Source organism: Zoogloea sp. GDB6 (genome assembly GCF_056724105.1).
Genome location: NZ_CM161497.1, coordinates 1,551,546 through 1,608,110, shown reverse-complemented (window position 1 = coordinate 1,608,110; position 56,565 = coordinate 1,551,546). Strand labels below are relative to the sequence as shown.

The window sequence follows — 56,565 nt, the reverse complement described above, 5'->3', positions numbered from 1 at the left end:
GGATCTCCCCCACCAGCAGGATGTCAGGATCCTGCCGCAGAAAGGAACGCAGCACCCGGGCGAAGGTGAATTCGATCTTCTCATTAACCTGCACCTGATTGATCCCGGGGATGCGGTACTCGACCGGGTCTTCGCAGGTCAGTATCTTGACGTTGGGCTGATTGAGCTCCTGCAATGCAGCGTACAGCGTGGTGCTCTTGCCGCTGCCCGTAGGGCCCGTCACCAGCACGATCCCGTGCGGCGACTGGATGATGCTGCGGAACTTGCCGACCATGTGCGCCGGCATGCCGGATTTGTCGAGATCGAGCAGGCCTCTACCCTGCATCAGCAGGCGCATGACCACCGATTCGCCATGCTGCGTCGGCAGGGTGGACATGCGGATATCGATACGATTGCTGCCGGTCCTGATGGCGAAACGTCCATCCTGGGGCAGACGCTTTTCACCGATGTCGAGCCCGGCCATGAGCTTGAGCCGCACCATCAAGGGCGAGGAGATCTTGGGGTCGGCTTCGAGCTGGGGGTGCAAGGTCCCATCGATCCGGAAACGCACCACCAGCTTTTTGTCCTGGGGCTCGATATGGACGTCCGATGCCCGCATGTGCGCAGCTTCTTCGAAGATGGTCTGCAACAGCTTGACCACCGGCGCATCCATGTCGTCGATGGCGACATCCATGTGGCCGAGATCCACCACGCCGCTTTCACGCTCGAGGTCTCGCTCGACTTCCTTGGCGTATTCGTCGATCTGCTCGGTCTTGCGGTAGATGCGGTCCGCGGTCTTGCTGAATTGCTCGCTGGTGATCACAGCCACGTCGATCGGCTTGCCGAGCAGCCGTGACAGGTCATCCTGGGCGCGCAGATCGGACGGATCGACGAAGCCCACGACGTAATGATCGCCCCGGTCTTCCAGAATGATGGCGTGGAATCGTCGCGCCTGGATTTCCGTCAGGACCTGGACTATTTCCGGCGATACATCGAAGCGCCGCAGGTCAACGAAGACGATGCCCTGTTGCGCGGCAATAACCTTGGCGAGCTGCTCCTCCGTGACATAGAGGTTGTCCAGCAATACCCGCCCCAATAGCCGCCCGGTCCGCTGCTGCTCGGCAAGGGCTTCGGCGAGCTTTTCCTCGGTGAGGAAACCTTCCTCGATCAGTGCGGCGCCGACTTGCGCAGCTTTTATCACTGCCATTGCGGAAGCTCCAGATGAGATAGGGTGATTGCCGAGGCCCCGCCGAATCCGCTGACCGCCTATTCAGCGAAGCCGCGCTTATACCCGGCCGTGCAATTCTTCTGACGGCCCCTGCCAGAATGCCCCCATGAATTGAGACCGCGCACATCGATAATGCCTGAGAACCCCAAAAATCTCACAGTCCCAATGCAGCAGTCACAGAAAGGCACAACTAATCCGTGACAGACACGCACCTCCATCTTGTACCATCTTCACCAGAATACTGACGGTTGTTCGGCCGACCGGGTCGTCTTTCCACTGGGTCGGATCGAATGGTGATGCGTATCTGGTTCTCACTTGCGTGGAAAAAGATGACGATCTCGTTCAGAAAAAAAAGGGAGACCGGCTGGACTGCCGTTGATGCCGGAGAAGACTGCCTCGTCGGCGTCACGGTGATGCCACCGCAAGCCATGGGCAGCAAGCCACGTGTCGTCAAATGCGGCTCAATTTCCGGTGGGCGATTCGATGTCGCCACGTTGACCGGACTTGCAAAAATCATCTCGGTACCCGGCTGTCGCTGGACCCTGCCGCTCCAGCACAAGACCTACAATATATTGGTCGTGCCGGAGCCGTCCGTAAAACCTGACGAGATCGATCAGAGCCTTCGTTGGGCAATTGGCAGCATGCTCGATTATCCAGTGGACGATGCAAGCATTGCCTGGATGCGGATTCCCACCGACAACCTGATACCAAACCGCCCCCATGAGCCCCAGCTTTATGTCATGGCGGCAAGGTACGAAATCATCGTCGGGTATAACGAGCTATTTCAGAAGGCCCGGATTCCCTTAAAGGCAATCGACGTACGCGAGACGGCGCAACGCAATATCGCAGCCTTGGCAGAAAAGCCAAGGGAAGGCGTCGGGCTGCTGCGGGTCAGCCCACAGGGCGTCCAGTTCACCGTCAATTTCAATGGCGAACTCTATCTCGACCGCTTTTTCGAAGAATCCCTGTTCAGTGCTTCCGACGATGTGGACTCCAGGACCCGGGCCTGTGAGCGGATCGTGCTTCAGATTCAGCGCTCGCTGGATTTCATAAGCCGCAACATGTCATTCATCGACGTCAACCGTATTCTGCTGGCGCCGACATCCGACGGAGCGGACCTGGGCGACTTGATCTCCCGACATCTTCCAATCGCCGTCGAGGAACTCGATCTTGCCTCTCTTTTCGATATTTCACTGACGCCTGAGCTGGCGCGGAAGGAAGCACAATCCCTCCATTTCTCCGCACTGGGCGCCGCCCTGCGTTTCATGAAGAGCACGGTATGAGTCAACAGATCAATCTGCTCGTAATGAAGAGAAGCGGATCGGCTTCCGCCCTGGCGACGCTGGCCGTGTTGGGCATGTTACTCGTCTCGCTGCTGACGGTCTGGGGCGTGCGGCAGAGCGCACTTCGCGCTGCCCAGGAGACTGAAGCGGCCAGTGCGCTCCAATTGCAGCAGGCAACCGCAACCCTGCAGGCGCGAACCCAGCAGAAAGGCCTGGACGCAGAAATTGCCCTCCTTCGCCCCAAGGCCGAGGCCGCGCAGAAGTTTCTGGCCCAGATGGGAGAACTGGGCAGCCGACAGGGCTACGCCCACTATTTTTCGGCGCTGACGAACGCCAGTGAAGAAGGGGTATGGCTGAGCAGCGTCACCGTCGACCGGGCGGGAAAGTCCGTGCAGGTCGGTGGCCATGCCCTGCGCAAGGAATCCGTGATGCGCTATGCCCAACGGCTGAATACCCTTTTCATCGAGGATGGCGTGCAATTCACCTCGCTGGAGCTGACTCCGGAAGCAGCCGGCAGCAAACCCGGTGAGGCCCCACGCCCGGCCACCGCAACGGCGTTCAAGTTGTATTGAGACGCGCGTGATCAGCCCATGAAACCATTCGATATTGCCATCGCCAAGTTTGCCGGGCTGGCGCGGCGCGAGCAGCTGCTGGTCGCGGGCGCGCTGGCGATCAGCCTGTATTTCCTCGTCGATCTCTCACTGCTGGGACCACAGCAGAAGAAGATAGAGCGCTTGCGTCAGCAAGACCAGGCCCACAAGAGTGAATTGCTCACGATCAACAAGGCGTTGGCCGAGACGGAGGACCTGGCGAAGGGCGCAGCGCCGCCCGCCGACGACCGCGCTGTCCTCGATGGACTGAAGAAACAGATTGCCGATGCGGAGGCCATTTATACCCAGCTCGATGGCAGCGCGTCGCAAATCGGGGCGCTGGTGGCCGAATTGCTGGAAGCGAGCCCCGGTCTGACCCTGGTGTCCCTGAAAACCCTGCCGGTGACGCCATTCCTGGGGGCCGAGAACAAGCCGGACAGCGGAGCCAATGCCGTCATTTATAAACATGGCGTCGAGGTCCGCATCAAGGGCAATTACCTGACCCTCCTGTCTTACATGGAGAATTTGCAGAAACACCCGCATCCCCTGTTCTGGGCCGAGGCGGGACTCGACGCCTCGGCGCCCCCCGATGCGGTGCTGAAGCTGGTCATTTACTCCTTGAGCCGGCAATCCAATGCCCCCCTGCGTTGAGCCCACGAGCGGGAAGCCACACCTATGCCCAAGCATCCTACGCACATCATCTTGAAGCCGTGTTTCGCTTCCATCGTGGCACTGGCTTGCGTCGGGACCGCGTGGGGGGACACCCGGCTCGACCCGACCATGCCGCCGGCGGCGTGGTCCGCAGCCCAGGCCGCAGCCCCTCTTGCCAATACGCCGGGCAGTACAACCGCGACCGCCACCAGCCCGGACGCTACATCCGGACTGCAATTGATCCTGATCGGGCCATCGAGAAGATTCGCGCTGATCGATGGCCAGGTCGTGAAGCCGGGCGACACCTACAACGGCTCGAAGGTGGTGGCCATCAAACCGGACGAAGTGGTCGCGCAAGACGCGTCCAAATCAGTGGAGCTGACGCCGGGCGTGAAGAAGGTCATCACATCGGCTCCCGCAAGAAATCGAGGCGGAGCACTAAAGGGCGAGGGGCCGGCATACAGGAGCGGCGACGGTAAACGAATCCACCGGGGCGAACAATGAAACTCAAAACCATCACCATCCCCTTGCTGGCCGCGAGCCTTGCCGCCTGTTCGGCCGCCTATCCGCCGCGTGACACCTCCACCCTCGACAGGATCAACGATCAACTGAAACAGGCGGCAACCCCCAGGGAAAAGGTGGCGCCACTCCCCGATGCGGTCAGCAGCTCGCTCCTTCCCCCGCTCAGGAAGGCTATGCCCAGAGCGTCGAGCCGGCAGCTCGAACAGCGTTTCGACCTGGTGGTGACGGATGCACCGGTGAACAAGGTGCTCACCGCCATCGTCACCGGCACCCGCTACAGCATCATGATCAAGCCGAAGAACACGCCACCTGCTCCACCTCTGGCTGCGCAAGGCGCCCTGCCCGCCACGCCGCCGCCCCCATCGACGGAGAGGATGACCGTCAGCCTCAAGGACGTCACGGTATTCGAGGCACTGGATGCGATCCGCGAGGTTTACGGTTTCGACTACACGGTCGACGGCAACCGGATCTATGTCTCGCCACCCGAGTTGCAGACCCGCCTGTACCAGGTGAACTACATCATCGGCCAACGCCGGGGCGTGAGCGACCTGCAGGTGGTCGGCGGCGCTTCGTCGAGTTCCGGATCGTCCAGCGGATCGGGCTCGACGGCGAGTGCGTCGTCGAGCTCATCGTCCAACTCTGGCTCGGGCTCCGGTTACTCCTCGATCCAGGCCAGTGCGCTGAGCACCATCGCAAAATCCGATGTGTGGGGCGAAATCGAAGACGCCTTGCGCACCACCCTGGGATGCCAGATTCCGAAGAACGTCCCGATGCGATCGGGAACAAGCGGCGCTCCCAGTGGCGCAGCCTCCGGCACATCCAGTTCCGCTACCTCGTCCAGCACCAGCCGGGCCGACGTCTCCTACACGGGGGACGTGCAATCGGGTGAACGCCAGCGCGGCGTGGACGGCTGTACCGACGGCCGCGCGATGGCGATCAGCCAGATGAGCGGCACGATCCTTGTCAGCGGCATGCCGAATGAGCACCGGATGATCGCCAGGATGCTGCATTCCATGCAGTTGAGCATCGAGCGCCAGGTCATCATCGAGGCCAAGATCATCGACGTCGAACTGAACGCCCAATCCCAGCAGGGCATCAACTGGGCGGGTTTTCAGGGGGGGCTGCACCGCTTTTCAGTCGGCTCCGACACCACCAAGCTGAATGCCGCGACGGCCAGCGGCGGCGGGGCGATAAACGCGGGAACGAGCCTGGGCGAACTGCTCGGTGCCGGCCTTGTCGGCGCGGCCAACGCCAACGCCTTCTCCGCCGGCCTGGGGATGGCCATGCAGTTCCGCAACTTCTCCGCATTGATCAATTTCCTGCAGACCCAGGGCAACGTGCATGTGCTGTCCAGCCCTCGCATCGCCACGCTGAATAGCCAGAAGGCCGTATTGAAGGTCGGCAGCGAGGAGCCCTTCGTGACCAACATCTCCGGCGGCACAACCACGGTTGGTACCGGCCCATCCGTGACCACGCCCCCCACGCTGATCTATCAACCCTTCTTTTCAGGCATTTCCCTGGATGTGACGCCGAAGATCGACGACAAGGAGAACATCACGCTGCACGTCCATTCGATGGTGAACAGCATCGTCGAAAAGCAGAAGATCTCCCTGCCCACGGCGAATGCCGTCAGCGTGCCCTTCGCCGTCAATACCATCAGCGAGACGGACAGCGTGGTGAAGACCAAGGATGGGCAGGTGGTGGTGATCGGCGGCCTGATGACGGAACGCGTGTCCGACAACCGCTCGAAGGTGCCGGGCGTCGGCGATGTACCCGGCCCGGGCGCGCTGTTCAGCAAGGGGGCACAAAGTGCAGTCAAGCGCGAACTGGTCATCCTGCTGAAACCGACCATCGTGAAGGACGACAGCGTGTGGACCGCCGAGATCGCGGAGTCGGAGGACAGGATCGGCAACATGGGCAATGCGCCCGCCGAGGCCCCGCGCTAGAGGCCGCCATGAATTCACGCGAACTGGATGTCAAGGACATGTACCTCGGCCATTTCGGTGTCCGGGAATTTCCGTTCAGCATTACACCGGACACCAGCTTCTTCTTCTCGTCCGGGGCCGCCAACGAGGCGCTCAACACACTGCTGATCGCCATCCGCACGGGGGAAGGCTTCATCAAGATCACCGGCGAAGTGGGCACCGGCAAGACCTTGCTGTGCCGCAAGCTGATGGCCGAGCTGGAGCGGGATTTCAAGGTCGCCTACATTCCGAACCCCTACCTCGAGCCGCGCGGACTGTTCATGGAGCTGGTGTCGGAGCTCGAAGTGGAGATCGCGCCGGAGACCGCTGCGGACCCGCACCAGTTACTGAAAGCGCTGACCCGGAGGCTGCTGGACATCATCGCCCACGAGGGCAAACGCATCGTGATCTGCCTCGACGAAGCCCAGGCGATGCCGATCGAGACCCTCGAAGTGCTCCGGCTGCTGACCAATCTCGAAACCGAAAAACGCAAGCTGCTGCAGGTCATCATTTTCGGGCAGCCGGAACTGGAGCAGAAGCTTGATCACCCGTCCATCCGGCAACTCAAGCAGCGCATCACCTTCGATTACCACCTGACTCCTTTACTGCACGACGAACTCGACTACTACATCCGCCACCGGCTGGTCATCGCCGGCTATCAGGGGGGCCGGCTGTTTTCGCCGCTGGCCCTGTGGATGCTCGAACGGAAGACGAAACGGATACCGCGGCTGGTGAATATCCTGGCGCACAAGGCGATGCTGTCGGCCTTCGGCAAGGGAAGGAAATGCGTCGGGGCGTCCGACGTATGGATGGCGGCGAACGACACAGCTTCTTTGCGCAAAACGCGCGGATCGAGACTGTTCGCCATTTTTGTGACGGCACTGATCGGCGGCGGCATTGCCGGTCTTGGATGGGTCTATTTTCAATGAGCCTGATCAACAAGATGCTGACGGATCTCGATTCGAGATTCGCCACCGCCGGGGAACAGGGACAGGCGCAGAAGATCAATCCGGCCCACCCGCGCAAGGGAAAGCCGCGTTCGCTGCGCCTTCTCGTGTTGCTGACCGGAGCGATAGGCGCAGGCGCCCTGGCCTGGAGCCAATACTCCCGGCTCATGTCCGCACAGCCCCCCGCCCCGTCGCTCGCGGCGGCCCCTGCAGTGGCGCCAGCCCCTGCCCCTGCTGCCCTGCCCCCCGCTGGCGCAACTGGCATGGCTGGCCCGGCAGCCACGCCGCCGGCACCTGCCGTCGCCAGCGAGCCCACGCCAACACCAACGCCGCCGCCCGCCCCCATGCAGGCGGCCGCAGCGCCTGCTCCCGTGGTGGAGACTGTCCAGGCACCGGCTGCCCACGCGGCGCCCTTGCCAGGCGCGCGCCTGGCGGACGACCACGCCGCCGCGAAACCGGCCCCCCTCGCCAGGACGTCCGGCAATGACGACAAGAACGTGCAGGACGCCCCGGCACAGGCGCAACGCCAACGCAATGCCGATGCCCGATCGGCCGACGGACTGCCGTCGCCATTCAAGGTCGTGAGCCCGAAGCAGCGATCCGCCAATCTCTATCGGCAGGCCATCGAGTCCATCCAGCAGTCGCGCACGGCGGAAGCCCAGCAAGCCCTGCGGCAGTCGCTGGCCGCCGATTCCAGCAACGACGACGCACGGCTGCTGCTGGCGGAACTGCTCGCCAATGGCGGCAGCAACGGGGAAGCGATCACCTTGTTGCGTGCGGGACTGGACGGCGCCTCCGGCCAGCGGGCGGGGTCCAGCGGCCTGGCGATGGCCTTGGCACGCCTGCAGGTCGCCGGCGGCGCCAGGACCGAGGCGCTAGCAACGCTGGAGCACGGCCTCGCCGGCGCGGCCGACGACGCCGAATACCATGCATTTCTGGCCGCCCTGCTGCAGAGCCAGGGACGCCATGCCGAAGCAGCGCAGCACTACATCACCGCCCTGCGCAGCGATCCCGCGATGCCCAACTGGCTCGTCGGCGTCGGCATCTCGCTGCAGGCGGAAAACAAGTTGAGCGATGCCAGGGAAGCCTTCCAGCGCGCGATCGACACGGAAGAGCTCAGCCCGGAAGTGGCCCAGTTCGCCAACGAACGCCTGCAACAGCTGCGCGGGGTGCGCTGAACCCGTCCGCCCCCATCCCCCTCCGATGCTCGACGACGGGTCTCAGCTGCTTGTCGTCAGCCGTGCGCCGAAACCGCACCGCCTTCCGATTCTGCCATTGGCATGTTCATTGCACTGATTTCGAGTATCTGAAATCGGAGGCGCATCATGATCATCCAGGCCACATCACGCCTTGGTTATACGGCAGAAATGTTTCGGACCACGTCGCCCCGGCCGATCCCGACCGTTTCTTCGGCAAATACTGCCGATACCGTCCGCATTTCCCAGGCCGCGCGGGATGCGCTTGCCGCCTCCGCCTCCTCCACCGCCAGCCATGACGATGGGGGCGTCGCAGCCCGGCTCGCGGAGATCAGGGCCCGGGGCCCGATCAACCGATCGCAGGAAGATCAGGCCTACCTGCTCACCAACGACAAGCGGCTCGCCGGGATCGTCGCCCAGGGCAAGTCGCCCGACGAGCTGAGCGCCGACGATCTCGATTACATGCAAAAGGCCACCGGGTTCGTCAATACCATGGCGAATCTCAGCCCGGCCGAAAAGGCGCTGTACGACAAGGCCGTGGCCAGCGGCAACAAGGCTGCTGCCGCTGGCATCGGCCAGATCGCCATGACCCGGATGATGGGACACACGGCGGGCGGCGCCAGCGGCGCGACCTACGATCCGCTCAATACGGCCATCACGGCGGCCAACATCGAGAAATACTTCAGCCACAGCATCGTCGATCCCAGCGGCAACGCCGCATCCAACTTCCAGGCCTTGATCCGGTTCCTGCACGACACCCCATCGGCTTGACGCAAGACAGTTGCGACCGCGACGCCCGGCCCTCCAAAGCCGAGCCGCTCCGCACACGCACTCCACACCACCCGACACGCCCAGAAACCGCCCCGACAATCCCCAAACCCGTCCCGACTATCCGGAAGCTCCTCACGAGGAGCCCGGCGAGTGTCCTGCCCTGTCCGCGAATCCCTTGCGAGCCCCTCCGGGACAGACCGCCCCTATCCCGCCGATACTCCCGCCCTGTCCGAAAGCTCCTCGCGAGGAGCTCAAAGCTGCTCGCGAGGCCCACCGGGATAGGGACCGACTGTCCGGGTGCTCCTCGCGAGCAGCTCCGAGACAGCCCCGCCCTATCCCCCACACCCAAGCGAGGACCTCTGATATAGGACGGACCACCTCGGAGGGGGTCGCGAGGTCCTCCGGGATAGTCGCGAGTACCTCAGAGGTAGTCGCGAGCCCATGCGACGGAGGGGCAATCACTCCAACCTACATGGACGGGGAACTTGAAATTCATACCGCATCAACAGTACAGTCACATGGCATTTCATCTAAAGCAACAACCGAAAGTGGGGCTGCTTTGAGCCCTTGCCTCGTCCGGCCCCCCGGAACTACACGTCAAGGCACGACGAAAACGCACAAACATGAAGCACTTCGTGCCTGAACCTGCTTGAACGCCTCTTAAATCAGGAAAAAATGACCAATAACTGGGACTTCTATTTTCTGCAGGTCGATGACAAGCCCGCTTCAATCTACGTTGACCTCGGCGTGCACGACTCTGCACCAAATCCGAAATTGCCTCACATGGCATATGTTCGATTGCACATGAAGGAACCCCGTGATGACGGGCTGTCTAGCCAGACAGAGTTCGACACACTCATCGCCGTGGAGGATGCACTCAAGCCCCTGGTCGATAAGGAAACAGAATATGTCGGGCGCTGCACGACAAATTCCTGCCGAGATTTCTTCTTCTACATCTCACGCCCTCAAACCTGGGCAACACGTGTCGCTTTTGTCATGCATGCCTACGGTGACTACCAGTACGAAACTGGCACACGGGAGGAGCCCGACTGGTCGAGCTACCTCACATACTTGTACCCCTCGGACGCCGATATCCAGACCATCAAGAACCGGCATGTCTGTGAGGCCTTGGAAGGAAAGGGTGACAAGCTCTCCGTCCCCCGGGAATTAGATCATTGGGCCTACTTCCCTGACACAGATTCGTTGAATTCTTACGTGGCAGAAGCGGGTCAACTTGGCTTCAAGGTTCGAGCAATCTCGTCGGACGGTAGTCGCAACGATCACTGCGCGCAGCTGTGGCGAATAGATATTCCCGCGTTCAACTCTATTGATGACGTCACACTTCCATTGTTCTACCTGGCGGCCAAACATCTGGGTGAATACGATGGTTGGGAATCAATCATTGTCACCTAGACCATGCCGACCATCATTTCCCACGCCGCCGTTCCCCTCGCCATCGGCATCGGGCTCGGTTGCGGCAGGATTCCTTCCCGGCTCCTGCTGGCCGGTGTAGTCGCTGCAATAGCCCCCGACCTGGACGTCGTCGCCTTCAAGCTCGGCATCGCTTATGCCGACACATTCGGGCATCGCGGCGCAAGCCATTCCTTGCTGTTCGCGCTGCTTCTGGCGGCCGGCGCCTCAGCCGCTGCACCGCTGCTGCGCACATCGGGACGCACATCCTTCTTTTTCATACTGGCGGCTGCCGTATCGCATCCGCTGCTGGACATGCTCACCAACGGTGGCCTCGGCGTGGCGCTGTTCTGGCCGGTTTCGGATCTTCGATACTTCGCGCCGTGGCAGGTCATCGAGGTCTCGCCCCTGTCCTGGCGGCGGGTGTTCAGTGCTCAAGGACTGGCGGTCATGCGCTCGGAGCTCGCCTGGGTGTGGGCGCCATGTGCGGTGGCGGCAGCGATCGGTGTGCTGATCCGTCGTGACATTCCGTCTGCCGGTCGGGGAAATCGCGCCTGAACGGTAGTCGGTACGCTTGAGATCCGGGAGCGGAGCACCAAATAAAAAAACGGCACGGAGCCCCCAAGCACCCGTGCCGTTTTTCCATCCGCGGCACTGCTTGCGCAGTGCCATGGACTTCGACAATTACTTGCCGTTGTGCAGCTTGAAGACCCACACGGAACCACCCTGCTCGAGGAAGTTCACGCGACGGGCCACGTCGCCGCCCCACAGGGGAACCGCACCGCCCCAGCCGGAGACGACCGCCACGTACTGCTCGCCGCCTTCTTCCCAGGTGATCGGGGGGGCCACCACGCCGGAGCCGGTCTGGAAGGACCAGACTTCCTTACCGGTCTTGGCGTCCAGCGCCTTCAGGTAGCCTTCCGGCGTACCGTAGAAGCTCAGGTTACCAGCGGTGGTCAGCACGCCGCCCCACAGCGGAGCGAAGTTCTTGTTCTCCCACACGATCTTGCCGGCGACCGGATCGACAGCGCGCAGCGCGCCGATGTAGTCGTCATGCAGGGCCTTGATGGTGAAGCCCGCGCCCAGGTAGGCCGCGCCACGCTTGTAGGAGACGGGCTCGTTCCAGATGTCCATGCCCCACTCGTTGGCCGGCACGTAGAACAGGCCGGTCTTCGGGTTGTAGGCCATCTGCATCTGGTTCTTGCCGCCCAGGAAGGACGGGGCCGCGAACACGGTCTTGCCCTTCTTGCCGTCTTCGCCGGCAGCCGGGTTGCCCGGACGGTTGTCGTCGTTGTAGATCGGACGGCCGGTGTTCAGGTCGATGCCCTTGGCCCAGGTGATGTCCTTGACGAACGGGAAGGCGTTGATCAGCTTGCCGTTGGTACGGTCGATGACGAAGAAGAAGCCGTTACGGTCGGCCTTGCCGCCCGCCTTGATGATCTTGCCGGTCTTCGGATCCTTGTAGTCGAAGGACACGAATTCGTTCACGCCGTCGAAGTCCCAGCCGTCATGCGGGGTGGTCTGGTAGTGCCAGACGATCTTGCCGGTATCCGGGTTGATGGCCACGGTGGCGGACGAGAACAGGTTGTCGCCGGGGCGCAGGTGGCTGTTCCACGGGGACGGGTTGCCGGTGCCCACGAAGATCAGGTTGGTGTCGGGGTCGTAGGTGGCACCGTTCCAGGTGGCGGCGCCGCCGGTCTTCCACAGGTCGCCGGTCCAGGTGGCGTTGAGGGTGCCGGAGATGCCGTTCTCAACCTTCTGGCCGTTCTCCCACTTGTAACCCATGTGGCCTTCGACGGTCGGGCGGGTCCAGATCAGCTTGCCGGTCTTGGCATCGCGGGCTTCCAGACGGCCTTCGACGCCGAATTCACCACCGGACACGCCGGTCACGACCATGCCCTTGACGATCAGCGGCGCGGCAGAAGCGGAGTAGCCGGCGGCGTAGTCGTCGATCTTCTCCTTCCAGACGACCTTGCCGGTGTCCTTGTTCAGGGCCACGAGCTGGGCGTCGAGGGTTGCGAAGATGACCAGGTCGCCGTAAAGGGCTGCGCCGCGGTTGATCACGTCACAGCAGGGCATGATGCCTTCGGGCAGGCGGTGCTCGTACTTCCACAGCTTCTTGCCGGTCTTGGCGTCCAGCGCAAAGATGCGGCTGTAGGAAGCGGTCACGTACATCTTGCCGTCGAAGACGAGGGGCTGGGATTCCTGGCCGCGCTGCTTCTCACCACCAAAGGAGAAGGACCAAACGGGCACCAGGTTCTTGACGGTCTTGGTGTTGATCTTGTCCAGGGTGCTGTAGCGCTGGCCTTGCTGACCGAGGCCGAAGTGGACGACGTCGCCGGTGGTCTTGGCATCGTTGGAGATGTCAGCGTCGGTGACTTCCTTGGCCTGGACGGAACCTGCAACCATCAGTGCTGCCGCGATGAGGGACAGCGCAAACGGTTTTTTCATTGTTTTGCTCCTTTGGATCATTGAGTGTCTCCTTTGAGAAGGTGCTGAAGCACGATCCGGGACGGCCACCTCCCGGCCCAACCGAAACGTGCTGCAGGGGTGAAACCGCAAGAGCTGTGCCATCCATCCCCGCGGTGTGCGCCGTTTTTTATGGCCGGGAAAAATTCCCGATACAAAACGGGTAGTTGGCGCCAGGGAAAACCCACCGTCAAAACGCGACACCTGTCGCGCTGTCTCAGCCCACCGATACATCTGCTTCATTCCACACCAAGTGCTCCAAGTTGGAACAACCCGAAGCAGAACATGCTGCAGCGCATGAAAAGCAGCCCCGATTCACGCTGGCGCACACGGAAATCGGACCGCTCACCCACCGGGGTCATGCAGCCGGCCTGAAACGGAGCAGATCATCCCCACGGAATGAGGATAGGAGGCCGAGCGCCCGCGCGAAACCCCGGATTTTGCTGGCACAGCTCTTGCAGCCATCTCCTTACATATAGAGCGAGCCGACCCCAGTCAGGCCGCCGACAAGGAGACAGACTTGAGAATGCATCGCATACATGGCGCAGCCGCCCTTCTAGTGCTCGCCTGTAGCCTCACCCTTGGTACTGCCTACGCCGCTGGCGACCGGCAAACCGATCCCCTCGACTCGCCGCGCTGGGGCGACATGCGCAAGGAATTCTTCCCGGCCAAGGCGCGGGTGGTCTTCGATCAGCGCGTCAAGGTCAGCGCGCCGCTGACCGCCGAGAACGCCCTCAACGTGCCGGTCAGCGTCGATGCCGGCGCCCTGCCCGACGCCACCGAGGTGCTGGTCTTCGCCGACTTCAATCCGATCACCCGCATCGTCCGCTTCCGTCCGGAAGGCGCACACCCGGGCCTCGGCTTCCGCATCAAGCTGCAGCAGTCCACGCCGGTCCGCGCCGCGGTCAAGACCCGCGACGGCGTGTGGCACGTGGGTGGCACCTGGGTGAACACCACCGGCGGCGGCTGCACCCTGCCCTCCACGGGCAGTGGTTCGCCGGAATGGCAGAAGCGCCTCGGTGAAGTCAGCAGCCGCGTGTGGGACCGCAAGGAAGGCGGCGAACGGATCCGCCTGCGCATCATCCACCCGGAAGACACCGGCCTTGCCGCCGGCGTGCCGGCCTTCTACATCCAGGAATTGAAGCTCACCGACGAACAGGGCGCGCCGCTGCTGCAGATCGAGGGCTTCGAGCCGCTGGCCGAGAACCCGGTGTTCTCGGTGGATATTCCCGCCGCCCGGACCGCCGCCGGCTACCGGGTCAGCGGCCGCGACAACAACGGTAACGCCATCTCGGCCGTGATCGAAAAATGAGCATCCTGAGCCGCACCTCCCGTTCCGCCATCGCCCTGTTCGCCCTCGGCTGGGCCCTGCTGCTCGCCGCCGCCGACATGGACTACGGCCTGCAGCCGGTGTCCATCGCCGACGGCACCTGGGTCCTGGTCGGGCGTAGCGAGGACTTCAGCACCGCCAACGGCGGCAACATCGTCAACACCGGCTTCATCGTCACGCCGGCCGGCGTGCTGGTCATCGACAGCGGCCCGTCGCGGGCCTACGGCGAGCAGCTCAAGCGCGCCATCGCCCGCATCACCGACAAACCGGTGACGATGGTGGTCAATACCCACCACCACCCGGACCACTTCCTCGGCAACCAGGCCTTCGCGCCGGACACCCTGGCTGCACTGCCCGGCACCATCAGCGGTATCCACGCGGAAGGCGGTACATTCAACGAGAACATGTACCGCCTTGCCGGCGACTGGATGGCCGGCACCGAACCGCTCGCCCCGGCCAAGCAACTGACGGCCGGCCCTCTGGAATTGGGCGGCCACCACCTCGAACTGATCGCCCTCGACGGCCACACCGGCGCCGACCTGGCAATCTTCGACCGGAGCACTGGCGTGCTCTTCGCTGGCGACCTGGTCTTCAACGACCGCGCACCCACCACGCCCCACGCCAACCTGGCGGCCTGGCAGAAGGCTCTCGATCGCCTCGAAAGCCTCGGCTTCAAGCAGATCGTCCCCGGCCACGGCCCGGTGGCCCAAGGCACGGCACCGATTCGCCAGACCCGCGCCTGGCTCGGCTGGCTGGACGGCAATCTGCGCCAGGCCGCCGAGGACGGCCTCGACATGACCGAAGTGCTGGCCATCCCGCTACCGGCTGAATTTCGTCGCCTGGCGGTGGTCGAAGCCGAGTACCGCCGCTCCGTGGGCCAGCTCTACCCGGCCTACGAGCAGCATGCACTGGCCCATCCCGGGAGAAGCGCCCGATGAGCACGCTGCCCTTGTTGCCCGAAACCTCGTGGCCACGCCCCGCAGCACTGCCACGCCCGCTCAAGCTGGCCATCGGCCTGTCGATCGGCCTGCACTTGGTGCTCCTCGCCCAGCGCGGCTGGACGCCGGAACAGACCGCCGCCCTGCCGCGCCCGCTGCAAGTGATCCTGCGCGCGCCGCAGCCCGCACCTGAAGCCCCTCCACCGCCGCGCCCCGCCGTGGTCGTGCCAGTCGAAGCGCCGCCCGTGCATCGGGCGCCCCCGCCTGTCACCGTCCAGGCGCCCAAGCCAACACCGATCCTGACCCGCCCGGCGCGCCCCGACACCCCGCCTGCACCGGTGGTCCGCACAACGGAGCCCGTCGCCCAGGTCAGCATGCCGGCACCGGCTGCGCCTCCTGTCGTCGCCGAGAACACGCCGCGCACGCCCGCGCCGGCCACCTCGCCAGCCCCCGTCGTCGCCCGCGTGGACACCGCACCCGCACTTGCCGTCGACGAGCCGCCCGACCCGGCGCTCCTCGAGCGCTACGGGCGCAGCCTGTCGTCCCTGTTTGCCCGCCACCAGCAGTACCCGCGCCTGGCCGCCATGCGCGGCTGGGAAGGTGAAGTCCAGGTGCGCATCACCATCGCCCGCAAGGGCAACATCGTCGCCACCCAGGTGGTGCGCTCCAGCGGCTTCGAGGTGCTCGACCAGAACGCCGTGCAGCTGGTCACCACCGCCGGCACGCTGCCGCGCCCGCCGGAAGCGCTGCAGAACAAGGAGATCCAGATCGTCGTTCCGGTCCTGTTCAAGCTGGACAAGCCCACATGACCGCACCTGCCTGCGCCCTGGCGTCCGAAGGGGCCGCCGACGTGACGCCCGCCAGCCCGCCCCGTAGCCTGTCCCTGCGCCTGCGCGTCAGCCTGGTGCTCACCGCGCTGGCCGCCGCTTTCGTGCTGACTGGCGCCGCGCTGTGGATCCGTGATGCCCGCGTCGCCATCGCCGAAGAGATCACCGCCGCTAACCGGGTCGCCAGCCAGTGGCTGACGGTCTCCGCCCAGGGTACCGCCGCCGGCGACCCGGCGTGGACCGAGGCCCGCCTGATCGCCCACCTCAACGCGGTCGGGCGCATCCGCGCCCACCAGCTGGAGGTTCGCAACGCCGGCGGCAAGCTGCTGTACCAGTCGCCCCCGTCCGCCTACAAGGCCGGCCGCGATGCGCCGGGCTGGTTCTTCGACTGGCTGAAGCCCGAACTGCCGTCCCTCAAGCTGCAGGCCGGCACGCTGACGCTGAGCCTGCAGCCGGACGCCTCCCGCGCCGTGCTCGACCTGTGGGACGACCTCACCGCTGCCGCCACCCGCGCGCTGCTGGCACTGGCTGGCCTGTTCCTCGGCTGCTGGTTCGCCATTGACCGCGCCCTCAAGCCCCTCGGCACCGTGATGGCGGCCCTCGACCGGGCCGGCGAAGGCAACTTCGACACGCGACTGCCAGTGGACGGCCCCATCGAGCTGGCCCACCTGGCCGAGGCCTTCAACTCCATGGCCTTGCGCCTGGAGCGGGCGGTGGCCGAGAACGTGCGCCTGAACCACGAGCAGGCCCTGGCGCGAACCGTCACCGAAAGACTGGAGGCCGATCGCAAGGCCATCGCCCGTGAGCTCCACGACGAACTCGGCCAGAGCATCACCGCAGTGGCCGCGCTGGCGGGCGCCATCGTCCAGCGCAGCGACAACACGCCGGCCATCCGCCAGAGCGCCGAGGTGATCCGCGACGTCACCTCGCGCATGCAGGGCGACGTGCGCGCGCTGCTCACCCGCCTGCGCCCGCCACGCAGCGGCCCCCAGGAAACCCTCGACGACGCGGTGCGCAGCTATCTCGCAGCCTGGAGCCAGCGCCACACCGACGTCGAACTCAACACCGAACTGTTCGCCGGCCCCAGCCCGTTGCCGGACGACGTGACGCTGACCGCGCTACGGATCGTTCAGGAATCGTGCACCAACGTCGTCCGCCACGCCCAGGCCAGCAAAACCCGCATCCGCCTGTTGCGGGAGGGCGACGCGCTGACCGTCGAGGTCAGCGACAACGGGCGCGGCATCATGCCGGCCTCCGGCCAGGCTGGCTTCGGCCTCGCCGGCATGCGCGAACGCGTCGCCGAACTCGGCGGCAGCCTCGATATCTCCTGCCCGTCCGCAGGCGGCACGCGCATCCGCGCCCGTCTGCCGATCGGCCCGGCGACAGACCGGACCGACGACGTCCTACCCAGCACGGAGCCCGACGCATCATGAACACCAATCTGGATCGCCTCCGCATCATCCTCGCCGACGACCACGCCATCGTGCGCATGGGCTTCCGCCTGCTCCTCGAAGGCGCCGGCGCCCAGGTCATCGCCGAAGCCGACAGCGGCGAGGCCGCCCAGCAGCTGATGGCGAGCGAGGATCCGGACGTGCTGGTGATGGATCTGTCGATGCCCGGCTGCGGCGGCCTCGCCGCCCTGGAGCGGATCATGGCCAGGAAGCCCCGGGCCCGGGTGCTGATCGCCTCCGCCCACGCCGACGCGATCACCGCCGAGCGGGCCCTCAAGCTCGGCGCCGCCGGCTACCTGTGCAAGCGCAGCCCCCCGGAAGAGCTGTTGCAGGCGGTCGGGCAGATCTCCGCCGGCCAGCGCTACATCGACCCGGAAATCGCCAGCGCGCTGCGCCGCGCCGATCGCCCCGAACACCCGGCCGAAGCCCTCACTGACAAGGAATTCAACGTCTTCCTGCAGCTCGCCCAGGGCCGCTCGGTAGCCGAGGTCGCCAGCGACTTTCACCTCAGCCCCAACACCGTTGGGACCCACCTGTACCACATCAAGCAAAAGCTCGGCGTGCAGAACATGGCCGAACTGGCGATGGCCGCTGTGCGCTCCGGCCTGATCCAGGTGTAGGCCCTTCCCTATTCCTCTTCCTTTTCCCTCAACCAGCGAGACCTCCATGACCTATCGCAGCAAGCTCCTCGTCGCCGCCCTTGCCGTTGCCGCCGCCGCGCCGGCCCTCGCCGCCCGCCCCGAACTGAAGGTGAAGGAACAGATCGACATCGCCGCGCCGCCGGCCAAGGTGTGGGAAGTGATCAGCAGCTTCGACAACCTGGGCTGGCACCCGGCCGTCGGCAGCACCAGCCTCGACAAAGGCAAGAACAACACCAAGGGCGCCGTGCGCACCGTCACCACCAAGGACGGCGCCAAGCTCGTCGAGGAGCTGGTCGCCTACAAGGCCGCCGCCCACAGCTACACCTACCGCATCATCGACTCCCCGCTGCCGGTCAGCGGCTACGTGTCCACCCTGACCATCAAGCCGGCCAAGGGCGGCAGCCATGTGGAATGGTCGTCCACTTTCCGCCGCAAGGACGAGAAGCCGGCCGAAGGCGCCGACGACACCGGCGCGCGCAAGGCCGTGAGCGGCATCTACACCAGCGGCCTCGACGCCCTCAAGAAGCAGCTCGAAGCCCACTGAGCGCCGCCATGCCCACGGGGATCGCGCGCCACCTGTTCCGCCGCATCCTCGCGGGCCTGCTCACCCTCCTGCTCGCCGGGCTGGCCTTCCAGGCCGACGCCGGCGACCTGAACCACGCCGACATCGCCCGCCGCTTTCCGCCCCCGCTGCACGTGGGCGAGAAGCTGCGTGACATTCCCGCCTGGCCGATCACCTCGGAGCTGGAACCCGAGGCCGGCCCGGTCGCCTACGCTTTCGAATCCATCGACCTGGCGCCGATCCCCGGCTTCGAGGGCACCCCGCTGAACCTGCTGGTCAGCCTCGACCGCAAGGGCGGCTTCATGGACGTGGAGCTGATCCGCCAGCACGAGCCGGTCTTCCTGTCCGGCCTCGGCGAAGGCCCGTTGCGCGACTTCCTGCTCCAGTACCGCAACAAGAGCCTCAAGCAGGAGATCACCGTCTCCAGCCTGTACGGCAACACCCGCAGCGGCGCCGGCAGCAAGCGCGTGGTGCTGGACGGCGTCAGCAAGGCCACCGCCTCGGTGCGCATCGTCAACCAGACCGTGCTCACTGCCGGACTGGCCGTGGCCCGCGCCCGCCTCGGCTTCGCCGCGCCGGCCAGCGACAAGGGGCCCGTCGCCGAAGTACGCACCGACGTCTATGAACACCGCAGCTTTGCCGAACTGGTGAAGTCCGGCGCCATCGGCCGCCTGCACCTCAGCAACGCCGACGTGGAAAAGCAGTTCGCCGGCACGGACGGCGCCGGCGTGGATGCCGACGCACTGGCCCGGCCGGACGAGACCTTCAGCGACCTCTACGTCGCCTACCTCAACGCGCCGACCATCGGCCGGGCGATCCTCGGCGATGCCGGCCACACCGACCTGCTGCGCCGCCTGGAGCCCGGTCAGCAGGCCTACTGGGTGGCCAGCGCGGGGCGTGACGCCTTCATCGACGACGGCTTCACCCGCGGCACCGTGCCGGCCCGGCTGGCCTTCAGCCAGGCCGGCGGCCCGGTGGAGCTGCGCGACCTGGACATCTCACCGCGCCCACCGGCCGGCGCGCCGCCCCTCAACGCCGCGCTGGTGCTGCGCGTACCGCCGATGTCCGGCGTCGATCCAGCCGCGCCGGTACGCTTCGAACTGACCATCACCCGCGCCAAGGGCTCGATGCTGCCGATCCTCACCCAGCGCAGCGTCAGCCTCGACTACCAGGCCCCGGAGGAACTGTTCTCCCGCCCACCCGCGCCGCTGCCCGACTGGCTGATCGCCTGGAAGGACCGGGCCGTGGAGCTGGCCATCATCGCCGCCGCATTGGTCCTGCTGTCCGTGGTGCTCGCCCACCCGCGCTGGATCTCCGTGTCGGCGCGCCGGCTCAAGGTCTTCCGGCTGGCCTTCCTGGCCTTCACCCTCGGCTACATCGGCTGGTACGCGCAAGGCCAGCTGTCCATCGTGCAGATCACCGGTGCGATCAAATCGGTAACAGCCGGGGCCGGCCTCAAGAGCTTCCTGTACGACCCAGTGAGCCTGCTGCTGATCGCCTTCACCGCGATCAGCTTCGTGGTGTGGGGCCGCGGCACCTTCTGCGGCTGGCTGTGCCCCTTCGGCGCGCTGCAGGAGTTCGCCGCGCTGCTGGCCCGCGCGCTGCGCCTGCCGCGGCTGCGGCTGCCGGCCGCCGTCGCCCGCATCCTCGACCGGGGGCGCTACGCGATCCTCGCCGCGCTGGTGGCTGCCGCTGCCTTCGCCCCACGGCTGGCCGAGACCGGTGTCGAGGTGGAGCCCTTCAAGACCGCCATCACCGTCGGCTTCGACCGGCACTGGCCCTTCGTCGCCTACGCGATGCTGCTGCTCGTCCTCGGCGGGCTGTATTACAAGTTTTTCTGCCGCTATCTGTGCCCCCTCGGCGCAGCGATGACCCTCGGCGGCAAGCTGCGCCTCCTCGACTGGCTGCCGCGCCGCCGGGAGTGCGGCCAGCCCTGCCAGACCTGCCGTCACCGTTGCGCCTACGACGCTATCGAGAAATCCGGCGCGATCCGCTACGACGATTGCTTCCAGTGCCTCGATTGCGTCGGCATCTATCACGACGAGAAGCGCTGCGCGCCGATCATGCTGTACCGCAAGAAAGGCCTGCCCCCATCCGGCGAAACACATCGTCCTTGAAACCGTCGGCACGATGCGTTCCTTTGATCTAGGACGCATCGCCGCCGCCCCAGGAGCGCACAATGGCGACTCTGCTCCTGTCATGACGGTGCCCGGATGTTCCGCATAGCGCTGAAGATGCTCCTCGGTGATCGTGGCAAGTATTTCGGCATCATCACCGGCATCGCCCTCGCCTCCCTGCTGATGATCCAGCAGCCGGGCATCCTGATCTCAATCTTTTCCCGTACCTACAGCTTCATCTCCGACGTCGCGTTGCCGGACATCTGGGTGATGGACCCGATGGTCAAGTACGTGGACGACTCCCAGCCCATGCTCGACACCGAGTTGTACCGGGTACGTGGCGTCAAGGGCGTGGAATGGGCGGTGCCCCTCTACAAGGGCAATCAGCGGGTCCGGCTGGGCGACGGCCAGCTCGTCAGTTCGAACCTGATCGGCCTGGATGACGCCACCCTGATCGGCGGCCCCGCCGTCATGCTCAAGGGCCGGCTGGCCGACCTGCGCCTGCCCGACGCGGTGATCGTCGACGAGGCCGGCGCCACCGGCCGTCTCGCCAAGCCCGCCCGCCCCGGTAAAAAGGCAGAGCCCCTGCAGGTCGGCGACATCCTCGAGATCAACGACAAGCGGGCCCGGGTCGTGGGCATCGCCCGCGCCGGCGCCACTTTCCAGTCCCAGCCGATCATCTACACCACTTACACGCGGGCCACGACCTATGCCCTGTCGGAGCGCAAGCTGCTCTCCTACATCCTCGTCAAGGCCAAGGCCGGCGAACCGCTTGCAAACGTGACGGAGCGCATCCGCCACGACACGGGCATGGCCGCCCGCAGCGCCGACGAGTTCAAGGACATGACCTTCCTGTATATCCTCAACAACACGTCGATCCTCACCAACTTCGGCTTCGTGGTGATCGTCGGATTCATTGTCGGCGCAGCGGTGACCGGCCAGATCTTCTACAACTTCACCCTCGACAACCTGCGCTATTTCGCCGTCTTCAAGGCGATGGGGGCCACGGACCGCATGCTGCGCCGGATGATCTTGCTGCAGGCGCTGCTGGTCGGTTTCGTCGGATTCGGGCTGGGGGCCGGTGCCACGGCCGTGTTTGCCGCCATCACCCGCGAACGCCCGGGACTGTCGATGACGCTGAACTGGCAACTGCTCCTCGGCAGCAGCATCGCAGTGGCGGTCATCGTGCTATTCGCGGCGCTCATCAGCGTGCGCAAGGTGCTCAAACTCGAACCCGCGGTGGTGTTCAAATGAACGGGCCCACATCTGCCGTGCAATGCACGGGCATCGTCAAGCGATACGGCAGCGGGGAAGCCGAGGTGCTGGCCTTACGTGGCATCGATCTGGAAGTACGGATGGGCGAGTTGCTGATGCTGGTCGGCCCTTCCGGTTGCGGCAAGACGACGCTGATCTCGGTCATCGCCGGCATCCTCGATCAGGACGACGGCGAATGCCTGTTGTTCGGGCAGGACATCACGCGCCTGCCGGCCACCGAGCGGACCCGCTACCGGGGCCAGGCCATCGGTTTCGTGTTCCAGTCCTTCAACCTGATCCCCACCCTGACCGCCGCCGAGAACGTGGCGATCCCCTTGCTCATCAATGGCGTGCCCTTCGAAAGCGCAGTCGCGGAAGCCCGCGCCCGGCTGCGCGACGTACAACTGGAAGGACGGGAGGACGCGTTGCCCACCCAGCTTTCCGGTGGCCAGCAGCAGCGCGTCGCCATCGCCCGCGCCATCGTCCACCGGCCGCGCCTGGTGGTCTGCGACGAGCCAACCAGCGCCCTCGACGGTGAAACCGGACACAAGGTGATGCAGGTTCTCAAGAACGTGGCCGTCGGCAGCGACCGGGCGCTGGTGATCGTCACTCACGATGCCCGCATCTACGAATTCGCCGACCGCATCGCCCGCATGGAAGACGGCCGCATCGTCAGCGTGGAGCAGGCGGAGCGCGGAACCACGGAGAACGCCCCATGAAACTCAAGAACCGGATCCTCCCCGGTCTGGCTGCCTTGGGCCTGATCGTCGCCATCATCGTGGCCGTCCAGGCCGAACGCAGGCCCCCGCCCGCCCAACCGGTCGCCCAACCGGCCCAGGCACCGTTCAAGTCCTACATCGGCGGGGCCGGACTCGTGGAAGCGAGCAGCAACAACATCGATATCGGCACCGGCGTGGCCGGCATCGTTCAGAAAGTGCTCGTCAAGGTCGGCGAGCACGTGGCGGTCAGCACGCCGCTGTTCCAGATCGACGACCGGGACTTCCGGGCCACGCTGCTCGTCAAGCAGGCCAACGTCGTCAAGGCCCGGGCGGCAGTCGAAGAGGCCAAGGCGACCCTTGAGGATGCCCGCTCCCAGTACGCGCTGGTGAGCAGCGCCGGCGACCAGCGCGCGGTGAGCCTGGACGACGTGCAGAAACGCCGCAATGCCGAACTGCTGGCCAAGGCAAGGCTGGAGAGCGCACATGCGGCGGTCACGGCCGCCGAAGCCGACGTCAAATCCACGCAGATCGAAATTGAGCGCCTGACGGTGCGTGCGCCTATCGACGGGGAGATCATGCAGGTGAACATCCGCCCCGGCGAATTTGCGCAGGCTGGCGTCCTCACCACCCCGCTCATCAAGATGGGCAATCTCGACCAGCTCTATGTCCGCGTCAATATCGACGAGAACGACGCCTGGCGATTCAAGCCGCAGACCGCCGCAGCGGCCTCCCTGCGCGGCAACCGCGAATTGAAGACGCCGCTGAGCTTCGTCCGGGTCGAACCCTACGTGACGCCCAAACAGTCCCTTACCGGCGCCAGTACCGAGCGGGTCGATACCCGGGTGCTGCAGGTCCTCTACAGCTTCCCGCGCAATGCGCTGCCGGCCTTCGTGGGCCAGCAGATGGACGTGTTCATCGAGACACCGGAGATCGCCCCCGTAGCCCCCGCGGCGACGCATGCCAGCGGAGTTACGCGATGACCTCCTATCGACACCGACGCCGGTGCATGGCCACGCCCCTGGCGATGCTGCTTGCGGCGAGCCTGTGCGGCTGCAGCGCCGTCGGACCGGATTATGTGCAGCCTGATCTGGGCGCACCACAGCAATGGTCCGCTGCACAGGAGCCCCCATCCCCGGCCCCCGGTTTGGCGCAGAGCCGCTGGTGGCAGGCCTTCGGCGATCCTGTACTGGATCGCCTGATCAACGAGGCCGACCGCGGCAGCCTCGATCTCGCTCAGGCCCAGGCCCGCGTACGACAGGCGCGGGCAGCCTGGCTGACGGCGGACGCTGCACGCCTTCCGAACGTCAATGCCAGTGCCTCGGTCAACCGCAGCGACAGCAGCAACAACACCGCGGCCGCAGCCCTCGCGTCCAACAAGGGACCGACCAGCGTGTATCTGACGGGCTTCGATGCCAGTTGGGAAATCGACGTATTCGGCGGACTCCGCCGGGCCGAGGAAAGCGCCCGGGCGAGCCTCGAAGCAAGCACCGCCAACCTGGATGCGACCCGTCTCAGCCTGCGCGGCGAGCTCGCCCGCAACTACATCGAGCTCCGGGCCAACCAGGCCCAGCTCGACATCGTCCGCGCCAACACCGAGAGCCAACGGCAAACCGTCGATGTCACCCGCGAACGCTATCGACTCGGCCTCACCAGCTATCTGGATGTCAGCCAGGCCGACGCCCAACGCGCCACCACCGAGGCCAACATCCCCGTACTGACCGCCGCTATCGCCCAGTCCATCCATCGCCTGGGAATCCTGGTCGGCCGGGAGCCGGCGGCACTGAAGGCCGAACTGAGCACCTCCGCACCTCTGCCTGCCGACACGGGCCTCAGCGCCGTGGGCCTGCCCGCCGAACTACTGGCCCGTCGCCCTGACCTGCGGGCAGCGGAACGCAACCTGGCGGCCGCGTCGGCGGACATCGGCGTCGCCACCGCCAATCTGTACCCGAAATTCGACCTGACCCTGGGCCTCGGCCTGCAAAGCAACCAGGCATCCCGCTTCGCCGAACAATCGAGCCGCTATTGGTCCATCGTGCCCGGCCTGTCGCTGCCAGTCTTCAACGGGGGGCGGACGCAAGCGCAGATCGCCAGCCGGCAAGCCATTTTCGACGAAGCCCTGGCCCGCTACCGGGCCGCCTACCACAGCGCGCTTGAAGACGTGGAGAACGCGCTGACCAACTACTATGCAGAAAGATCACGGCAAGTCGCCCTCGCCGAAGCAGTCAGCGCCAACCTGCAGGCTGTCAGCCTGGCCAGGGATCGCTATCGGCGCGGCCTTACGACCTTCCTCGACGTACTCACGGCGGAAGGCTCGCAGTTCAATGCGCAACGCAACTTGAGCCAATCCCGGGCCAATCTGCTCACCGATCTGGTCGCGCTGCACAAGGCTTTGGGCGGCGGATGGCGATCGACAGCAGACCCGCAGGCCGACAACACCGGGCCGGGCAGCCTTGCATCCGGCTTGCAGGCGTATCCAGCACGTTGACGAGACTGCATGCCCTTCGGAATACTGCGTGGCTCAACACAAAACAGTTGTCTCTTGCGCTCGGACAGCACGATTCGCCTTGCCGCCCAGCTACACCAGCAGCCCATCAACAAGGAATCCCCATGAAGTTTTCCCGCACCCTCCTCCCCCTCACCCTGATCGCCGGCCTGCTGGCCCAGGCCCCCGCCTTCGCCGCCGAGCCGGCCAAGGCCGCCGCCGGCAAGAACGTGGCCACGGTCAATGGCGTGGGCATTCCCCAGGGCGCCTACGACCTGCTGGCAGATCGTGCCAAAGCCCAGGGCGCCACCGACGGCCCGCAACTCACCAATGAGATCCGCGGCCGCCTGATCCAGACCGAACTGCTCAACCAGGCCGCCAAGAAGAAAGGCCTCGACCGCAAGCCCGAGATCGCCCTGCAGCTGGACCTGGCTCGCCACCAGATCATCGCCAACGCCTACGTGGCCGACTACGTGCAGAGCCACCCGGTCACCGACGCCGCCGCCAAGGCCGAGTATGACCGCCTCGTGGCCCAGACCGGCAGCAAGGAGTTCAAGTCCCGCCACATCCTCGTGAAGGAAGAGAAGGAAGCCAAGGACATCATCGAGCGCCTCAAGATGGGTGAGAAGTTCGACAAGCTGGCCAGCCTGTCCACCGATCCCGGTACCAAGGACAAGGGCGGCGACCTCGGCTGGACCGTGCCGAGCAGCTTCGTCGAGCCGTTTGCCAAGGCTCTCGCCGGCCTGACCCCGGGCACCTATACCCAGACGCCGGTGCAGACCCCCTTCGGCTATCACGTGATCCAGCTCGACGAAATCCGTGATCTCAAGCTGCCCAGCTTCGAAGAAGCCAAGCCGCAGATCACCCAGCGCCTGCAGGGCCAGCTGGTGGAACAGCACCTCCAGGAACTGGCCAAGGCAGCCAAGATCAACTGATCCAGGCATAGCCTCATCAGCCCAAAAACAAGGGGAGCCAGACGGCTCCCCTTGTTTTTCCGGCAACGCCGGCTGGCATCCGGCTGAAGTATTGTTCGCGACGCCAGCGATCCGTGCGAACGGGATCGCCCACAGGATCCCGTTCGCACGGATCGCTAGGTCAGCATCCCGATATCAACTCCGTCCCACCAGGAATACACCTGCGCAGATCAAGGCAACGCCGATCATGCGCAGCCCCCCAACCTGCTCCCCAAGCAGAATGCCTACCGCAGCGGTCCCGGCAAACCCCAGCCCGACGAGGGGATAAGCCTTGCTGACATCCCATTTCGACAAAACCCCCAGCCAGACGACCGCCCCTAGCCCGTAGCACAGAAAGCCAGCCAGCACGTAGCTGTTCGTGAAGACGGACAACAGAGCACGCAACGTGTAGGGCTGCCCCATGGCTTCGCGAACACCTTCGCTGGACATGCCTGCCTTCAAGGAAAACTGGGCCGCAACCGAAAGCCCGATACTGACAATCGCAAGAATGAGCGTGTTCATGACAGGAAATCCAGGGGCATGAAACGGGCGAGTAGCGTCACGGCAACCATGTACACGACGGCAATGCGGCTACCGATGTCCTTCACGGCATAGATCACCGGATCTTCGTGCATCTCCCCTCGCGAAGTCTTGATCCACAAACGGGCCAGCCAATAGATCAGGCCCATCGCCACCATCCAAAGCAGCTGCGGTGCAGCGTAATGCGACAAGGTCTCCGGCGCACTGATGAAGAGCCCGAACACCACCACCGACGACAATGCCGCCCCCACCCCCAGCGGCCACAACACGCCGAGGTCACTCACCCGGTAATCGCGGCCCCGCACGACATGCCCTCCCCGTTGTGCCAGCGACACCAGTTCGGCACAGCGCTTTATCAAGGCAAGACTGAAGAACATGAACGCGGAGAAGGCCAGCAACCAGGAACTCGTCACCACGCCAATGGCTACTGACCCCGCCAGGATACGCAAGGTGTAGAGGATGGACAGCATCAGCACGTCGACCAATACATAGGCTTTCAGCACCCAGCTATAGGCACTGGTCAGCACCAGGTACAGCAGCAGCATCAGAAAGAACCCTCTCGACACCGCCAGCGCCATCACACAGGCCAACGCCAGGGCCAGGCCCGCCACCATCACGCCGCGCAGGATCGGCAACGTGGCACTGGCAAACGGGCGCTTGCGCTTACGGGGATGTGCCCGGTCGTTATCCAGATCCCATAGATCGTTCACCATGTAGGTGGCCGAAGCGGCGAACGAGAACGACAGGAAGGCCAGGCCAATCGCCAGCAGCTTGGAGACATCGAGAAACGAGAAGGCGGTCAGCAGGGGCACCAACAGGAGCAGGTTCTTTGTCCATTGATGGACTCGCAACGCACGCAGCCAGACGGCGAGGTTCACCCGCTCCGCCGGGAATTCCCGCTCGATCGGGGTATCGCCCCTGACCTCGGCAGCGGTTGCGGGCGTCACGCCGACCAGGATGGCCGCTTCGGCGGATCTCCAGATGGGCAGGTCGGCCCGGCTGTCGCCCGCATAGACGAATGTCTCACCGACGTTATCCCGGATTGCCTTCAGCTTGGCGCTGCCCTTCAGGTTGTGATCGCTGCAGCTAGCCAGCACCTGGTCGAACAAACCCAGATGCCTGGAAACCCCTTCGGCGATCGACTGATGCGCCGCGGTAGCCAGGACCAATGGACGCCCTTTCTCCTTCTCCTCGCGCAGATAGTCCAGCAAGGGTCTGCGGTAGGGCAGGCTTTCCGGCGGGATGCTGACATGCATGGCAACCGCCTCCTTGAAGCTTGCCCTGCCCTTCAAGAGCCAGAAAGGCAAGCGCAGCAGGTTGAGAGGCGATTTTCTGATCAGCCTGACGACGGACTCCACCAGTGTATCCGTCGGCGTCAGCGTGCCATCCAGATCCACTACCAGAGGGATACCTCTTGTCATTATTCATTCGCTCCATGGATAGTCCATTCATCAAGTACTGCTAGGCAGTAGCGTCCGGCGAATTATACCGGCCTGCCATGAAGGACTTCGCCACGAGCATGGGGTGCGCCCAGGCCCCCATCGCTCCATGCCCCCTCATCCCCCACGTCGATCGCCATACCCCGCATGTGTAACGAACACGACAATCCCCTTGTCGCGTCGCCTATCCCACACCGTAACGTACGCCACAACACACAAAACAATCCTTAATTTTCAATGCATTGCGCAATTAGCCGGGCCTGGCACACGGGTTGCAACACTGAGTTGCGCTCACAACCCAATCACCCCCAGGAGAAAACCATGATCACCCTCACCCCCAATGCGTGTAAGGCTGTTTCCCGCTTCATCTCGACGGCTGCCGATCCGGTGGCGGGACTGCGCATCGTGGTGTCGGGCGGCGGTTGCGCCGGCCTGCAATACAACATGAAGCTCGAAGCCGAAAAGCAGGACGACGACAACGTGCTCGTCATCGAAGGCCTCACCGTTCTGATCGACCCGTACTCCGCACCGCTGATCGAAGGCACCACCATCGACTTCGTCGATTCCCTGTCCGGCAGCGGCTTCAAGTTCGAAAACCCCAAGGCGGCCAAGTCCTGCGAATGCGGCCAGTCCTTCGCAGCCTGATCGAAGGAGACTGTCATGTGGGATTACACCGAAAAAGTCAAAGAGCACTTCTACAACCCGCGTAACACGGGTCCGCTGGAAGGTGCCAACGCCACCGGCGACGTCGGCTCCATCTCCTGCGGCGACGCGCTGCGCCTGATGCTCAAGGTCGACCCGGTCACCGAGATCATCCAGGACGCGCACTTCCAGACCTTCGGCTGCGGCTCGGCGATCGCCTCCTCCTCCGCGCTGACCGAGATGGTCAAGGGCAAGACCCTCGACGAAGCCAAGCAGATCAGCAACCAGGACATCGCCGACTTCCTCGACGGTCTGCCGCCGGAAAAGATGCACTGCTCCGTGATGGGCCGCGAAGCCCTGCACGCCGCCATCGCCAACTACCGCGGCGAAGAATGGAGCGACGACCACGAGGAAGGCGCACTGGTCTGCAAGTGCTTCGCCGTCGATAGCCAGATGATCGAAGACACCATCCGCGCCAACAAGCTCTCCACGGTGGAAGAAGTCACCAACTACACCAAGGCCGGCGGTGGCTGCTCCACCTGCCACGAGCCGATCGAGGAAATCCTCACCAAGGTGATGGCCGAACGCGGCGAAACCTTCGTGCCCGCCGGCGCCAAGAAGGCCAAGCCGGCCGTCGCCGAAGCGGCGCCCGCCAAGCTCGGCACCCTGGCCCGCATCCGCAAGATCGAGGAAGTCATCGCTGCGGTGCGCCCAACCCTGCTGGCCGATCGTGGTGACATCGAGCTGGTGGACATCGAAGGCAAGAACATCCTGGTGAACCTCACCGGCGCCTGCTCCGGCTGCCAGATGGAAGCAGCCACGCTGGCCGGCATCCAGACCAAGATGATCGAAGCCCTCGGCGAATTCGTCCGCGTCGTGCCCGCCGCCAAGGCCCAGGCCCACGCCTGCGCGTCCCACGCTCACGGAGGCTAAGCAAAATGAGCACCCCAACCCCGATCTATCTCGACAACAACGCCACGACGGCCTGCGATCCCAAGGTCGTGGAAGCGATGCTGCCCTATTTCACGGAGCAGTTCGGCAACGCATCCAGCATGCACAGTTTCGGTAACAAGGTCGGTGTGGCGCTCAAGGCTGCCCGTACCAAGGTGCAGAAGCTGCTGGGCGCCGAATTCGATTCCGAGATCGTGTTCACGTCCTGCGGCACCGAATCCGACAGCACGGCCATCCTGTCCGCCCTCAAGGCCCAGCCGGACCGCAAGGAAATCATCACCACCGTGGTCGAACACCCGGCCGTCCTCAGCCTGTGCGAGCAGCTGGAGAAGGAGGGCTACACCATCCACCGCCTGAAGGTGGACAACAAGGGCCGCCTGAACCTCGACGACTACGCCAAGGTGCTCAGCGACAAGGTTGCCGTGGTGTCGGTGATGTGGGCCAACAACGAGACCGGCACCTACTTCCCGGTGGTCGAGATGGCCGAGATGGCCAACGCCGCCGGCGTGCTGTTCCATACCGACGCCGTGCAGGCGGTCGGCAAGATCGACATCAATCTGGCCGCCACCAAGATCGACATGTTGTCGGTGTCCGGCCACAAGCTGCACGCCCCCAAGGGCATCGGCGTGCTCTACGTGCGCCGCGCCGTGCGCTTCCGCCCGCTGCTGCGCGGCGGCCATCAGGAGCGCGGCCGCCGGGCCGGCACCGAGAACGCGCCGAGCATCATCGGCCTGGGCGTTGCCGCCGAGCTGGCGATGGAAGCCATGGAGCACGAACGCACCCACGTGAAGGCCCTGCGCGACAAGCTCGAGGCCGGCATCCTGGCCGTGGTGCCCCACGCCTTCGTCACCGGCAACCCGGACAACCGCCTGCCCAACACCGCCAACATCGCCTTCGAATACATCGAGGGCGAGGCGATCCTGATGCTGCTGAACAAGCAGGGCATCGCCGCCTCCAGCGGCTCGGCCTGCACCTCCGGCAGCCTGGAGCCGTCCCATGTGATGCGGGCGATGGGCATCCCCTACACCGCGGCCCACGGCACGGTGCGTTTCTCCCTCAGCCGCTACACGACCGAGGAAGAGATCGAACGGGTCATCGCCGCGGTGCCGCCGATCGTCGCCCAGCTGCGCAAGCTGTCGCCCTACTGGGGCGAGAACGGCCCGGTCGCCGACCCGGAAAAAGCCTTCGACCCCGCATATGCTTGACTTCATCCAGCCCTCCGTCCCCGCCAGCGCGCCGCGTGTCGTCATCAACGACACCACGCTGCGCGACGGCGAGCAATCCGCCGGGGTAGCCTTCACCCTCGCAGAGAAGCTCGCCATTGCCCGCGGCCTCAGCGACATCGGTGTGCCCGAACTCGAAATCGGCATCCCGGCGATGGGCGCCGTCGAGCGGGAGAGCATCCAGGCCTGCGCCCGCGCCGGCCTCGCCTCCCGCCTGGTGGTGTGGTGCCGGATGCGGCTGGATGATCTGGCAGCCTGCAGCGGCCTCGACGCCTGGATGGTGGACCTGTCCATCTCCGCTTCCGATCAGCAGATCCGCCACAAGCTGCGGCGCGACCGGGAGTGGGTGCTGGAACAGATCGCCAGCCTGGTGCCGCGGGCCCGCGACATGGGCTTCGAAGTGCTGGTCGGCTGCGAGGACGCGTCCCGCGCCGACCCCGCCTTCCTGCTGCAGATCGCCGAGGCCGCCCAGCAGGCCGGCGCCCGGCGCCTGCGCTTTGCCGACACCCTCGGCGTGATGGAGCCCTTCGGCACCTTCGAGCGCTTTGCCGACCTGCGCGCCAACTGCGATCTGGAACTGGAAATGCACGCCCACGACGACCTGGGTCTGGCCACCGCCAACACCCTGGCTGCCGTGCGCGCTGGCGCCACCCACGTCAATACCACCGTCAATGGCCTCGGCGAGCGCGCCGGCAACGCCGCACTGGAAGAGGTCGCCCTTGGTCTGGTCAAGCTCCACGGCTTCGCCACCGGGCTCGATCTGGCCGGCATCCAGGCCCTGTCCCATCAGGTCGCCCGCGCCGCCGGCCGGCCGGTGGGCTGGCAGAAGAGCGTGGTCGGTGAAGGGGTGTTTACCCACGAAGCCGGCATCCACGTGGATGGCCTGCTGAAGGACCCGGCCAACTACCAGGCCATCGACCCGGCCGAAGTCGGCCGCGAGCACCGCATGGTGCTCGGCAAGCACTCCGGCAGCGCCGGCGTGATCGCCGCCTACGCCCGCATGGGCGTGCCGATCCGCGACGACGAGGCCGCCGATCTGCTGCCGCGCATCCGTGGCTTCGTCGAACGCACCAAACGCACGCCCGGCCCGGCCGACCTGCGCCGCTTCATCGCCGAACTGCACTCCCTGTCGTCCGACCGTCCGCACCATGTCCGCACCCCTTCGTAAGGACCCGAACATGCCCCCCGCCGCCAACGTCTCCCTGCCCGCCGCTCCGGTCGCCAGCGAAGCGCCCCAAGGCCTCTTCGCGCTGCTGAAGGAAGACATCGACTCGGTGATGAGCCGCGACCCGGCCGCCCGCAGCCGCTGGGAAGTGCTGACCACCTACCCCGGCGTGCACGCCATCATGGCCTACCGCGTCGGCCATGCCCTGTGGAGCCGCGGCCTGCGTTATCCGGCCCGGGTCCTCCAGTTCTTTTCCCGGATGCTGACCAATGTGGATATCCACCCGGCCGCCGCAATCGGCCGCCGCCTCTTCATCGACCACGGCGCCGGGGTCGTCATCGGCGAAACCGCCGAAATCGGCCACGACGTCACGCTTTACCACGGGGTCACCCTCGGCGGCACCTCCTGGCGCAAAGGCAAACGCCACCCCACCCTCTCGAGCGGTGTCGTGGTTGGAGCCGGCGCCAAGATCCTCGGCCCGATCACCATCGGCGAGCGGGTCCGCGTCGGCGCCAATTCAGTGGTTGTAAAGGACGTACCGGCCGACCGCACGGTGGTCGGCATCCCCGGTCGCATCGTGCGCAGCGAAGGCCGCCGCGGCCCCGACGGGCTGGACCTGGACCACCACCTGGTGCCCGACCCCGTCGGCAAGGCGCTGGCCTGTCTGCTCGACCGGGTCAAGGTGCTCGAATCGCGCATGGCCGCCGCCGGGCTCGACCCGGAAGAGTGCGGCGAATGCACCGACAACTGCGACTGCAGCTCGATGATCCAGTCCGCCAAGGAAGAACGCTGAGGCCCCCATGGATCTGCTCGACTTCGACGCCGGCCCGCTGTACTTCGACGACCCGATCGCCCCGGAGGTGACCGCGCTGATCAACGAGGCCTCCAACCTGTATCCGGAGCCGGAGACCGAGGCGCTGCTGCTGCGCGCCGAGGAGCTGGCGCCGCGCCACCTGGAAGTCATCGTCGCGCTGTACCGCTACTACTTCTACCAGAACCGCCTGGACGCCGCCGACGTCATCGCCGACAAGGCCCTGGCGATCTCCGGCGAAGGCATCGGCTACCCGGCGGACTGGCGCGAACTGACCGTCGAACAGGTCAAGAGCGGCCTCGAGAGTGCGGCCACCGCGGCCCGCTTCTGGCTGTTGTCCCTCAAGGCCAAGGCCGTGCTGGCCCTGCGCCAGCAACGTATCGCCGACGCCCTGGCGATGCTCGGCAAGCTCGCCGACGTGGATGAGCGCGACCGCCTCGGCGTGCGCCCCCTCATCGAAGTCGCCCAGATCCGCGCCAGCGGCAACATCGTGGCCGTCGATTTCACGGCCCATTCAATCTGAACCAACCGTAGCCTAGGAGCCCATCATGAGTGACGTCGATCTCACCCTGGAAGAAGCCCTCGAAGACCTTTCGTCGGCCGAGGAGTTTCTCGACTACTTCGGCGTGGAGTACGACGCCAAGACGGTCCACGTGAACCGCCTGCACATCCTCCAGCGCTACCACAACTACATCAAGGCCCAGGGCCCGGCCCCCGCCGACGAAGCGCCGGCGCGCGAGTTCTACACCAAGTGGCTGACCCAGGCCTACCTGGACTTCGTGCAGTCCGACGCGCTCACCGAGCGGGTCTTCGTGGTGCTGCAGAAAGCCGCCGGCACCTCCTTCGTGTCGCTGGAAAGCCTGACCAATCCCAAGGTCTGACGCCGCCCGTCCAGGAGAACCATCATGCTTCCCCGCTTCGAGTACGGCCAGACCGTCCGCGTCACGCGCAACGTGCGCAACGACGGCACTTTTCCGGGCAAGGAAGTCGGCGACTTCCTCATCCGCCGCGGCTCGATGGGCATTGTCCGCGACGTGGGCAGCTATCTGCAGGACCAGCTCATCTACTCGGTGTACTTCCTGCAGGAAGACATGATCGTCGGCTGCCGCGAGGAAGAACTCCTCGGCGAGGACGAGCACTGGGTGGAGAGCAAGTTCGAAGTCCGCGAGAAGGTGCGCTGTGCGGTCACCCTCGCGGTCGGCGGCGAGATCCGCGCCGAACCCGGCACCAAGGGCGAGATCCTGCGCGTGCTGCGCGACCTGCCCGGCGGCGTCCAGTACCACCTGCACGTGCCCGGCTGGGTGCTGCAGGTGCCGGAAAGCGCCCTCGAAACCCTGCCGCTGGAGGAACAGGGCGGCGAGATCGAAGCGGCAGAGGACGAGGAGGACGTGTCATGAACACACTCGCCGTCACCCCCGACACGACCCTGCCCTACCTGGTCTTCAAGACCGCCCACGGCATCTACGAAAAGATGCCGGGCGAGCTGTCCGAGCGGGAACTGCGCCATGTGCGCCAGGTTGCGAAGAAGCAGCTCGACATCGAGACCCTGGTGCTCACCGCGCCGGAAGCCCAGGGCGTCGTCGTGCCCCAGCGCATGCTGGACGACGCCTTCCAGGAGATCCGCGGGCGCTACGAGTCCGAGCAGGACTTCACCGACGCGCTGGCAGCACAAAGCCTCGACGAGGCCCTGCTGACCTCCGCGCTGCAAAGGGAATTGAAGGTGGAAGCGGTGCTCGACCGCGTCTCGGCCAAGTCCGCCAACGTGGCCGAGCTGGACGTGCAGATCTTCTACCACATGCATCGCGAGCAGTTCATGCGCACCGAGAGGCGTGGCGCCTCGCACATCCTCGTCACGATCAACCCGGACCTGCCGGAGAACACCCCGGCGCTGGCCCTGAAGAAGATCAGCGAGATCCGCAAGCGCCTGCTGAAGGACCCGAAGCGCTTCGCCGAGCAGGCCCTGAAGCACTCGGAATGCCCGACCGCGATGAACGGCGGCACGATCGGCGACGTGGACCGCGGCAAGCTCTACCCGGCCCTGGACGCCGCGCTGTTCGCCGCCAAGGCGGTGGGGGAACTGTCGGAAGTCGTGGAGTCCGAGCTGGGCTACCACATCGTCCGCTGCGACAGCATCCGCGCGGAAGGCGTGGCGCCCTACGCCGAAGTGGCGCCGCGCATCCGCCTGGTCATGGAACAGAACCGCCGCAAGCTGTGCCAGCACGGCTGGTTGAAGGAATTGCAGGAAGCGGCTGCAGCGAAAGCCAGGGAGGCCGAAGCACTGCAGGAGCACTGAAACGATTGTGGGAATCGGAGGGGATGGGTGGCGGCACTCATCTTCTCCAGGCTTGGAGCGCACTTTTGGGGACCCTCGGGTCCCCGCTTTTTTTGTGGCGTTCCGATCAGACGGCCGGCAGCACGCGTGCCACCCAGCCGACGAAGTCCCGCGCCATGTCCGGCGTGATCTCGTGGCCGGCCGGGTAGCGGTGGGATTCGAGCGGCACGCCGAGTTCGCCGAGCCACTGGTCGCTTCGTTCGGCCCAAGCCGCCGGCAGCGTGTTGTCGACACTGCCATGGGTGACCAGCGCCTGCAGGCAGGCCAGCTCAGCGACCGGGGCGAGCAGCGGAGCGATTTCCGGCAGGATGCGCCCGGACAGGATGGCGAAGCCGGCCACGCTGTCCGGATGGGTCAGCGCCAGGCTCGCCGACATGATGCCGCCCTGGCTGAAGCCAGCCACCACCGTGCGGTCCGCGGCAATGCCGAGACGTGCCTGCAGGTCGGCGACGAACACCGCCAGCTTGCCGCGGCTCACTTCTGCCGCCTCCACGTCGATCACCGGGCCGTTGGCGGTGAAGCTGACCTGGAAAGCACAGAAGGCCGACGGGCCGAGGGGAATCGGCGAGCGAACCAGAGCTACCGCCAGCGCTGGTGGCAGCAGGGCTGCCAGTCCGGCCATTGAGGCCTCGTTGCTGCCAACGCCGTGTAACAGGACCACCAGGCCCTGCGCCGGGCCTTCGGCCGGGCGCAGGCGGTAGGACAGGCTCAGATCGTCGATCAAGGGCGGAAGGGTGAAGGCTGCGTTCATGCGTGTCGTTCCTGTTTGATGTTGTTGAGGGTTGTCGGCCGTTACGGCGCCAGATCGAAGACCAGCACTTCGGCATCGCGGCCGGCCGTCAGCGCCACCGCGCTTTCATCGGCGAGCAGCGCCGCATCGCCGGCCTGCAAAGCCTGACCATTGACGCTCAGCGCGCCGCGGACGAGGAACACGTAGGCCTTGCGGGCCGGGTCCAGCGTCAGCGTGGCCGCTTCGGCACCGTCCAGCAGGCCGGCATACAGCCGCGCGTCGGCGTGGATCAGCACCGAACCGTCGGCACCGTCGGGCGAGGCCACCAGGCGCAGGCGGCCGCGCTTCTCGGCGTCCGCAAAGGTCTTCTGCTCGTAACCCGGCGCGATGCCCAGCTGGTTCGGCTCGATCCAGATCTGCAGGAAATGGGTCACCGAGTCCGCCGCGTGGTTGAACTCGCTGTGGCGCACACCGCTGCCGGCACTCATCCGCTGCACGTCGCCCGGCGGGATCACCGTACCGTTGCCCATGCTGTCCTTGTGGGCCAGGGAGCCGGACATCACATAGCTGACGATCTCCATGTTCTGGTGGCCATGGGTGCCGAAGCCGGTGCCCGGCGCGATGCGGTCCTCGTTGATGACGAGCAGGTTGCCCCAGCCCACGTGGGCGGGATCGTAGTAGCCGGCGAAGGAGAAGGAATGCTGGCTCTTCAGCCAGCCATGGTCGGCGTGGCCGCGGTCTTGGGATTTGCGCAGGGTAAGCATGGGGACCTCCTTGGTTGATGGCTCCACTGTAGCCCCCGGTCGGCCCGGGACGGCTCACGCCCTTTGATGTCATCATTCAAACCCTTTGAACGATGAGCCGCCCCATGCCGCAAGACCGCCCCACGCCCCGCGACTTCCTGACGCCCGATGCGCTGGCCATGCTGCAGGCCATCGCCGATGCCGGCAGCTTCGCCGCCGCGGCGCGCGCCTGCGGCCTCGTGCCGAGCGCTCTCACCTACCGGGTGCGACGCATCGAGGATGCACTGGACGTGCTGCTGTTCGACCGCAGCTCGCGCCAGGCCAAACTCACCGAGGCCGGCCGCGAACTACTGCGCGAGGGTAGCCGGCTGCTGGCCGAGATCGACGCCGTCGCCAACCGGGTGCGCCGCGTCGCCACCGGCTGGGAGGCCAGCTTGACGATCGCCGTGGACAGCATCATCAACCGCACGACGCTGTTCGAACTGTGCCAGGACTTCCTCGCCCTTGATCCCCCCACCCGCCTGCGCCTGCGCGACGAGACCCTGTCCGGCACGCTGGAGGCCCTCAGCTCGGGCCAGGCCGATCTGGCCCTCGGCGTCGTCACCGAATCGCCGGTCGGGCCGGGCTTCCAGAGCCAGCCGCTGGGCAACCAGCGCTTCATCTTCGTGGTGGCGCCCCATCATCCGCTGGCCCGCGAAACCGAGCCCCTCAGCGACGCGACGATCCATCGCCACCGGGCCGTGGCGGTCGCCGACTCGGTACGCCACGGCGATGGGCTCACCGTCGGCCTGCTCGGCGGCCAGGACGTGTTCACCGTGGCCAGCATGCCGGCCAAGCTGGAAGCCCAGCTGCGCGGCCTCGGCGTCGGCTTCCTGCCCGAATGCCTGGCCCGCCCCTACGTGGACACCGGCCGCCTGGTGGCCCTGCGGGTGGAGCGCGACGAGCGCCGCATCCACGTGAGCTACGCCTGGCGCAAAACGCCCGCCAACCGCATGGGCAAGGCCCTGGCCTGGTGGCTGGAGCGCCTCGGCCAGCCGCTGACCCGTCAAGCCCTGCTCGACGGCCCGGCGGCATCCCGCAGCTGACTCACCACCAGCCACCCGGCAAGGCAGGCCCCAAAACGAAACGGGCCGGCCCAAGGCCAGCCCGCTTGCTCAAGTCAACTCAGCTTCCGCTCAGCGGGCCGGCACCATGATGTCCGCCTCGCCTTCGAGCACGACCTTGCCCTTCACCGTGGCAACGGTGTCGAACTTGGCCTTGCGCTTCTCGGGGGTGAGCTCCTTGATCGTGCAACGCACCGTGACGGTGTCGCCGATCTTCACCGGCGCCTTGAACTTCAGGCTCTGGGACAGGTAGATGGCGCCCGGCCCCGGCAGCTTCATGCCGAACACCGTGGAGATGAAGCCCGCCGACAGCATGCCGTGGGCGATACGGCCCCCGAACATGGTGGACGCCGCCAGTTCCTTATTGACGTGCACAGGGTTGAAGTCGCCGGTCACGCCCGCAAAGGCCAGGATGTCGGCCTCGGTGACGGTGCGCGCATACACGGCGCTTTGCCCGACGAACAACTCCTCGTACTTGTAGCCGTAGTATTCCTCGAAGTTCTGCTTTTCTTCGCTCATCGACTGTTCCCTTCTGTGTGTTTTAGTCTTGATTGTGGGTATGCGAACCGTTGGAAAATCGCCGGCGGCCTGACTCCTCCCCAGGCCGCCCACGTGGTTTCCAGCATACTCCAATCGTGTTACGGAATCCGCACGCAATAAGGGTTGTAGCCGCTTTCAGGCGTCTTTCAACAATCCTTGACGCTCGATGAAGGCGATGATGTCGGCAAGCCCCTGGCCGGTCTTCAAATTGCTAAAAATGAAGGGGCGCTCGCCGCGCATCTTCCTGGCATCCCGGTCCATGACTTCCAGCGATGCGCCGACCAGCGGCGCGAGGTCGATCTTGTTGATGACCAGCAGATCGCTCTTGGTGATGCCCGGCCCGCCCTTGCGCGGAATCTTGTCGCCGGCGGACACGTCGATCACGTAGATCGTCAGGTCGGACAGCTCCGGCGAGAAGGTCGCCGCCAGGTTGTCGCCACCGGATTCGACGAAGATCAGCTCCACGTCGGGGAACAGGCGGATCAGGCGATCCACCGCCTCCAGGTTGATCGACGCGTCCTCACGGATCGCGGTGTGCGGGCAGCCGCCGGTTTCCACGCCGATGATGCGCTCGGGCGTGAGGGCCTCGTTGCGCACCAGGAACTGGGCATCCTCGGCGGTGTAGATGTCGTTGGTGACCACGCACAGGTCGTACTTGTCGCGCAGGGCCTGGCACAGGGCCAAGGTCAGGGCAGTCTTGCCGGAGCCGACGGGGCCGCCGATGCCGACGCGGAGGGGTTGGCCTTTCATGGAGCGTTTCCTTCTTCTTGAGTTCTGGAGATGGGGTTCGGGGCCCGGCCGGGCTCAGCCCGCCGCGGTCAGCGCCGCCCACTGGCGGGCCAGCGCCGGATCGTCGGCCAGGAAGACCGCCAGGTCGCGGGGATCGGGCCAGTCCGGGTTGGAGAAATCGCTGCGGCAGTGGTGCCGGCTCATGCTCGGGTGCGGCCGCAGCAGGTGTCCGTCCCGAGCGGCCTCGGCCGCCGCGGCGATACCTTCGGCGATCAGCGCGTCGATGAAATCCGGGTCCCGGTTGAGCTTGGACGCGTAGTCCAGGCGCACGCCGGCGAAGTCCTTGCGCGGCCGCTCGCCGAGGCCGACGACACTGACGGTGACCCGTTTGTAGTCGGCCAGGTCGGGCGGCAGCTTCCGCAGCTCAGTCAGCTGGGTGGCGATCTTGTTCACCACGTCGATGGAGCGCAGCTCCTGGCCGAGGGACAGGTTGCCGGACAGCTCGTTGCGCCGGTCGATCTGCTCGGACGGCGTCACCGGGCCGCAGGCGCGGCCCTCGTACTGGTTCGGGTTGATCTGCACCACCCACAGCAGGTCGGGCTTGGCGTCCCGCGGGCGGTTGATGAAGAAATCGTTGATCGGCGGGTTCTGCGAATACAGGCCGTCCCAGAAGAAGCGCGCCTCGCGGTGGCCCGGCCGGCCGCGGCTGTCCACCTCCAGCGGCGCGGCGACGAAGAGTTCGGGGATGCACGCGCTGGCCAGCAGTTCGTCGAGGCGGATGCCGGCGCCCGGCCGCTCCGGAAAGGTCCGGAAGGCGCTCTGCGGATGATCGGGGTAGCCGAGCACATCCACCGCGCCGACGAAGAGATCCAGCCCGTCCCGGCCGAAGAAGCGCTCCGCTTCCGCCGGCACCCCGACAGTCGTGCGCAGGTCGTCCTTCATGCGGGCCTGCACCAAGGCCGACAGGAAGGGCGACGGCGGCACACTCACGTCCGGCAGCCAGTCCTGCAGCGACAGCGCGAACTGCGCCGCCTTGTTGGTGAAATACTCGCCCCACCACAGGGGTGCCTTGCTGGCCAGGTCGAGGCTGGCCTTGTTGCGGTTCCAGTAATGCAGCACCCGGCGCGCGCCGTCGGCCCAGCTGTCGGCCTTGCTCCACGCCAGCGCAGCGGTGAGCGCCCCGCCCGAGGTGCCGGACAGGCCCTGCAGGCGGAACCAGCGGTGCTCCTGCCCTTCCCTCTTGAAATGCTCGAAGGACAGGAACAGGTAGGCCAATACGCCCGCCGTGAAGGCGGTGTGGGCGCCGCCGCCCTGGCAGGCGATGGCAAGACGGGGAACATCGTCGGCACGGACACTCACGATGCAGGACTCTCAGGAACGGAACAGGCGGGAATACTGCGTCTCGTGGCGGCAGCTGGCAACCGCCAGTCCCGGCTGGAAGTTGGACCAGGCCTCCGGCGGCCGCTGCAACGCATCGGCCACCCGCTCCGGCACCTGCGCCGCCAGGGACGACAGCAGGCGCTGGCCGGCGGCCTGGCCGAGGGGCACGGCCTTTACCGCCGCCATCACCAGGTTCTCCAGCCAGGCCCAGGCGTAGCCGTTCAGCGCATCGCCGGCCGGCACCTGCCAGGCTACCGCGGCGGCGGCCCAGACGGTCGGGAAGACCGGCTCTTCGAGCGTCTTGATGCGTGCCACCCAGCCGGGCAGCCCGGCGAAGGCCGGCAGATCGACCAGCAGGCGGACCAGCGAGTAGCCCATCTGCACCGTCTCGGCGCGCAGCTCGGAAGTCTCGCGGCTGGCCAGGCAGCGGGCGTTGAGCACCGCCACCTCGCCGTCGTCGCCGGCCCGCCAGGCGTCCACCAGGCGGGCCAGCAGCGGCAGCTCGTAGCCGCCGAAGGCGCCGGCCAGCGCATCGCCGATCCACTCGCCGACCTGGGCCTCGCTCTTCACGGCGCCGCAATCGACGACCCACTCCAGGCCCTGCGAGTAGGTGTAGGCGCCCACCGGCAGCGCGGGGCTGACCAGCTGCAGCAGGCGCATCAGCGGCAGGCTCACCGGCGGCCTCCGGCGTACGGGCGGACGCTCAGCGGCACAGCACGTCGTCCTTGATCGACGCGGCGACCGCCGCCACCTCGCCGATCAGCGCGTCGGCCACGCCGAGGCCGGCCAGCGTCGCCGCCAGGTTCTCGACCACCGCGTCGAAGTGGCTCTCGTTGAGCCCCAGCTTGTCCACCAGGCCCTGGTGGGCGGCGCGCATGCCCTGGCCGTTGTAGGCCGGACCGCCGCCGAAGGCGTAGGTCAGGAAGGCCTTCTGATGGGCACGCTGGCGGGCCATGTCGGTGTTGGTGAAGAAATGGCTGATGCGCGCATCAGCCAGCACCTTGTCGTAAAAAATGTCGACAGCCGCATCGATGGCGGCCGCGCCGCCGAGGCGTTCGTAAAGCGTGGTCATCGGAAAAGACTCCTATCGTGGTTGAAGGATGCTTGGAGCGGCTCCCAACTCTGGGTCTTGTTATTTGTACTGGTGAATCTTGGCTTCGGTGGCCCCGCGCTCGGCGTGGTGATGGCCGTGGGCGTAGGCGCCGGCTTCCGGCTCGAAGGCGGCGCTCAGACCGCTGACCTCGGCGCCAAGGCCGACCAGCATGGTCTTCAGCACATGGTCGGTCTGGATGCGCAGCCAGCCGGCGCCGACCTGCACCGCCACGTGGCGGTTGCCCAAGTGATAGGCGACGCGGGCCAGCGCGGAGGCGTCGGCGCAGCGCGCCTCGAGGAGTTCCTCCGGCGCCGACACCACCTCGACAATGCGCCCGTCCTGGGCCTGCAGGCGGTCGCCGCCGCGCAGGATGGTGCCGCGGGGCAGGAACAGGCCGACCTCCTCGCCGTCCGCCAGGCGCGTGCGCAGGCGGCTCTTGGTGCGGGCGTCGAAGTCGAGTTGCAGGCGCGCGGTGGGCGCGGCGTCGCCGGTGTAGATGTTTTCGATCAGCAGCATGGTTCAGAACAGGAAGTAACGTTGGGCCATCGGCAGCACCGAGGCCGGTTCGCAGGTGAGCAGTTCGCCGGCGGCGCGGACCTCGTAGGTTTCCGGGTCGACGCTGATGTCGCCCTGCCAGTCGTTGTGGATCATCGCCGCCTTGGTGACGCTGCGGATGCCGCGCACGGCTTCCAGCGGCTTGGCGAGGCCGAGGCCGTCGAGCGCGCCGTTGGCGAGGGACGCCTGGGACACGAAGGTCAGCGCCGTCTTGAGGCCGCCGCCGAAGGCACCGAACATCGGCTTGTAGTGCACCGGTTGCGGCGTCGGGATGGACGCGTTGGCGTCGCCCATGGCGGCCGCAGCGATCATGCCGCCCTTCAGGATCAGGCTCGGCTTGACGCCGAAGAAGGCCGGCTTCCAGATCACCAGGTCGGCCAGCTTGCCCGGCTCGATGGAGCCCACCACGTGGCTGATGCCGTGGGTGATGGCCGGGTTGATGGTGTACTTGGCGATGTAGCGCTTGGCGCGGAAGTTGTCGCTCCTCGCCGTGTCCTCGGCCAGTGCGCCACGCTGGACCTTCATCTTGTGGGCCGTCTGCCAGGTGCGGATGATCACCTCGCCAACCCGGCCCATGGCCTGGGAGTCGGACGAGAACATGGACAGCGCGCCGATGTCGTGCAGGATGTCCTCGGCGGCGATGGTCTCGCGGCGGATGCGGCTCTCGGCGAAGGCCACGTCCTCGGCAATCGCCGGGTCGAGGTGGTGGCACACCATCAGCATGTCCAGGTGCTCGTCGATGGTGTTGACGGTGTACGGCCGGGTCGGGTTGGTGGAGCTGGGCAGCACATTCGATAGCCCGGCCAGCTTGACGATGTCCGGTGCGTGGCCGCCGCCAGCCCCTTCGGTATGGAAGGTGTGGATGCTGCGGCCCTTGAAAGCCGCGGCGGTGGTCTCGACGAAGCCGGATTCATTCAGCGTGTCGGTGTGGATCGCCACCTGGATATCCATTTCCTCGGCCACCGACAGGCAGTTGTCGATGGCCGCCGGCGTGGTGCCCCAGTCCTCGTGCAGCTTGAGGCCGATGACGCCGGCCTCGACCTGCTCGCGCAGCGGGTCGGGCAGACTGACGTTGCCCTTGCCGAGAAAACCGAGGTTCATCGGGAAGGCGTCTGCCGCCTGCAGCATGCGCGCAATGTGCCACGGCCCCGGCGTGCAGGTGGTGGCGTAGGTGCCGGTGGCCGGCCCGGTGCCGCCGCCGATCATCGTGGTGACGCCGCTCATCAGCGCCTCCTCGATCTGCTGCGGGCAGATGAAGTGGATGTGGGTGTCGATGCCGCCGGCGGTGACGATCATCCCCTCGCCGGCGATCACCTCGGTCGCCGCGCCGACGGCGATCGTCACGCCGGGCTGGATGTCCGGGTTGCCGGCCTTGCCGATGGCGCTGATGCGCCCGTTCTTGAGGCCGATGTCGGCCTTGACGACGCCCCAGTGGTCGAGGATCAGCGCGTTGGTGATGACGGTGTCGGCCACCTCCGCGGCCAGGCGCTGGCCCTGGCCCATGCCGTCGCGGATCACCTTGCCACCGCCGAACTTCACCTCCTCGCCATAGATCGTGTAGTCCTTCTCCACCTCGATCCACAGCTCGGTGTCGGCCAGGCGCACCCGGTCGCCCACCGTCGGGCCGAACATTTCCGCGTAGGCGCGGCGCGAGATCTTGGCCATTTACAGGGCTCCCATCACGTCAGCGTTGAAACCGAAGACCTTGCGGTCGCCCGCCAGCGCCACCAGCTCGACGGTGCGCGTCTGGCCCGGCTCGAAGCGCACCGCGGTGCCGGCCGCGATGTTGAGGCGGAAGCCCCGCGCGGCGGCGCGGTCGAAGTCCAGCGCCGCGTTGGTCTCGGCGAAGTGGTAGTGGGAGCCGACCTGGATCGGGCGGTCGCCGGTATTGGCGACGACGAGGGTCAGCGTGGCGCGGCCGACGTTGAGCTCCAGCTCACCGTCCAGCACGTCGATTTCACCGGGAATCATGTTTCTTTTCCCCTAAACGATGGGTTGATGGACGGTGACGAGCTTGGTGCCGTCCGGGAAGGTCGCCTCGACCTGGATGTCCGGAATCATCTCCGGCACGCCGTCCATCACGTCGGCGCGGGTCAGGAGGGTGGTGCCGTAATGCATCAGCTCGGCGACCGTACGTCCGTCACGCGCGCCTTCGAGCACCGCGGCGCTGATGTAGGCCACCGCTTCCGGGTAATTGAGCTTGAGGCCGCGGGCCTTGCGGCGCTCGGCCAGGAGGCCGGCGGTGAACAGCAGCAGCTTGTCCTTCTCGCGGGGGGTGAGTTCCATTGAGGGGTTCTCCTGGGGAAAAGAGGTTGTCAGGTGTGCCAGATGCGTGGCAGCACGGCCGGGCGGCCGGCGAGCACGGGGCGCAGCACGCCCCACAGCGCGGCGAACCATGCGCGGGCGGGCTCGGCGGCGGGGCCCAGGTAGCGCGCCACCAGCAGGCCCGGCAGGCGGGTGACGGCGCCCTCGCCGGCGAGCGGGCGGATCTCGCGGCACGCGGCAACGAGGGCCGCGTCGGCCAGCTCGCTAGCCACCAGCAGGGTGCCGCAGACCGGCTGGCCGGCGAGGCCCACCGGCGAATCGAGGAGGCGCGAGCCGCCTTCGATATCGCCCTGCTCGCACCAGATCAGCCGGCCGTCACGCTCGATGCGCGACCAGAGGCGCAGGCGGCCGGCATCGAAACGCTCGCCGGAGGCTGTACGGCCGAGGCACAGCAGGTCGAGGCCGACGAACACCGCGTCGCCGGCGAGCTGCACGCGGGTCTCGGTGTGGCCGCGCGCGTCGGCGAAGACGATGCTCTCCTGCGGCAGCCATTCCAGCACGCCGCCGGCGGCAACCCGGAAATCGAGGGTCTGGCGGGCCAGCGGGCCCTTGCTGCGATACCACTTGCCGGCGCCCGGGGTGGTCAGCAGCGCCTTGGCGCCCTCCTCCAGACGGACCGCCAGGGTCAGCTCGTCGCCGCCGGCGATGCCGGCCGGCGGATGGAGGATCAGCGCATGGCAGACCTGCGGACCTTCCGGGTACAAGGCCTTCTGCACCCGCAATGGGCCCTCGTGGCGGCGATGCGCCAGAATGGTGCGCCCGTCACCGGACGCTTCGAAACCCAGCTCGAGCCGTGCCTGCCAGCCCTGCGGGGCCGGGGCGGCCGCCGCGGCAGCGATATTCGGGGGGCAAGTGAACAGCATGGGACGGAGTTTAGCAAGTCGCGGGCCGGACTCGGCAGCCTCTCATCGGCAAGGCGGGCCGGAAGGCAGCGATCGACGGGGATGGAAAGAGGATATTCCGGGCAGGAATGCGGGGCAGCCGGGCGAGGCTGGCTTCGCGCGCGGCGATCGCCTCGTCGCGTTCGGCGAGGGCGGCTTCGTCGCCGCTCAGGCGGAAGCTCTGCGTCGTCAGTTCAATCTGCAGCGTATAACCACGCGTGCGGGCCAGATCGTTCAGCACTTCATGGCTACGCGCCAGGCGCTCGACGGCCTGCCGCCGGCGGAATCCTGCACTGGGGGCAAGCTCGGCGAAGTGCTCCGCGTGCCCTACTCGGCCAGCTACTACTTCTACCGCTAGAACCGGCGCCAGAAGCCATCAGGCGAGCGTTCAGGCAGCGCCGCCCCGCGCCGCCTGCCACATCCCGACAAACGCGTCTTCCAGATCGCGCGCAAAGGCGCCCGCGTCGCAGACCGAAGAAGCCAGCAGGCGCGGGCGCAGTTCGGCGCGCAACTGCGCGAGGGCCGTGGCATCGCCGATGAGCGCGGCGGCCTTCGCGACGAAATCCGCCGGGTCTGCCGCCACCAGCCGCTCCGAGAGCCCCAGCGTCGCGAGAAAGCTCTGGCCGATCCGCCCGGCCCAGCGGTCGCCGCGCAGCGACAGCACCGGCACCCCCATCCACAGGCATTCGGCCGTCGTCGTGCCGCCACCGAAAGGGGTCGGATCCAGCGCCACGTCGATGCGGCCGTAGGCAGCCAGATAGTCCGTGCGCGAACTCTCCCCTTCCATGCGCAGCCGGTTCGCGGCTATTCCGTGTGCGGCGAACTGCGCGCGCAGCGCCTCGCGCACGCCGGCGTCGCCGAACTGGCGGGCCTTCAGCAACAGGCGCGCCTGCGGCAGCGCGGCCAGCGTGGCCGACCACAGGGCGACGCAGGCCAGCCCGATCTTGGCGCGGTTGTTGAAGCAGCCGAAGGTCACGCAGCCTTCGGCAAGCATCGGCGGCGGGCCCACCGGCAGCTCCACGGCGGGCGGCGTGAAGCACAGGTAGCTCGCGGGCAGACGCCAGACCGCCTCGCTGAAGAAGCGCTCTTCGCCGAGCGGGATCACGTGGCGGTCGGCGAGCACCCAGTCCATCTCCGGCAGGCCGGTGCTGCCGAAATAGCCGAGCCAGCTCACCTGCACCGGCGCAAGCCGGCGCGCGAAGAGACCGAGCCGGTTGTTGCCGGTATGCCCGGACAGATCCACCAGCACGTCGATCCGGTCCTCGCGGATCTGCGCCGCGACCGCCTCGTCGCCGAGCGCGACGATCTCCCGCCAGCCGTCGGCAAGCCCGCGCAGCCGCTCGGTCAGCGCATCGCTGCGGCTGTTGTTCGCGTAGCACAGCACCGTCACGCGCCGGCGGTCGTGCGCGGCCAGCACGCTCTCGAGAAAATAGCCGACCGGATGGCTGTTGAAGTCGCCGGACATGTAGCCGATCCGCAGCGGACGCTCCGCCGCCCCGACCGCCGCCACCGGCGCCACGGCGGCGGGCGCAGCGGCCTGCTGCGCCCCCATCTCGCGCGCGACAGCCAGAAAATCGGCATTCCCCCATTCCGAGCCGTAATGCATCCCCATCAACAGGTTGCTGAGCGCAAGCGGAAGGCCCGGCACGACCTGCAGCGCACGACGGTAGGCGGCGAGCGCTTCGCCGAGCCGCCCCTGGTCCTTCAGCACGTTACCGAGGTTGCACCAACCCTCGGGCAGATCGGGCCGGAAATGCAGCGCCATGCCGATGGAGGCCGCCGCCTCGCCGAGCCGCCCCTGAGTCTGCAGCACATGGCCGAGATTGCAATGGGCCTCGGCATGATCCGGGCAGCAGCGGATCGCGTCGCAGAAGGCGGCGATCGCGAGCTCCGGGCGGCCGACCTCCTGAAACACAATGCCGAGGTTCGAATGGGCTTCGGCCAGATCCGGCCGGATCGCGAGCGCCCGGCGCAGCGCGTCGATCGACTCGCCGGGCCGGCGCAGGCGCCTCAGCACGACACCGAGCGCCAGGAGCGCCGCGGCATGATCGGCCTTCAGGCAGACGACCGCGGCGAAGGCCTCGGCCGCTTCGTCCAACCGGCCGCGGCCGGCGAGGAACTGGCCGAGGTTATAGCGGTAATCGGGCTCATCGGCGATCGCGAGGGCCGCCCGGATCAGGCTTTCGGCGGACGCCTGCTCGCCCCGTTCGGCTTGCAGCACGCCGAGCAGATGCAGCGCATCGGCGCTGCACGGATCGTGCTCCAGGATTCGGCGGTAGATCGCCTCCGCCTCGTCGGGACGGCCGGCCTCGTGATGGGCCAGGGCTTCGGCCAGGTTCGGAAGGGACATGCAGGTGGGACTAGCGGACGGAGTGGATCTGGGAGCGGCAGGACGGCGAAAGCACGGCTGCAGCACGCCGAAAACACGCATTCTCGATCAATTCGGGCAGATTGAAAAATGCTCTCAAGTTTCGTGCCTGGTAGCCGTCATAAAACGGACACGTTGGAGCGGCCTGCAGCCCCCGATCATCGATGGGTGCCTCATCACGCCGCCTCAGCTCGCAACAGTCCTTCACCTTTTTCGGCCCGTCTTCGTCAGGAAACAACAAGAATGCCCGCTTCCCGCCGCCCCGCCCTGTCGCTGAAACTCGTGCCGCCGCTCGCGGCGATCCTGCTTGCCTCCGGCTGCGCCTCGCTCGCGCCGCAACCGCTCACCTCGACCGAAATCGCCGCGACCACGCAGGCCGACGGCGCGCGCCTCCAGGAAGGGGTCGAGCCACTCGCCGGCCCACTGACGCTGGAAGAGGCGATCGCCCGGGCGCTGAAGTACAACCTCGACCGCCGCACCCGGCTGATGGAAGAGGCGATCGCGTCCGGCCAGCTCGAAGTCGGCCAGTACGACCTGCTGCCGAAGGTGATCGCGGGCGCCGGCTACCGCTCGCGCGACAACGAGCTGATCTCGCGCAGCCGCGATTCGGTCACCGGCCAGCCCTCGCTCGCCCATCCGTTCATCTCCAGCGACCGCAACGCGACGACGACCGAACTGACCTTCACATGGAGCCTGCTCGATTTCGGCCAGAGCTATTACGCCTCCAAGCAGAACGCCGACCGCGTGCTGATCGCCGGCGAGCATCGCAGGAAGGCGCTGCACCTGCTCGTGCAGGACGTGCGCACCGCCTTCTGGCGGGCCGCCTCGGCGCAAAAGCTCAAGGACGAGGTGCTCGCGACGCTGCGCGCCGGCGAGGAGGCCCTCGCCGATGCACGCAAGGCCGAGGCCGAGCGCCTGAAGAATCCGATCGAATCGCTACGCTATCAGCGCCAGCTGCTCGAGAACCTGCGCCTGCTCGAAGCGATCGACCAGGAACTCTCGACCGCCCGCATCGAACTGGCGGCGCTGACGAACCTGCCCCTCGGCACCCAGCTGACCGTCGTCGAACCGTCGGCCGCGGCCGACGGGCGCTGGCTCGACATGCCGGTCGAGAAGATGGAGACCCTCGCCCTCACCCGCAACGCCGACCTGCGCGAATCCGTCTACAACTCCCGCATCGCGCAGCAGGAGACCCGTCGCGCGTTGCTCAAGCTCTTCCCGGGCCTGTCGTTCAACTACGGCAGCAAGCACAGCGACGACAGCTACCTGATCAACCAGAGCTGGACCGAGGCCGGCGCGCAGATCTCCTTCAACCTGCTCGGCCTGCTCTCCGCGCCGGCGCAGATGAAACTCGCCGAGGCCGGCGTCGCGCTGGCCGACCAGAAGCGCCTCGCCACGCGCATGGCGGTGCTCGCGCAGCTCCATGTCGCGCGCCTGCAGTACGCGAACGCGCTCAAGCAGCTCAAGCGTGCCGAGGCGATCTGGAAGGCCGATGCCGACATCGCGAGCCACACCGCACGCCGCGAGGAAGCCGAAACGGTGGGCCGCCTCGACGTCGTCTCGAATCGCACCGCTGCGATTCTGTCGCAACTGCGCCGCTACCAGGCCCTTGCGCAGGCCCAGGCCGCCGCGAACAAGCTGCAAGCCACCCTCGGCATGGAGCCGGCGATCAAAGGCAGCCGCGATATGCCGCTTGCCGAACTGTCGAAGGCGGTCGGCCAATCGCTGCGCAGCTGGAACGAGGCGCGGCTCGACGAAGCCGGCGCGGAAGCGGCCCAATGAGGGCCCGCGCCCTCGTCCCCGCGGCGCTCGCGCTGGTCGCGTCGGCCGCGCTCGCCGCGGATCCTGCACGCGCGCCGCTGCCGCCGCCCCGCCCGGCGGTCGCCCCGGCCGCCGCGGCACCGGCCCTCGAGCGGCGCGAAATCCGCGCCCAGCTCGCGCCGCGCCGCTACACCACGATCGCCGCCGAGATCGGCGCCAAGGTGAACCGCCTGCCGGTGGCAGAAGGCGGCCGTTTCGCGGCCGGCCAGGCACTGGTCAGTTTCGACTGTAGCCTGCAGCAGGCCCAGCTCAACAAGGCCAAGGCCGCCCTCGGCGCCGCCGAGAAGACCTCGAGCGCGAACCGGCGCCTCAACGAGCTCGGCTCGGCCGGCAAGCTCGAGGTCGAGATGGCCGAAGCCGAGGTCGCGAAGAACCGCGCCGAAGTCGCCTCGAACGCGGCCGTGCTCGCCAAATGCTCGGTCGCCGCGCCCTTCGCCGGCCGCGTCGCCGAGCAGAAGGTGCGCGAGCAGCAATACGTGCAACCCGGCCAGGCGCTGCTCGAGATCCTCGACGACTCGCAGCTCGAACTCGAATTCATCGTGCCGAGCAAATGGCTCGCGTGGGTCAAGACCGGCACCGCATTCCAGGTGGCCATCGATGAGACCGGCAAGACCTATCCGGCCAAGGTGCAGCGCGTCGGCGCGAAGGTCGATCCCGTGAGCCAGTCGGTGAAGCTGTCCGCCGCGATCGACGGCAAATTCAATGAACTCGTCGCCGGCATGAGCGGCAAGGTGCTGATGGCGCCGCCCGCCGGCCAGTAAGGCCCTCCGCTCCGTCCGCCTCCGAACAAGAATCAAGCGAAAAAAACATGAATCGCATCTACCGCTCCGTCTGGAATGAAATCAGCCGCACCTTCGTTGCCGCCGCCGAAACCGTGCGCGGGCGCGGCAAGCCCTGCTCGGACAGCCGCACCGCCGAAGGGGCCGACGCCGGGCAACGACGTTCCGAACTGATCGATGGCGGTTGCCCGGCCGCGACCGCGCCGCCTTCGCGCCGGCGTTCCGGCACGCCGCTGCTGCGGCCGATCGCGCTGGAGCAGCGCTTCATGTTCGACGGAGCAGCGGTGGATACGGCGGTGAGAACTCTTGTCTCCACACAAGACGCACTGCAGGCGGATACCGCCCACGATTTGCTGCCGGAGGCGCGCGTTTCATTAGCCCTCCAGCCTGCTGCAGTGTCTCGTCACGAAGTCGTATTCATCGATGCCGGGGTGGGCGACAAACAGACCTTGATCGACGGTGCCGCACCTGGCGTCGAGGTGGTCGTGCTTGATGCCGACCGGGACGCGTTCGTCCAGATGGCTCAGTACCTTCAGGGGCGTAGCTCCCTCGACGCAGTTTCCATCGTCTCCCATGGCAGTACCGGCCTTCTTTACCTGTCGGGACGCGTTTACCGGACCGATGGACTCGATGCTGCCGCGGACTCGCTGCGAGCCATCGGCGAGGCGCTCACAGCCGACGGCGATATCCGCTTCTACGCCTGCAAGGTGGGGGCTGGGGATGGCGGCCAAGCATTCCTCGACAAGGTTGCGGCACTGACAGGCGCGGATGTGGCTGCGTCGGACGACGACACCGGCAGTTGACATGGCCAGGACTGGACGCTGGAGGCCTCCTCGGGCCCCGTGGATAGCATCGCGCCTTTCACCCAGGAAGCCCTGGCGGCTTTCAGCGGCTCCCTGGCAGTCATTACCGTGAACTCGACCTCCGATACCACGACTGCCGGCGACGACGGTGTAGTCACCTTCCGGGACGCGGTGACTGCCATCAACAACAATACGTCCACAACGGATATCACCGTCTCGGGCGACGGCAGCGACGTCATCGTCTTTTCATCGAGCCTGAAGGGCGAGACCATCAAGCTTTCGTCGAACACCAGTTCGGTAGCCCTCACGATCAGCCGCAGCCTGACCATCAACGGCGACGTCGACGGCGACAACATTGGCGACATCACATTCTCAGGGGATGTGAGTTCGATCGGCTCGACAACCAACGCGGATGCCCGGGGGCTGGTGTTCAACGCGGTCAGTGGATCTTTCACGCTGAAAAATGCGACATTCGAACGCTTTTTCGGTACGACAGGAGCACTTGCCGGGGTAATCAGCGCGCAAAACGGTTCGTTGACCATCGACGGCTGCCTGTTCCGCTACAACTTGCAGAACGTCATTGCCAGCAACACCTCGACAACCTCCGTTACCGTCAAAAACTCCATTGTCACTGACAACTCTGCGGCGCTATCCGGAACGGCAGCTTTCGCGCCCTTGAATTTCTGGAGTTCCGGCACGGTCGAGAACTCCGTGATCGCGAACAACAGCTATACCTGGGATTCCGCTACCAACACCGGCAGCGGCGGCATGATTCGATTCGCGGGAGGACGTAACATCGACGGCGTGGTCCGCAACACCACCATCGCAAACAACAGTCTGACCGTGACCGGGAGCGCTGCTGCCACAGCCTCTGGCTCCGTGGGTATCTCTCTTTCCCACAATACCAATTCAGTGACGGGCAGTCTGACTGCCTACAACAACATCTTCGCCGGCAATACGCTCAATAATTCGGCGAACAACGACCCCGTTAAATATCAAGGTTCGAACGCCACCATCACGCTGACTGCATCGGACAATTATTCTGGAGCAATCAACGATCCGACCGCCGCATTCAACGATGCCGCTTCACGCGATTACCGCCCCAAGGCCGGAGCCACCAGCTTCATCAACGCCGGCAACAGCAGCAATGCGGCCTATTACAGCGGAAATTACGACATCCGTGGCATAGATCGAATCCGCGACGGCGCCCTCGACCTGGGAGCGTACGAGGTCCATTGGAACGCCGGCACCCCGACGGTGGACCTGAACGGGGCGGGCGCCGGAAGCGACGAAGCAGTGGTCAGCGGCTCTCCCGTTTCCGGCGTGCTCATCGCGCCCAATGCCGTCCTGGCGCAAGGCGACAGCGACACCCGCCTGCTCGGTGCCACGGTAACGCTGTCCGGCACCTCCGACGGAGCGGCAGAACGCCTGACACTTTCCTCGTCGGATGTCAGCACGGCCAGGACCTACGGCATCGCCGTGATCACCAACAACGGCGCCACGCTCACGCTGAGCGGCGCGGCGTCGGTGGCCGATTATCAGGCGGTGATCCGCCTGATCCAATACCAGAACACCGCCGGCAGCTTCACGGCGGGCACGCGCACCGCAACCCTCACCGTTAATGACGGCGAAACGACCAGCTCCGCACGGACCAGTTCGATCACCCTGGGCTTGGCCGACACGACGCCGCCGGCCGTCAGCGGCATCACCGTTTCCGGCAGCCCGGCGGCCAACGCGTCCTCGATCAGCTATACCGTCACCTTCAGCGAGAACGTAACGGGGGTGGACACCAGCGACTTCACGCTGACCAATACCGGCACGGCCAACGGCACGATTTCCAGCGTCACCGGCTCGGGCAGCACCTATACGGTCACGGTCAACAGCATTACCGGCGCCGGCACGCTGAGGCTGGACCTGAATTCCAGCGGCACCGGCATCCAGGACGCCGCCAGCAACGCGATTGCCACGGGCTTCACCAGCGGCAGCACGCACACGGTGGACCGCACCGCCCCGAGCTTCGACGTCGCCGCCGCGGCCTCCAGCCCCACCACCACCGGCTTTTCCCTGTCCGCCAGCATCGACGAGGCGGGAACGATCTACTACGTCGTGGTCGCCGACGGCGCGACCGCGCCGACCGCTGCGGAAGTCGAGGCCGGCACTGCCTCGGGCGGCGGTACAGCGCTGCAATCGGGCAGCCTCGCCGCGTCGTCTTCGCCCTTCACCGGCAGCGGCTCCGTCACCGGGCTGAGCGCCGGTACGGCGTACGACGTCTACGTCGTGGCGAAGGACAGCATCGGGAATCTCATGAGTGCGCCGACCAAGGTCGATGTGACCACGACGGCTGCCAGCACATCGGCCAATCCCGTCCTCTCCAACCTGTCCGCCGACGCGATGGCCTACACCGCCGGTAGCGGCGCGCGCGTGATCGATCAGGGCACGTTCGCGGCCGTCACCGATGCCGACAACACGGACTTCAACAACGGCAGCCTCACCGTCACCGGCGCAGGCCCCAACGACGTGCTCGGCATCCGCAGCCAGGGCAGCGGCAGCGGCCTGATCGGCGTCAGCGGCAGCAACGTCACCTACGGCGGCACGACGATCGGCAGCTTCAGCGGCGGCAACGGCACGGACCTCGTCGTCACCTTCAACGCGAACGCAACCCCCGCCGCGGTGTCGGCGCTGCTCGGGAACATCACCTACGCGAACACCGACGCCACCACCAGCGCGACCCGCAGCATCGGCTTCACGGTCGCCGACGGTTCGGGCGGCACCTCGGCAAGGAGCGACGCGACGATCACGGTCACGCCCGACACCACCGGCACGATCTATTACGTCACGACGCTGGACGACAGCGGCACCAACCTCACTTTTGGCGCCAACCTCGCCGCGGACATCGCCGACGGCGCCGGCCTCAGCCTGCGCGAGGCGATCTACTGGGCCGAACAGGACGCCGCAGCGGACGTCATCACGTTCGCGAACGGCCTCACAGGCACGCTGCATCTGTCGAACCGGTTCGTGATCACGAAGGATCTGACGATCCAGGGCCCGGGGGCTGAGAACCTCACGATCGACGGCGCAGGGGCCACTCAGTTCTTCCAGATCGACGATGGCCAGGAAAACAACCTGGTCAAGGTTTCCATCAGGGGTCTCACCCTGGACCACGGCCGGACCTACGATTCCGACCCGAACGTCGGCTATGCCGGCGTGATCAACGACCAGGAAGACCTGACCCTCGATGGTGTCGTCATCGACCACACTTCCGTCGGCGCGACTTCGCACGACCTGGGGGTCGGGATCACGCTTGGGAGTTTCGGCCTTCCCACTGCCAAGCTGACGCTGCGCAACAGCACGATCACCAACACGGCCGGCTCAGCCATCTTCGCGATGTCGGCCGACACCCTGCTGCTCGAGAACTCCTCGCTCACGAACAATGGCCTGAACCCCACGACAAGCTCCGGCGGCGGCATGTACGTCGGCGGAACTCACCAGGTGATCATCCGGGACTCATATCTGTACGGCAACCACATGAACCTGGGAGCCGCGATCTACTGGAGCCCTGGCACCCAATCGGGCGACACGCTGACGATCGAGAATTCGACCATCACCGGGAACACGACCTACACCGCCGGCAGCGCGGATGGTGCGGCAATCGAGCTCAATGCGTACGACACGAGCAACGGACAGGTCACGATCCGCAACTCGACGATTGCCAACAACATCAGCCCCCACAACCGGCAGATCTATGCCGGCAGTGGGACCAATACGCCGATCCTGATCAGCGACTCGATCATTTATTCCGATGGCTCCGGAGACGTCGTTCTGTCGTCGGCACAAGCGGTGACGGTACGCAACAGCCTCATCGAAAACGCCTCGTCCTTCGACACCGCGACCAACAATTCGACCACGACCGCCCTCACGGGATCGGACCTCTCACCGTCGGACGCACGCAACGGCGGTCCGACCGACACGCTGGCGCTTCTGAACGGGAGCAGCGCGAACGGCCTCGGGAGCACCATCGGTGGCCTCACGGCCGACCAGCGCGGCTTCCTGCGCAACGTTGGCGCCCCAGACGCCGGCGCCTACGAATACGGCTCGACCCGCTTCCAGTTCATCGGCCAAGCACGCCCGCTCAACGGCGCGGTCGGCGTCGATGCCGGCACGAACATCGTGCTCGATTTCGGCTCGGACATCGCGAAGGCCACCGGCAGCCATTTCGTGCGCATTTACAACGCCGACACGAACGCGCTGATCGAGGCGATCGACGTCGCCAGCAGCGCCGTGACGATCTCGAACGGCAAGGTCACGATCGACCCCACCTCCGCGCTACCCAAGGGCAAGCACATCTACGTCGAAGTGGACGACGGCGCCTTTACCGCAAGCGTCGATGGCGGCACCAACAACGCGACCTCGGTCGCGATGCGCGACGTCACCGGCATTGCCTTCACCACGGCCGACACGATGGCCCCCACCCTCACCGCGACCGGCGCGACGCCGACCTTCACGCAGGGCGCGAGCAGCGGCGTCAGCCTCTTCAGCGGCACCGCCGCAGCCACCAACGACTCCGGTCAGACCTTCACCGGCGCCACGCTCACTGTCACCAACGTCGCCGACACGACCGAATACCTGAAGATCGGCGGCACCGACCTCGCGCTGACGAACGGCGCGAGCGGCACGATCTCCGGCATCGGCAACTACAGCGTCAGCGTCGTCTCCGGCACCGCCACCATCACGCTGAGCGGCATGACCCGCAGCGATGCGCAGATGGCCACGCTCGTCGACGGCATCGAGTACCGCAACAGCGACTCCACCGCGACGGCCGGCAATCGCGTCGTCACGCTCACCACCGTCACCGACAGCGGCTCGGGCAACAACAACTCGACGGTGAACCGGCAGGCGACTGTGACCGTCTCGTTGCAGAACCTCAACGCCGCCCCCGTGAACAGCGTGCTGCCTGCCGTCAGCGGCAGCACCACCGTCGGCAATGCGTTGTCGTCCACCGACGGAACCTGGACCGATGCCGAAAACGACACGCTGAGCTACACGTACCAGTGGTACCGCGCCGACGACACCAACGGCACGAACGGCGCATCGATCAGCGGCGCCACCAGCGCCAGCTATACGCTGACCACGTCCGATGCGCACAAGTACCTGCGCGTCGTCGTGACCGCCAGCGACGGCAACAGCAACACCCCGACCGCGAACTCCGCCTGGACGGAGATCACGAACTCCGCACCAACGAACTCCGTTGCTCCGTCCATCTCCGGCACCGCGACGGTCGGCAACGCGCTGTCGACCACCAACGGCAGCTGGAGCGATGCGGATGGCGAC

At 66.1% G+C, this 56,565-nt stretch carries 54 protein-coding genes (2 of these 54 running past the window's edge); 36 read left to right on the top strand and 18 right to left on the bottom strand.

Annotated elements, in window-relative coordinates:
• Positions 1–1,186, bottom strand: partial view of a GspE/PulE family protein gene (locus AC1PQG_RS07275; protein ID WP_481121945.1) — the 5' portion only. The gene continues 524 nt to the left of window position 1, outside the view; only the first 1,186 of its 1,710 coding nucleotides appear in the window; it begins with the start codon at positions 1,184–1,186; the stop codon falls past the left edge of the window.
• A 317-nt stretch (positions 1,187–1,503) separates the two neighbouring features.
• On the opposite strand from AC1PQG_RS07275, the gene pilM reads away from it, so the two are divergent.
• From pilM to AC1PQG_RS07225, 10 genes are all read left to right on the top strand, one after another.
• The gene (pilM, locus tag AC1PQG_RS07270; RefSeq protein ID WP_481121944.1) at positions 1,504–2,490 is read left to right on the top strand and encodes a type IV pilus biogenesis protein PilM; all 987 of its coding nucleotides are present in this window, start codon (positions 1,504–1,506) and stop codon (positions 2,488–2,490) included.
• Positions 2,487–3,062 carry a hypothetical protein gene (locus AC1PQG_RS07265; RefSeq protein WP_481121943.1) on the top strand — a complete coding sequence of 192 codons (576 nt, stop codon included), beginning with the start codon at positions 2,487–2,489 and terminating at the stop codon, positions 3,060–3,062. The genes pilM and AC1PQG_RS07265 overlap by 4 nt, the downstream gene beginning before the upstream one ends.
• An 18-nt stretch (positions 3,063–3,080) precedes the next feature.
• The gene (locus AC1PQG_RS07260) at positions 3,081–3,731 is read left to right on the top strand and encodes a hypothetical protein (protein WP_481121942.1); all 651 of its coding nucleotides are present in this window, start codon (positions 3,081–3,083) and stop codon (positions 3,729–3,731) included.
• A gap of 24 nt (positions 3,732–3,755) precedes the next feature.
• A complete protein-coding gene (locus tag AC1PQG_RS07255; RefSeq protein WP_481121941.1) occupies positions 3,756–4,235 on the top strand; it encodes a hypothetical protein in 480 nt (159 codons plus the stop codon).
• Positions 4,232–6,199: a type II secretion system protein GspD gene (locus AC1PQG_RS07250; RefSeq protein WP_481121940.1), complete on the top strand. Its 1,968-nt coding sequence runs from the start codon at positions 4,232–4,234 to the stop codon at positions 6,197–6,199. The genes AC1PQG_RS07255 and AC1PQG_RS07250 overlap by 4 nt, the downstream gene beginning before the upstream one ends.
• A gap of 8 nt (positions 6,200–6,207) precedes the next feature.
• The gene (locus AC1PQG_RS07245) at positions 6,208–7,146 is read left to right on the top strand and encodes an ExeA family protein (RefSeq protein ID WP_481121939.1); all 939 of its coding nucleotides are present in this window, start codon (positions 6,208–6,210) and stop codon (positions 7,144–7,146) included.
• Between the two features lie 281 nt (positions 7,147–7,427).
• The gene (locus tag AC1PQG_RS07240; RefSeq protein WP_481121938.1) at positions 7,428–8,342 is read left to right on the top strand and encodes a tetratricopeptide repeat protein; all 915 of its coding nucleotides are present in this window, start codon (positions 7,428–7,430) and stop codon (positions 8,340–8,342) included.
• A gap of 147 nt (positions 8,343–8,489) precedes the next feature.
• The gene (locus AC1PQG_RS07235; protein WP_481121937.1) at positions 8,490–9,131 is read left to right on the top strand and encodes a hypothetical protein; all 642 of its coding nucleotides are present in this window, start codon (positions 8,490–8,492) and stop codon (positions 9,129–9,131) included.
• 675 nt (positions 9,132–9,806) lie between these two features.
• Positions 9,807–10,544, top strand: a complete 738-nt coding sequence (locus tag AC1PQG_RS07230) for a DUF695 domain-containing protein (protein ID WP_481121936.1) — start codon at positions 9,807–9,809, stop codon at positions 10,542–10,544.
• Between the two features lie 3 nt (positions 10,545–10,547).
• A complete protein-coding gene (locus tag AC1PQG_RS07225) occupies positions 10,548–11,099 on the top strand; it encodes a metal-dependent hydrolase (RefSeq protein WP_481121935.1) in 552 nt (183 codons plus the stop codon).
• A 126-nt stretch (positions 11,100–11,225) separates the two neighbouring features.
• Here the strand turns inward: AC1PQG_RS07225 and AC1PQG_RS07220 are convergent, their stop codons facing one another.
• Positions 11,226–12,992 carry a PQQ-dependent methanol/ethanol family dehydrogenase gene (locus AC1PQG_RS07220; protein ID WP_481121934.1) on the bottom strand — a complete coding sequence of 589 codons (1,767 nt, stop codon included), beginning with the start codon at positions 12,990–12,992 and terminating at the stop codon, positions 11,226–11,228.
• A 544-nt stretch (positions 12,993–13,536) separates the two neighbouring features.
• On the opposite strand from AC1PQG_RS07220, the gene AC1PQG_RS07215 reads away from it, so the two are divergent.
• The 12 genes from AC1PQG_RS07215 to AC1PQG_RS07160 all read left to right on the top strand — a co-directional run bounded on the left by AC1PQG_RS07215 (position 13,537) and on the right by AC1PQG_RS07160 (position 26,266).
• On the top strand, positions 13,537–14,322 hold the full coding sequence (locus AC1PQG_RS07215; protein ID WP_481121933.1) for a quinoprotein dehydrogenase-associated SoxYZ-like carrier: 786 nt from the start codon (positions 13,537–13,539) through the stop codon (positions 14,320–14,322).
• Positions 14,319–15,278: a quinoprotein relay system zinc metallohydrolase 1 gene (locus AC1PQG_RS07210; protein ID WP_481121932.1), complete on the top strand. Its 960-nt coding sequence runs from the start codon at positions 14,319–14,321 to the stop codon at positions 15,276–15,278. The genes AC1PQG_RS07215 and AC1PQG_RS07210 overlap by 4 nt, the downstream gene beginning before the upstream one ends.
• The gene (locus AC1PQG_RS07205) at positions 15,275–16,087 is read left to right on the top strand and encodes an energy transducer TonB (protein ID WP_481121931.1); all 813 of its coding nucleotides are present in this window, start codon (positions 15,275–15,277) and stop codon (positions 16,085–16,087) included. The genes AC1PQG_RS07210 and AC1PQG_RS07205 overlap by 4 nt, the downstream gene beginning before the upstream one ends.
• Positions 16,084–17,538, top strand: a complete 1,455-nt coding sequence (locus AC1PQG_RS07200; RefSeq protein ID WP_481121930.1) for a HAMP domain-containing sensor histidine kinase — start codon at positions 16,084–16,086, stop codon at positions 17,536–17,538. The genes AC1PQG_RS07205 and AC1PQG_RS07200 overlap by 4 nt, the downstream gene beginning before the upstream one ends.
• Entirely contained in the window at positions 17,535–18,176 is a 642-nt protein-coding gene (locus tag AC1PQG_RS07195; RefSeq protein ID WP_481121929.1) for a response regulator, read from the top strand. The genes AC1PQG_RS07200 and AC1PQG_RS07195 overlap by 4 nt, the downstream gene beginning before the upstream one ends.
• Before the next feature lie 46 nt (positions 18,177–18,222).
• Entirely contained in the window at positions 18,223–18,741 is a 519-nt protein-coding gene (locus tag AC1PQG_RS07190; protein ID WP_481121928.1) for an SRPBCC family protein, read from the top strand.
• Between the two features lie 8 nt (positions 18,742–18,749).
• Complete coding sequence (locus AC1PQG_RS07185) at positions 18,750–20,876, top strand: 4Fe-4S binding protein (RefSeq protein ID WP_481121927.1); 2,127 nt, start codon at positions 18,750–18,752, stop codon at positions 20,874–20,876.
• 96 nt (positions 20,877–20,972) lie between these two features.
• The gene (locus AC1PQG_RS07180) at positions 20,973–22,130 is read left to right on the top strand and encodes an ABC transporter permease (RefSeq protein WP_481121926.1); all 1,158 of its coding nucleotides are present in this window, start codon (positions 20,973–20,975) and stop codon (positions 22,128–22,130) included.
• A complete protein-coding gene (locus AC1PQG_RS07175) occupies positions 22,127–22,849 on the top strand; it encodes an ABC transporter ATP-binding protein (RefSeq protein WP_481121925.1) in 723 nt (240 codons plus the stop codon). The genes AC1PQG_RS07180 and AC1PQG_RS07175 overlap by 4 nt, the downstream gene beginning before the upstream one ends.
• The gene (locus AC1PQG_RS07170) at positions 22,846–23,829 is read left to right on the top strand and encodes an efflux RND transporter periplasmic adaptor subunit (protein WP_481121924.1); all 984 of its coding nucleotides are present in this window, start codon (positions 22,846–22,848) and stop codon (positions 23,827–23,829) included. The genes AC1PQG_RS07175 and AC1PQG_RS07170 overlap by 4 nt, the downstream gene beginning before the upstream one ends.
• A 26-nt stretch (positions 23,830–23,855) precedes the next feature.
• Positions 23,856–25,334, top strand: a complete 1,479-nt coding sequence (locus AC1PQG_RS07165; RefSeq protein ID WP_481121923.1) for an efflux transporter outer membrane subunit — start codon at positions 23,856–23,858, stop codon at positions 25,332–25,334.
• A 122-nt stretch (positions 25,335–25,456) separates the two neighbouring features.
• Positions 25,457–26,266 (top strand): peptidyl-prolyl cis-trans isomerase, encoded by an 810-nt coding sequence (locus tag AC1PQG_RS07160; RefSeq protein ID WP_481121922.1) that lies wholly within the window; start codon positions 25,457–25,459, stop codon positions 26,264–26,266.
• A gap of 174 nt (positions 26,267–26,440) precedes the next feature.
• Here AC1PQG_RS07160 and AC1PQG_RS07155 read toward each other — a convergent pair whose 3' ends face one another.
• Both AC1PQG_RS07155 and AC1PQG_RS07150 read right to left on the bottom strand, forming a co-directional pair.
• Positions 26,441–26,806: a DMT family transporter gene (locus tag AC1PQG_RS07155; protein WP_481121921.1), complete on the bottom strand. Its 366-nt coding sequence runs from the start codon at positions 26,804–26,806 to the stop codon at positions 26,441–26,443.
• A complete protein-coding gene (locus AC1PQG_RS07150) occupies positions 26,803–28,245 on the bottom strand; it encodes a UbiA family prenyltransferase (RefSeq protein ID WP_481121920.1) in 1,443 nt (480 codons plus the stop codon). The genes AC1PQG_RS07155 and AC1PQG_RS07150 overlap by 4 nt, the downstream gene beginning before the upstream one ends.
• 339 nt (positions 28,246–28,584) lie before the next feature.
• On the opposite strand from AC1PQG_RS07150, the gene AC1PQG_RS07145 reads away from it, so the two are divergent.
• The 9 genes from AC1PQG_RS07145 to nifM are packed head-to-tail and all read left to right on the top strand — an operon-like array spanning position 28,585 to position 35,348.
• A complete protein-coding gene (locus AC1PQG_RS07145) occupies positions 28,585–28,908 on the top strand; it encodes a HesB/IscA family protein (protein ID WP_481121919.1) in 324 nt (107 codons plus the stop codon).
• Positions 28,909–28,923: 15 nt separating this feature from the next.
• Positions 28,924–29,838 (top strand): Fe-S cluster assembly protein NifU, encoded by a 915-nt coding sequence (gene nifU / locus AC1PQG_RS07140; protein ID WP_481121918.1) that lies wholly within the window; start codon positions 28,924–28,926, stop codon positions 29,836–29,838.
• A gap of 5 nt (positions 29,839–29,843) precedes the next feature.
• Complete coding sequence (gene nifS / locus AC1PQG_RS07135) at positions 29,844–31,061, top strand: cysteine desulfurase NifS (RefSeq protein WP_481121917.1); 1,218 nt, start codon at positions 29,844–29,846, stop codon at positions 31,059–31,061.
• Positions 31,054–32,247, top strand: coding sequence for a homocitrate synthase (gene nifV, locus AC1PQG_RS07130; protein ID WP_481121916.1), 1,194 nt, complete (start codon positions 31,054–31,056; stop codon positions 32,245–32,247). Before nifS ends, nifV begins: the two co-directional genes overlap by 8 nt.
• A gap of 10 nt (positions 32,248–32,257) precedes the next feature.
• Positions 32,258–33,037, top strand: coding sequence for a serine O-acetyltransferase (cysE, locus tag AC1PQG_RS07125; protein WP_481121915.1), 780 nt, complete (start codon positions 32,258–32,260; stop codon positions 33,035–33,037).
• 7 nt (positions 33,038–33,044) lie between these two features.
• A complete protein-coding gene (locus AC1PQG_RS07120) occupies positions 33,045–33,578 on the top strand; it encodes a hypothetical protein (RefSeq protein ID WP_481115035.1) in 534 nt (177 codons plus the stop codon).
• Between the two features lie 25 nt (positions 33,579–33,603).
• Positions 33,604–33,936, top strand: a complete 333-nt coding sequence (nifW, locus tag AC1PQG_RS07115; RefSeq protein ID WP_481121914.1) for a nitrogenase-stabilizing/protective protein NifW — start codon at positions 33,604–33,606, stop codon at positions 33,934–33,936.
• Positions 33,937–33,960: 24 nt separating this feature from the next.
• Positions 33,961–34,452: a nitrogen fixation protein NifZ gene (locus AC1PQG_RS07110; RefSeq protein ID WP_481121913.1), complete on the top strand. Its 492-nt coding sequence runs from the start codon at positions 33,961–33,963 to the stop codon at positions 34,450–34,452.
• Positions 34,449–35,348 carry a nitrogen fixation protein NifM gene (gene nifM / locus AC1PQG_RS07105; protein ID WP_481121912.1) on the top strand — a complete coding sequence of 300 codons (900 nt, stop codon included), beginning with the start codon at positions 34,449–34,451 and terminating at the stop codon, positions 35,346–35,348. The genes AC1PQG_RS07110 and nifM overlap by 4 nt, the downstream gene beginning before the upstream one ends.
• 106 nt (positions 35,349–35,454) lie before the next feature.
• On the opposite strand, the gene AC1PQG_RS07100 is transcribed toward nifM, so the two are convergent.
• Positions 35,455–36,138, bottom strand: a complete 684-nt coding sequence (locus AC1PQG_RS07100; RefSeq protein WP_481121911.1) for an alpha/beta hydrolase — start codon at positions 36,136–36,138, stop codon at positions 35,455–35,457.
• Positions 36,139–36,179: 41 nt separating this feature from the next.
• Positions 36,180–36,881 (bottom strand): pirin family protein, encoded by a 702-nt coding sequence (locus tag AC1PQG_RS07095; protein ID WP_481121910.1) that lies wholly within the window; start codon positions 36,879–36,881, stop codon positions 36,180–36,182.
• Between the two features lie 104 nt (positions 36,882–36,985).
• Between AC1PQG_RS07095 and AC1PQG_RS07090 the strand changes: the two genes are divergently transcribed.
• Complete coding sequence (locus AC1PQG_RS07090) at positions 36,986–37,945, top strand: LysR substrate-binding domain-containing protein (RefSeq protein WP_481121909.1); 960 nt, start codon at positions 36,986–36,988, stop codon at positions 37,943–37,945.
• Positions 37,946–38,035: 90 nt separating this feature from the next.
• On the opposite strand, the gene AC1PQG_RS07085 is transcribed toward AC1PQG_RS07090, so the two are convergent.
• The 12 genes from AC1PQG_RS07085 to AC1PQG_RS07030 form a co-directional block, all read right to left on the bottom strand.
• Complete coding sequence (locus AC1PQG_RS07085; RefSeq protein ID WP_481121908.1) at positions 38,036–38,482, bottom strand: MaoC family dehydratase; 447 nt, start codon at positions 38,480–38,482, stop codon at positions 38,036–38,038.
• Positions 38,483–38,638: 156 nt separating this feature from the next.
• Positions 38,639–39,253: an urease accessory protein UreG gene (ureG, locus tag AC1PQG_RS07080; protein ID WP_079435768.1), complete on the bottom strand. Its 615-nt coding sequence runs from the start codon at positions 39,251–39,253 to the stop codon at positions 38,639–38,641.
• Between the two features lie 54 nt (positions 39,254–39,307).
• On the bottom strand, positions 39,308–40,591 hold the full coding sequence (locus AC1PQG_RS07075) for a patatin-like phospholipase family protein (protein ID WP_481121907.1): 1,284 nt from the start codon (positions 40,589–40,591) through the stop codon (positions 39,308–39,310).
• A 12-nt stretch (positions 40,592–40,603) separates the two neighbouring features.
• Positions 40,604–41,272 (bottom strand): urease accessory protein UreF, encoded by a 669-nt coding sequence (locus tag AC1PQG_RS07070; RefSeq protein ID WP_481122979.1) that lies wholly within the window; start codon positions 41,270–41,272, stop codon positions 40,604–40,606.
• 43 nt (positions 41,273–41,315) lie between these two features.
• Positions 41,316–41,684, bottom strand: coding sequence for a group I truncated hemoglobin (locus AC1PQG_RS07065; RefSeq protein WP_481121906.1), 369 nt, complete (start codon positions 41,682–41,684; stop codon positions 41,316–41,318).
• Positions 41,685–41,744: 60 nt separating this feature from the next.
• Positions 41,745–42,221: an urease accessory protein UreE gene (gene ureE, locus AC1PQG_RS07060; protein ID WP_481121905.1), complete on the bottom strand. Its 477-nt coding sequence runs from the start codon at positions 42,219–42,221 to the stop codon at positions 41,745–41,747.
• A gap of 3 nt (positions 42,222–42,224) precedes the next feature.
• Entirely contained in the window at positions 42,225–43,925 is a 1,701-nt protein-coding gene (gene ureC, locus AC1PQG_RS07055; protein ID WP_481121904.1) for an urease subunit alpha, read from the bottom strand.
• Positions 43,926–44,231 (bottom strand): urease subunit beta, encoded by a 306-nt coding sequence (locus AC1PQG_RS07050; RefSeq protein WP_481121903.1) that lies wholly within the window; start codon positions 44,229–44,231, stop codon positions 43,926–43,928.
• 12 nt (positions 44,232–44,243) lie between these two features.
• Positions 44,244–44,546, bottom strand: a complete 303-nt coding sequence (ureA, locus tag AC1PQG_RS07045; RefSeq protein ID WP_481121902.1) for an urease subunit gamma — start codon at positions 44,544–44,546, stop codon at positions 44,244–44,246.
• 29 nt (positions 44,547–44,575) lie between these two features.
• On the bottom strand, positions 44,576–45,448 hold the full coding sequence (locus tag AC1PQG_RS07040) for an urease accessory protein UreD (RefSeq protein WP_481121901.1): 873 nt from the start codon (positions 45,446–45,448) through the stop codon (positions 44,576–44,578).
• 10 nt (positions 45,449–45,458) lie between these two features.
• A complete protein-coding gene (locus AC1PQG_RS07035; protein WP_481121900.1) occupies positions 45,459–45,707 on the bottom strand; it encodes a hypothetical protein in 249 nt (82 codons plus the stop codon).
• A 147-nt stretch (positions 45,708–45,854) separates the two neighbouring features.
• Positions 45,855–47,816: an O-linked N-acetylglucosamine transferase, SPINDLY family protein gene (locus tag AC1PQG_RS07030; RefSeq protein ID WP_481121899.1), complete on the bottom strand. Its 1,962-nt coding sequence runs from the start codon at positions 47,814–47,816 to the stop codon at positions 45,855–45,857.
• A 261-nt stretch (positions 47,817–48,077) separates the two neighbouring features.
• Between AC1PQG_RS07030 and AC1PQG_RS07025 the strand changes: the two genes are divergently transcribed.
• The 4 genes in view from AC1PQG_RS07025 to AC1PQG_RS07010 are tightly spaced (at most 47 nt apart) and all read left to right on the top strand, a layout consistent with a single transcriptional unit that may run on beyond the window.
• The gene (locus AC1PQG_RS07025; protein WP_481121898.1) at positions 48,078–49,616 is read left to right on the top strand and encodes a TolC family protein; all 1,539 of its coding nucleotides are present in this window, start codon (positions 48,078–48,080) and stop codon (positions 49,614–49,616) included.
• Positions 49,613–50,416: an efflux RND transporter periplasmic adaptor subunit gene (locus AC1PQG_RS07020; RefSeq protein WP_481121897.1), complete on the top strand. Its 804-nt coding sequence runs from the start codon at positions 49,613–49,615 to the stop codon at positions 50,414–50,416. Before AC1PQG_RS07025 ends, AC1PQG_RS07020 begins: the two co-directional genes overlap by 4 nt.
• 47 nt (positions 50,417–50,463) lie before the next feature.
• Positions 50,464–51,237, top strand: coding sequence for a DUF4347 domain-containing protein (locus AC1PQG_RS07015; RefSeq protein WP_481121896.1), 774 nt, complete (start codon positions 50,464–50,466; stop codon positions 51,235–51,237).
• Between the two features lie 39 nt (positions 51,238–51,276).
• Positions 51,277–56,565, top strand: partial view of a choice-of-anchor Q domain-containing protein gene (locus AC1PQG_RS07010; protein ID WP_481121895.1) — the 5' end (the start) only. The gene runs 9,486 nt beyond the window's last position; the window shows 5,289 of its 14,775 coding nt (coding positions 1–5,289); its start codon is at positions 51,277–51,279; the stop codon falls past the right edge of the window.

Excerpts from the sequence above, each read along its gene's own strand:
- pilM (WP_481121944.1), top strand. The coding sequence starts at position 1,504 with ATGCGTATCTGGTTCTCACTTGCGTGGAAAAAGATGACGATCTCGTTC.
- AC1PQG_RS07265 (WP_481121943.1), top strand. The coding sequence starts at position 2,487 with ATGAGTCAACAGATCAATCTGCTCGTAATGAAGAGAAGCGGATCGGCT.
- AC1PQG_RS07260 (WP_481121942.1), top strand. The coding sequence starts at position 3,081 with ATGAAACCATTCGATATTGCCATCGCCAAGTTTGCCGGGCTGGCGCGG.
- AC1PQG_RS07255 (WP_481121941.1), top strand. The coding sequence starts at position 3,756 with ATGCCCAAGCATCCTACGCACATCATCTTGAAGCCGTGTTTCGCTTCC.
- AC1PQG_RS07250 (WP_481121940.1), top strand. The coding sequence starts at position 4,232 with ATGAAACTCAAAACCATCACCATCCCCTTGCTGGCCGCGAGCCTTGCC.
- AC1PQG_RS07245 (WP_481121939.1), top strand. The coding sequence starts at position 6,208 with ATGAATTCACGCGAACTGGATGTCAAGGACATGTACCTCGGCCATTTC.
- AC1PQG_RS07240 (WP_481121938.1), top strand. The coding sequence starts at position 7,428 with ATGGCTGGCCCGGCAGCCACGCCGCCGGCACCTGCCGTCGCCAGCGAG.
- AC1PQG_RS07235 (WP_481121937.1), top strand. The coding sequence starts at position 8,490 with ATGATCATCCAGGCCACATCACGCCTTGGTTATACGGCAGAAATGTTT.
- AC1PQG_RS07230 (WP_481121936.1), top strand. The coding sequence starts at position 9,807 with ATGACCAATAACTGGGACTTCTATTTTCTGCAGGTCGATGACAAGCCC.
- AC1PQG_RS07225 (WP_481121935.1), top strand. The coding sequence starts at position 10,548 with ATGCCGACCATCATTTCCCACGCCGCCGTTCCCCTCGCCATCGGCATC.
- AC1PQG_RS07220 (WP_481121934.1), bottom strand. The coding sequence starts at position 12,992 with ATGAAAAAACCGTTTGCGCTGTCCCTCATCGCGGCAGCACTGATGGTT.
- AC1PQG_RS07215 (WP_481121933.1), top strand. The coding sequence starts at position 13,537 with ATGCATCGCATACATGGCGCAGCCGCCCTTCTAGTGCTCGCCTGTAGC.
- AC1PQG_RS07210 (WP_481121932.1), top strand. The coding sequence starts at position 14,319 with ATGAGCATCCTGAGCCGCACCTCCCGTTCCGCCATCGCCCTGTTCGCC.
- AC1PQG_RS07205 (WP_481121931.1), top strand. The coding sequence starts at position 15,275 with ATGAGCACGCTGCCCTTGTTGCCCGAAACCTCGTGGCCACGCCCCGCA.
- AC1PQG_RS07200 (WP_481121930.1), top strand. The coding sequence starts at position 16,084 with ATGACCGCACCTGCCTGCGCCCTGGCGTCCGAAGGGGCCGCCGACGTG.
- AC1PQG_RS07195 (WP_481121929.1), top strand. The coding sequence starts at position 17,535 with ATGAACACCAATCTGGATCGCCTCCGCATCATCCTCGCCGACGACCAC.
- AC1PQG_RS07190 (WP_481121928.1), top strand. The coding sequence starts at position 18,223 with ATGACCTATCGCAGCAAGCTCCTCGTCGCCGCCCTTGCCGTTGCCGCC.
- AC1PQG_RS07185 (WP_481121927.1), top strand. The coding sequence starts at position 18,750 with ATGCCCACGGGGATCGCGCGCCACCTGTTCCGCCGCATCCTCGCGGGC.
- AC1PQG_RS07180 (WP_481121926.1), top strand. The coding sequence starts at position 20,973 with ATGTTCCGCATAGCGCTGAAGATGCTCCTCGGTGATCGTGGCAAGTAT.
- AC1PQG_RS07175 (WP_481121925.1), top strand. The coding sequence starts at position 22,127 with ATGAACGGGCCCACATCTGCCGTGCAATGCACGGGCATCGTCAAGCGA.
- AC1PQG_RS07170 (WP_481121924.1), top strand. The coding sequence starts at position 22,846 with ATGAAACTCAAGAACCGGATCCTCCCCGGTCTGGCTGCCTTGGGCCTG.
- AC1PQG_RS07165 (WP_481121923.1), top strand. The coding sequence starts at position 23,856 with ATGGCCACGCCCCTGGCGATGCTGCTTGCGGCGAGCCTGTGCGGCTGC.
- AC1PQG_RS07160 (WP_481121922.1), top strand. The coding sequence starts at position 25,457 with ATGAAGTTTTCCCGCACCCTCCTCCCCCTCACCCTGATCGCCGGCCTG.
- AC1PQG_RS07155 (WP_481121921.1), bottom strand. The coding sequence starts at position 26,806 with ATGAACACGCTCATTCTTGCGATTGTCAGTATCGGGCTTTCGGTTGCG.
- AC1PQG_RS07150 (WP_481121920.1), bottom strand. The coding sequence starts at position 28,245 with ATGACAAGAGGTATCCCTCTGGTAGTGGATCTGGATGGCACGCTGACG.
- AC1PQG_RS07145 (WP_481121919.1), top strand. The coding sequence starts at position 28,585 with ATGATCACCCTCACCCCCAATGCGTGTAAGGCTGTTTCCCGCTTCATC.
- nifU (WP_481121918.1), top strand. The coding sequence starts at position 28,924 with ATGTGGGATTACACCGAAAAAGTCAAAGAGCACTTCTACAACCCGCGT.
- nifS (WP_481121917.1), top strand. The coding sequence starts at position 29,844 with ATGAGCACCCCAACCCCGATCTATCTCGACAACAACGCCACGACGGCC.
- nifV (WP_481121916.1), top strand. The coding sequence starts at position 31,054 with ATGCTTGACTTCATCCAGCCCTCCGTCCCCGCCAGCGCGCCGCGTGTC.
- cysE (WP_481121915.1), top strand. The coding sequence starts at position 32,258 with ATGCCCCCCGCCGCCAACGTCTCCCTGCCCGCCGCTCCGGTCGCCAGC.
- AC1PQG_RS07120 (WP_481115035.1), top strand. The coding sequence starts at position 33,045 with ATGGATCTGCTCGACTTCGACGCCGGCCCGCTGTACTTCGACGACCCG.
- nifW (WP_481121914.1), top strand. The coding sequence starts at position 33,604 with ATGAGTGACGTCGATCTCACCCTGGAAGAAGCCCTCGAAGACCTTTCG.
- AC1PQG_RS07110 (WP_481121913.1), top strand. The coding sequence starts at position 33,961 with ATGCTTCCCCGCTTCGAGTACGGCCAGACCGTCCGCGTCACGCGCAAC.
- nifM (WP_481121912.1), top strand. The coding sequence starts at position 34,449 with ATGAACACACTCGCCGTCACCCCCGACACGACCCTGCCCTACCTGGTC.
- AC1PQG_RS07100 (WP_481121911.1), bottom strand. The coding sequence starts at position 36,138 with ATGAACGCAGCCTTCACCCTTCCGCCCTTGATCGACGATCTGAGCCTG.
- AC1PQG_RS07095 (WP_481121910.1), bottom strand. The coding sequence starts at position 36,881 with ATGCTTACCCTGCGCAAATCCCAAGACCGCGGCCACGCCGACCATGGC.
- AC1PQG_RS07090 (WP_481121909.1), top strand. The coding sequence starts at position 36,986 with ATGCCGCAAGACCGCCCCACGCCCCGCGACTTCCTGACGCCCGATGCG.
- AC1PQG_RS07085 (WP_481121908.1), bottom strand. The coding sequence starts at position 38,482 with ATGAGCGAAGAAAAGCAGAACTTCGAGGAATACTACGGCTACAAGTAC.
- ureG (WP_079435768.1), bottom strand. The coding sequence starts at position 39,253 with ATGAAAGGCCAACCCCTCCGCGTCGGCATCGGCGGCCCCGTCGGCTCC.
- AC1PQG_RS07070 (WP_481122979.1), bottom strand. The coding sequence starts at position 41,272 with ATGCGCCTGCTGCAGCTGGTCAGCCCCGCGCTGCCGGTGGGCGCCTAC.
- AC1PQG_RS07065 (WP_481121906.1), bottom strand. The coding sequence starts at position 41,684 with ATGACCACGCTTTACGAACGCCTCGGCGGCGCGGCCGCCATCGATGCG.
- ureE (WP_481121905.1), bottom strand. The coding sequence starts at position 42,221 with ATGCTGCTGATCGAAAACATCTACACCGGCGACGCCGCGCCCACCGCG.
- ureC (WP_481121904.1), bottom strand. The coding sequence starts at position 43,925 with ATGGCCAAGATCTCGCGCCGCGCCTACGCGGAAATGTTCGGCCCGACG.
- AC1PQG_RS07050 (WP_481121903.1), bottom strand. The coding sequence starts at position 44,231 with ATGATTCCCGGTGAAATCGACGTGCTGGACGGTGAGCTGGAGCTCAAC.
- ureA (WP_481121902.1), bottom strand. The coding sequence starts at position 44,546 with ATGGAACTCACCCCCCGCGAGAAGGACAAGCTGCTGCTGTTCACCGCC.
- AC1PQG_RS07040 (WP_481121901.1), bottom strand. The coding sequence starts at position 45,448 with ATGCTGTTCACTTGCCCCCCGAATATCGCTGCCGCGGCGGCCGCCCCG.
- AC1PQG_RS07030 (WP_481121899.1), bottom strand. The coding sequence starts at position 47,816 with ATGTCCCTTCCGAACCTGGCCGAAGCCCTGGCCCATCACGAGGCCGGC.
- AC1PQG_RS07025 (WP_481121898.1), top strand. The coding sequence starts at position 48,078 with ATGCCCGCTTCCCGCCGCCCCGCCCTGTCGCTGAAACTCGTGCCGCCG.
- AC1PQG_RS07020 (WP_481121897.1), top strand. The coding sequence starts at position 49,613 with ATGAGGGCCCGCGCCCTCGTCCCCGCGGCGCTCGCGCTGGTCGCGTCG.
- AC1PQG_RS07015 (WP_481121896.1), top strand. The coding sequence starts at position 50,464 with ATGAATCGCATCTACCGCTCCGTCTGGAATGAAATCAGCCGCACCTTC.